General features: G+C 63.5%; 50 protein-coding genes and 1 tRNA gene (1 of these 51 cut by a window edge). 21 read left to right on the top strand and 30 right to left on the bottom strand.

Translation table 11 applies throughout. From position 1 onward, the window contains the following. From DMO26_RS10120 to DMO26_RS10100, 5 genes are all read left to right on the top strand, one after another. Window positions 1-1,305: NAD(P)(+) transhydrogenase (Re/Si-specific) subunit beta (locus DMO26_RS10120; protein ID WP_162894791.1), on the top strand; the 1,305-nt coding region annotated here is incomplete at its 5' end. A gap of 96 nt (window positions 1,306-1,401) precedes the next feature. After that, complete coding sequence (locus DMO26_RS10115) at window positions 1,402-1,668, top strand: ribbon-helix-helix domain-containing protein (protein WP_117191914.1); 267 nt, start codon at window positions 1,402-1,404, stop codon at window positions 1,666-1,668. Continuing rightward, window positions 1,661-1,954: a type II toxin-antitoxin system RelE/ParE family toxin gene (locus tag DMO26_RS10110; protein WP_117191913.1), complete on the top strand. Its 294-nt coding sequence runs from the start codon at window positions 1,661-1,663 to the stop codon at window positions 1,952-1,954. The genes DMO26_RS10115 and DMO26_RS10110 overlap by 8 nt, the downstream gene beginning before the upstream one ends. A 28-nt stretch (window positions 1,955-1,982) precedes the next feature. After that, the gene (locus DMO26_RS10105) at window positions 1,983-2,960 is read left to right on the top strand and encodes an acetylxylan esterase (protein WP_117191912.1); all 978 of its coding nucleotides are present in this window, start codon (window positions 1,983-1,985) and stop codon (window positions 2,958-2,960) included. A 6-nt stretch (window positions 2,961-2,966) separates the two neighbouring features. Then, window positions 2,967-3,695 (top strand): esterase family protein, encoded by a 729-nt coding sequence (locus DMO26_RS10100; protein WP_117191911.1) that lies wholly within the window; start codon window positions 2,967-2,969, stop codon window positions 3,693-3,695. Window positions 3,696-3,774: 79 nt separating this feature from the next. Here the strand turns inward: DMO26_RS10100 and DMO26_RS10095 are convergent, their stop codons facing one another. Together DMO26_RS10095 and rpsU are read right to left on the bottom strand one after the other, a co-directional pair. Then, entirely contained in the window at window positions 3,775-4,665 is an 891-nt protein-coding gene (locus DMO26_RS10095) for a tetratricopeptide repeat protein (RefSeq protein WP_404947030.1), read from the bottom strand. A gap of 121 nt (window positions 4,666-4,786) precedes the next feature. Continuing rightward, complete coding sequence (gene rpsU, locus DMO26_RS10090) at window positions 4,787-5,017, bottom strand: 30S ribosomal protein S21 (protein ID WP_113130672.1); 231 nt, start codon at window positions 5,015-5,017, stop codon at window positions 4,787-4,789. A gap of 309 nt (window positions 5,018-5,326) precedes the next feature. On the opposite strand from rpsU, the gene DMO26_RS10085 reads away from it, so the two are divergent. The 6 genes from DMO26_RS10085 (at window position 5,327) to DMO26_RS10060 (ending at window position 11,289) form a co-directional block, all read left to right on the top strand. Then, window positions 5,327-6,580 (top strand): sarcosine oxidase subunit beta family protein, encoded by a 1,254-nt coding sequence (locus DMO26_RS10085; RefSeq protein ID WP_117191910.1) that lies wholly within the window; start codon window positions 5,327-5,329, stop codon window positions 6,578-6,580. Further along, window positions 6,580-6,990 carry a hypothetical protein gene (locus tag DMO26_RS10080; protein ID WP_117191909.1) on the top strand — a complete coding sequence of 137 codons (411 nt, stop codon included), beginning with the start codon at window positions 6,580-6,582 and terminating at the stop codon, window positions 6,988-6,990. The genes DMO26_RS10085 and DMO26_RS10080 overlap by 1 nt, the downstream gene beginning before the upstream one ends. An 11-nt stretch (window positions 6,991-7,001) precedes the next feature. Then, window positions 7,002-7,343, top strand: a complete 342-nt coding sequence (locus DMO26_RS10075; protein ID WP_117191908.1) for a sarcosine oxidase subunit delta — start codon at window positions 7,002-7,004, stop codon at window positions 7,341-7,343. Continuing rightward, on the top strand, window positions 7,340-10,318 hold the full coding sequence (locus DMO26_RS10070) for a sarcosine oxidase subunit alpha (RefSeq protein ID WP_117191907.1): 2,979 nt from the start codon (window positions 7,340-7,342) through the stop codon (window positions 10,316-10,318). Before DMO26_RS10075 ends, DMO26_RS10070 begins: the two co-directional genes overlap by 4 nt. After that, complete coding sequence (locus DMO26_RS10065; RefSeq protein WP_117191906.1) at window positions 10,311-10,865, top strand: sarcosine oxidase subunit gamma; 555 nt, start codon at window positions 10,311-10,313, stop codon at window positions 10,863-10,865. Before DMO26_RS10070 ends, DMO26_RS10065 begins: the two co-directional genes overlap by 8 nt. Window positions 10,866-10,980: 115 nt before the next feature. Beyond that, complete coding sequence (locus DMO26_RS10060) at window positions 10,981-11,289, top strand: hypothetical protein (RefSeq protein WP_117191905.1); 309 nt, start codon at window positions 10,981-10,983, stop codon at window positions 11,287-11,289. A gap of 113 nt (window positions 11,290-11,402) precedes the next feature. On the opposite strand, the gene DMO26_RS34790 is transcribed toward DMO26_RS10060, so the two are convergent. The 5 genes from DMO26_RS34790 to glgX all read right to left on the bottom strand — a co-directional run bounded on the left by DMO26_RS34790 (window position 11,403) and on the right by glgX (window position 15,400). Then, window positions 11,403-11,528, bottom strand: coding sequence for a hypothetical protein (locus DMO26_RS34790; RefSeq protein WP_264319352.1), 126 nt, complete (start codon window positions 11,526-11,528; stop codon window positions 11,403-11,405). Then, window positions 11,528-11,767, bottom strand: a complete 240-nt coding sequence (locus tag DMO26_RS10055) for a hypothetical protein (protein WP_117191904.1) — start codon at window positions 11,765-11,767, stop codon at window positions 11,528-11,530. Before DMO26_RS10055 ends, DMO26_RS34790 begins: the two co-directional genes overlap by 1 nt. After that, a complete protein-coding gene (locus DMO26_RS10050) occupies window positions 11,764-12,822 on the bottom strand; it encodes a DUF2332 domain-containing protein (protein ID WP_117191903.1) in 1,059 nt (352 codons plus the stop codon). Before DMO26_RS10050 ends, DMO26_RS10055 begins: the two co-directional genes overlap by 4 nt. Window positions 12,823-12,826: 4 nt before the next feature. Next, complete coding sequence (locus DMO26_RS10045) at window positions 12,827-13,312, bottom strand: MaoC family dehydratase (protein ID WP_117191902.1); 486 nt, start codon at window positions 13,310-13,312, stop codon at window positions 12,827-12,829. Window positions 13,313-13,450: 138 nt separating this feature from the next. Further along, on the bottom strand, window positions 13,451-15,400 hold the full coding sequence (gene glgX / locus DMO26_RS10040; RefSeq protein WP_117191901.1) for a glycogen debranching protein GlgX: 1,950 nt from the start codon (window positions 15,398-15,400) through the stop codon (window positions 13,451-13,453). Window positions 15,401-15,521: 121 nt separating this feature from the next. Between glgX and DMO26_RS10035 the strand changes: the two genes are divergently transcribed. After that, a complete protein-coding gene (locus tag DMO26_RS10035; RefSeq protein ID WP_117191900.1) occupies window positions 15,522-15,713 on the top strand; it encodes a hypothetical protein in 192 nt (63 codons plus the stop codon). Here the strand turns inward: DMO26_RS10035 and DMO26_RS10030 are convergent. The 13 genes from DMO26_RS10030 to DMO26_RS09970 form a co-directional block, all read right to left on the bottom strand. Beyond that, complete coding sequence (locus DMO26_RS10030) at window positions 15,706-17,334, bottom strand: alpha-D-glucose phosphate-specific phosphoglucomutase (RefSeq protein ID WP_117191899.1); 1,629 nt, start codon at window positions 17,332-17,334, stop codon at window positions 15,706-15,708. The genes DMO26_RS10035 and DMO26_RS10030 overlap by 8 nt on opposite strands. 2 nt (window positions 17,335-17,336) lie before the next feature. Then, entirely contained in the window at window positions 17,337-18,782 is a 1,446-nt protein-coding gene (gene glgA, locus DMO26_RS10025) for a glycogen synthase GlgA (RefSeq protein WP_117191898.1), read from the bottom strand. A gap of 6 nt (window positions 18,783-18,788) precedes the next feature. Continuing rightward, window positions 18,789-20,051 (bottom strand): glucose-1-phosphate adenylyltransferase, encoded by a 1,263-nt coding sequence (glgC, locus tag DMO26_RS10020; RefSeq protein ID WP_117191897.1) that lies wholly within the window; start codon window positions 20,049-20,051, stop codon window positions 18,789-18,791. 18 nt (window positions 20,052-20,069) lie between these two features. After that, window positions 20,070-22,286 carry a 1,4-alpha-glucan branching protein GlgB gene (glgB, locus tag DMO26_RS10015; protein ID WP_117191896.1) on the bottom strand — a complete coding sequence of 739 codons (2,217 nt, stop codon included), beginning with the start codon at window positions 22,284-22,286 and terminating at the stop codon, window positions 20,070-20,072. Then, entirely contained in the window at window positions 22,286-24,748 is a 2,463-nt protein-coding gene (locus DMO26_RS10010) for a glycogen/starch/alpha-glucan phosphorylase (RefSeq protein ID WP_117191895.1), read from the bottom strand. The genes glgB and DMO26_RS10010 overlap by 1 nt, the downstream gene beginning before the upstream one ends. 197 nt (window positions 24,749-24,945) lie before the next feature. Next, entirely contained in the window at window positions 24,946-26,196 is a 1,251-nt protein-coding gene (locus DMO26_RS10005; RefSeq protein ID WP_117191894.1) for a TadE/TadG family type IV pilus assembly protein, read from the bottom strand. Window positions 26,197-26,335: 139 nt separating this feature from the next. Then, on the bottom strand, window positions 26,336-27,217 hold the full coding sequence (locus DMO26_RS10000; RefSeq protein ID WP_117191893.1) for a transglutaminase family protein: 882 nt from the start codon (window positions 27,215-27,217) through the stop codon (window positions 26,336-26,338). Window positions 27,218-27,230: 13 nt separating this feature from the next. Further along, window positions 27,231-29,642, bottom strand: a complete 2,412-nt coding sequence (locus DMO26_RS09995) for a circularly permuted type 2 ATP-grasp protein (protein WP_117191892.1) — start codon at window positions 29,640-29,642, stop codon at window positions 27,231-27,233. Between the two features lie 9 nt (window positions 29,643-29,651). Further along, window positions 29,652-32,990 (bottom strand): transglutaminase family protein, encoded by a 3,339-nt coding sequence (locus tag DMO26_RS09990; RefSeq protein ID WP_117191891.1) that lies wholly within the window; start codon window positions 32,988-32,990, stop codon window positions 29,652-29,654. 163 nt (window positions 32,991-33,153) lie between these two features. After that, window positions 33,154-34,308, bottom strand: coding sequence for an ABC transporter permease (locus tag DMO26_RS09985; RefSeq protein WP_117191890.1), 1,155 nt, complete (start codon window positions 34,306-34,308; stop codon window positions 33,154-33,156). Then, on the bottom strand, window positions 34,305-35,255 hold the full coding sequence (locus DMO26_RS09980; RefSeq protein WP_117191953.1) for an ABC transporter ATP-binding protein: 951 nt from the start codon (window positions 35,253-35,255) through the stop codon (window positions 34,305-34,307). The genes DMO26_RS09985 and DMO26_RS09980 overlap by 4 nt, the downstream gene beginning before the upstream one ends. A gap of 35 nt (window positions 35,256-35,290) precedes the next feature. Further along, window positions 35,291-36,256: an HlyD family secretion protein gene (locus DMO26_RS09975; RefSeq protein WP_117191889.1), complete on the bottom strand. Its 966-nt coding sequence runs from the start codon at window positions 36,254-36,256 to the stop codon at window positions 35,291-35,293. Continuing rightward, complete coding sequence (locus tag DMO26_RS09970; protein WP_117191952.1) at window positions 36,253-36,888, bottom strand: TetR/AcrR family transcriptional regulator; 636 nt, start codon at window positions 36,886-36,888, stop codon at window positions 36,253-36,255. Before DMO26_RS09970 ends, DMO26_RS09975 begins: the two co-directional genes overlap by 4 nt. 389 nt (window positions 36,889-37,277) lie before the next feature. On the opposite strand from DMO26_RS09970, the gene DMO26_RS09965 reads away from it, so the two are divergent. Continuing rightward, the gene (locus DMO26_RS09965; protein ID WP_117191888.1) at window positions 37,278-39,083 is read left to right on the top strand and encodes an ABC transporter ATP-binding protein/permease; all 1,806 of its coding nucleotides are present in this window, start codon (window positions 37,278-37,280) and stop codon (window positions 39,081-39,083) included. A 2-nt stretch (window positions 39,084-39,085) separates the two neighbouring features. After that, on the top strand, window positions 39,086-39,799 hold the full coding sequence (locus DMO26_RS09960) for a DUF1003 domain-containing protein (RefSeq protein ID WP_117191887.1): 714 nt from the start codon (window positions 39,086-39,088) through the stop codon (window positions 39,797-39,799). 178 nt (window positions 39,800-39,977) lie between these two features. Here DMO26_RS09960 and DMO26_RS09955 read toward each other — a convergent pair whose 3' ends face one another. The 3 genes from DMO26_RS09955 to DMO26_RS09945 form a co-directional block, all read right to left on the bottom strand. Then, on the bottom strand, window positions 39,978-40,688 hold the full coding sequence (locus DMO26_RS09955; RefSeq protein WP_162894790.1) for an alpha/beta fold hydrolase: 711 nt from the start codon (window positions 40,686-40,688) through the stop codon (window positions 39,978-39,980). A 94-nt stretch (window positions 40,689-40,782) separates the two neighbouring features. Further along, window positions 40,783-41,832: a dipeptidase gene (locus DMO26_RS09950; protein ID WP_117191885.1), complete on the bottom strand. Its 1,050-nt coding sequence runs from the start codon at window positions 41,830-41,832 to the stop codon at window positions 40,783-40,785. A gap of 88 nt (window positions 41,833-41,920) precedes the next feature. Beyond that, a complete protein-coding gene (locus tag DMO26_RS09945) occupies window positions 41,921-44,008 on the bottom strand; it encodes an ATP-dependent helicase (protein WP_117191884.1) in 2,088 nt (695 codons plus the stop codon). A gap of 381 nt (window positions 44,009-44,389) precedes the next feature. Here DMO26_RS09945 and DMO26_RS09940 point away from each other — a divergent pair, with 381 nt between their 5' ends. From DMO26_RS09940 to DMO26_RS09925, 4 genes are all read left to right on the top strand, one after another. After that, window positions 44,390-45,370 carry an iron ABC transporter substrate-binding protein gene (locus DMO26_RS09940; RefSeq protein ID WP_226951251.1) on the top strand — a complete coding sequence of 327 codons (981 nt, stop codon included), beginning with the start codon at window positions 44,390-44,392 and terminating at the stop codon, window positions 45,368-45,370. 314 nt (window positions 45,371-45,684) lie between these two features. Further along, window positions 45,685-47,253, top strand: coding sequence for an ABC transporter permease (locus DMO26_RS09935; protein WP_117191883.1), 1,569 nt, complete (start codon window positions 45,685-45,687; stop codon window positions 47,251-47,253). Next, entirely contained in the window at window positions 47,250-48,290 is a 1,041-nt protein-coding gene (locus tag DMO26_RS09930; protein WP_117191882.1) for an ABC transporter ATP-binding protein, read from the top strand. The genes DMO26_RS09935 and DMO26_RS09930 overlap by 4 nt, the downstream gene beginning before the upstream one ends. A gap of 60 nt (window positions 48,291-48,350) precedes the next feature. Then, window positions 48,351-48,524, top strand: coding sequence for a DUF1328 domain-containing protein (locus DMO26_RS09925; protein ID WP_117191881.1), 174 nt, complete (start codon window positions 48,351-48,353; stop codon window positions 48,522-48,524). An 80-nt stretch (window positions 48,525-48,604) separates the two neighbouring features. Here DMO26_RS09925 and DMO26_RS09920 read toward each other — a convergent pair whose 3' ends face one another. From DMO26_RS09920 to DMO26_RS09905, 4 genes are all read right to left on the bottom strand, one after another. Continuing rightward, on the bottom strand, window positions 48,605-48,844 hold the full coding sequence (locus DMO26_RS09920) for a hypothetical protein (protein ID WP_117191880.1): 240 nt from the start codon (window positions 48,842-48,844) through the stop codon (window positions 48,605-48,607). Window positions 48,845-49,018: 174 nt separating this feature from the next. After that, window positions 49,019-49,372, bottom strand: a complete 354-nt coding sequence (locus DMO26_RS09915; RefSeq protein WP_117191879.1) for a hypothetical protein — start codon at window positions 49,370-49,372, stop codon at window positions 49,019-49,021. A 231-nt stretch (window positions 49,373-49,603) separates the two neighbouring features. Continuing rightward, window positions 49,604-50,509 (bottom strand): FkbM family methyltransferase, encoded by a 906-nt coding sequence (locus tag DMO26_RS09910; RefSeq protein ID WP_117191878.1) that lies wholly within the window; start codon window positions 50,507-50,509, stop codon window positions 49,604-49,606. Between the two features lie 116 nt (window positions 50,510-50,625). After that, the gene (locus DMO26_RS09905; RefSeq protein ID WP_117191877.1) at window positions 50,626-51,312 is read right to left on the bottom strand and encodes an FkbM family methyltransferase; all 687 of its coding nucleotides are present in this window, start codon (window positions 51,310-51,312) and stop codon (window positions 50,626-50,628) included. Between the two features lie 110 nt (window positions 51,313-51,422). Between DMO26_RS09905 and DMO26_RS09900 the strand changes: the two genes are divergently transcribed. Beyond that, window positions 51,423-52,721, top strand: a complete 1,299-nt coding sequence (locus DMO26_RS09900; protein ID WP_117191876.1) for a glycosyltransferase — start codon at window positions 51,423-51,425, stop codon at window positions 52,719-52,721. Between the two features lie 131 nt (window positions 52,722-52,852). Here the strand turns inward: DMO26_RS09900 and DMO26_RS09895 are convergent. Next, window positions 52,853-52,927, bottom strand: a tRNA-Val gene (locus DMO26_RS09895). A gap of 160 nt (window positions 52,928-53,087) precedes the next feature. Further along, complete coding sequence (cpdR1, locus tag DMO26_RS09890; protein ID WP_037077221.1) at window positions 53,088-53,450, bottom strand: response regulator CpdR1; 363 nt, start codon at window positions 53,448-53,450, stop codon at window positions 53,088-53,090. Between the two features lie 184 nt (window positions 53,451-53,634). On the opposite strand from cpdR1, the gene DMO26_RS09885 reads away from it, so the two are divergent. Then, window positions 53,635-54,522, top strand: coding sequence for an N-formylglutamate amidohydrolase (locus DMO26_RS09885; protein WP_117191875.1), 888 nt, complete (start codon window positions 53,635-53,637; stop codon window positions 54,520-54,522). A gap of 397 nt (window positions 54,523-54,919) precedes the next feature. After that, a complete protein-coding gene (gene hisN / locus DMO26_RS09880; protein WP_117191874.1) occupies window positions 54,920-55,696 on the top strand; it encodes a histidinol-phosphatase in 777 nt (258 codons plus the stop codon). An 8-nt stretch (window positions 55,697-55,704) separates the two neighbouring features. On the opposite strand, the gene DMO26_RS09875 is transcribed toward hisN, so the two are convergent. Further along, window positions 55,705-56,594: the 3' portion of an alpha/beta fold hydrolase gene (locus DMO26_RS09875; RefSeq protein ID WP_117191950.1), read on the bottom strand. It continues 100 nt past the right edge of the window; the window shows 890 of its 990 coding nt (coding positions 101-990); its start codon lies beyond the right edge, outside the window — the gene reads right to left on this strand; it ends in the stop codon at window positions 55,705-55,707.

Raw genomic sequence — 56,594 nt, 5'->3', positions numbered from 1 at the left:
GGCAATGTCTACGGCATGGCCGGCATGGGGATCGCCATCCTCACCACGCTTCTGCTCGCCACGCCGAGCTTCGGAGGCTTCATCCTGATCGTGCTGGCGCTTGCCATCGGCGGCGGGGCAGGGGCCTATATCGCCCGCACCATTCCGATGACGGCGATGCCGCAGCTCGTCGCCGGCTTCCACTCGCTGGTCGGCCTTGCCGCGGTGATGGTGGCGGCGGCGGCGCTTTACGCTCCCGATTCCTTCGGCATCGGCGCGATCGGCGACATCCACGGCCAGGCGCTGATCGAAATGGCGCTCGGCGCGGCGATCGGGGCGATCACCTTCACCGGTTCGATCATCGCCTTCCTGAAGCTCGACGGACGCATGTCCGGCAAGCCGATCATGCTGCCTTACCGGCATGCGATCAATATCGGCCTTCTGGTGCTGATCGTCGTCTTCGTCTTCGGCCTGGTGCAGACGGAAAGCCATTTCGACTTCTGGCTGGTCGTCATCCTGGCGCTGGCGCTCGGCGTGCTGATCATCATTCCGATCGGCGGCGCGGACATGCCGGTCGTCGTGTCGATGCTGAACTCCTATTCCGGCTGGGCCGCGGCCGGCATCGGCTTCACGCTCGGCAATCTCGCGCTGATCATCACCGGCGCGCTGGTCGGCTCGTCTGGTGCGATCCTGTCCTACATCATGTGCAAGGGCATGAACCGCTCCTTCATCTCCGTCATCCTCGGCGGCTTCGGCGGCGAGACGGCTTCTGCCGGTGCCGACGACGGCGTGCAGCGGACGGTCAAGCAGGGTTCGGCGGACGACGCGGCCTTCCTGATGCAGAACGCGTCGAAGGTCATCATCGTGCCGGGTTACGGCATGGCGGTCGCCCAGGCGCAGCATGCGCTGCGCGAGCTTGCCGATACGCTGAAGGAGCATGGCGTCGAGGTGAAATACGCGATCCATCCGGTCGCCGGCCGCATGCCGGGCCATATGAACGTGCTGCTCGCCGAAGCCAACGTGCCGTATGACGAGGTCTTCGAGCTGGAAGACATCAACGCCGAATTCGCCCAGGCCGACGTCGCCTACGTCATCGGCGCCAACGACGTCACCAACCCGGCGGCGCGCGACGACAAGTCCTCGCCGATCTACGGCATGCCGATCCTCGACGTCGACAAGGCCAAGACCTGCCTCTTCGTCAAGCGCTCGCTCGGTTCGGGGTACGCCGGCATCGACAACACGCTGTTCTACAAGGACGGCACGATGATGCTGCTCGGCGACGCCAAAAAGATGACGGAAGACATCGTCAAGGCCATGAAGCACTGAGCGAGCAGTGAATACCGGGTAGCGAAAAGGCTCGGCTTTTGCCGGGCTTTTTTGTGAAACCGCTTCGTGCGATATTATCGTGATCAGGAGGCCACGATGGCAAGCATAACGATTTCACTTCCGGATGCCGCTAAAGATTGGATCGATGAACAGGTTCGCAGCGGTGAATACGCCAGTGCCGGCGAGTATATGAGCGCGCTAGTGCTACAGGAGCGGGTTCGGCAGGGCGAAGAGCTTTCGCTTGAAGAGGTGCGTCAGCTAGTCAAGGCATCCAGGGCAAGTGGCATCGGAACGAAGACGATAGATGAGCTGTTTGCCGAGGCAGAACGGATCGTCGAGACGAGAAAGGCCAGACGTGCCTGAATATAGGCTCACGCCCAGAGCCGAAGCAGAAATCGTCAACATCATTCGGTACGGGATTGAGAGGTTCGGAGTGCTGCAGGCGCGGCGCTATGCAGACGATTTAACGCATTGCTTCGAACTCTTGGCAGAAAATCCGCGTATGGGAAGGTCCGCTCCCGATTTCGGCGAGGCGGTCTGCCGGCATACACATGCGCGCCACATCATTCTCTACGAAATAACCGATTCCGGCGTCATGATCCTCGCAGTTGTCCATGTTCGCAGCCTGTCTCGGCTGATCAAGCCGTAATGATCGTTCGGATTTTCACACGCTTCCCATGACCGTCCCCACCGAATACCCCTTCGATTTCGACCCGACCTACGGCATGGGGCTCAAGGAGCTGCAGGCCGTCGTGCCGCCGCCGGCGCCGGAAGGGTTCGACGAGTTCTGGAGAAACCGCTACCGGCGGGCGCTTTCCGTCGATCCGGAGCCCGGCCTGCGCAAGAACGGCATCGACCATCCGAGATGGCATGTCTTCGACATCGCCTACATGTCGACCGGCCGATTTCCGATCGGCGGGTGGCTGCTTCTGCCGAAACAGGGCGAGATCAGGCGGGGTCTGGTCGTGGGGCATGGTTACGGAGGGCGCGACGCGCCTGACCTCGAACTGCCGGTCGAGGAGACCGCCGTGCTCTTCCCCTGTTTCCGCGGCATGTCGCGCAGCACGAGGCCGCCGATCTCGCCGGATTCGCAATGGCACGTGCTGCACGATATCGACAAGCCCGACCGTTACATCATCGGCGGCTGCGTCGACGATCTCTGGATCGCGGTGAGCATGCTCATCGCACTTTACCCCTGGCTCGCCGGCCATATCGGTTACAGCGGCATCAGTTTCGGCGGGGGCATCGGCGGGCTTGCTATTCCCTTCGACGACCGGATCGACCGGGGACATCTGTCGCTGCCGACCTTCGGGCATCAGGAACTCAGGCTGAAACTGCCGAGCATCGGCAGCGCGGCTTCGGTCCAGCGCTACCAGAAACAATACGGCAATGCCCTGAAGACGCTCAGGCTGCATGATTCGGCAGTCGCCGCGAGCCGCATCCGGGTGCCGATGCTGATGAGCGTCGCGCTTTTCGATCCGGCGGTCGCGCCGCCCTGCCAGTTCGCGGTGGCCAATGCCATCCCCCGGTCAGGACCGGGCGCAAAATTTAATGAAAACTTCATCCTCGACGCCGGGCATTTCGATTATCCTGATGCTGCGTCGCAAGATGCGATCCTAACCGAAAAGGTCCGACAGTTTTTCGCTCTTCCCTGAGGTCCGATGAACCGTGAATACCACAGCTGGTACAGTCCCCGGCTCCATCGGAACATGGAACTGCTGATTTTTGGTCATGCCGGCGCCAAGGTGCTGATGTTTCCGACCCGAGACGGGCGCTTTTTCGAGTACGAGCAGCTCGGCATCGTCGCGAGCCTTGCCGACAAGATCGAGGCCGGCCATCTGCAGCTCTATTGCATTGAGGGGCTGGCGATGGAAACCTTCTACGGCGCCCAGCACCATCCCTCGGTGCGCATCCAGCGGCATGCGGCCTTCGAGGACTATATCCTCAACGAGGTGCTGCCGCTGATGGCGCAGAAGAACCCGCATGACTGCACCATCCTGCACGGCTGCAGCCTTGGCGCCTTCCAGGCCGCAAGTCTCGGCTTCCGGCATCCGCATCTCTTCAAGAAGCTGGTCGCCTTTTCCGGCCGCTACGACCTGACGCTGAAGGTCGAGGCTTTCGGCGATCTTCTGGACGGTTATTACGACGACACCGTCTATTTCCACACCCCGTCGCATTTCCTGCCGGGGCTCGCCTGCGACCAGAAGCTCTCGCATCTCAGGCAGATGGAGATCGTGCTGACGATCGGCGACGCGGATCCCTTCCTCGACAACAACAGGCAGCTCAGCCGCGTGCTTTCGGAAAAGGGCGTGGACCATCGGATGCATGTCTGGGACGGCCGCGCCCACCGGGCCGGCGCCTGGCGCAAGATGGCGGCGCTTTATATCTGAAATGGCCTGGAATTGCTCGCCTCGGATAGCCGAAGGGCGACAGGCATGCGGCGATGACGCGCCGGAAGCCCGGCCGAACTCAGCTCGTGCCGCGGGTGCGCGCGGCGCCATCCTGGGCCGGCTTGTAGTTCGGGTCGAGGCGCTGGGCGTGCGAATAGGACTTGTAGGCGCGCGTTTTGTCGCCGCGGCGCTCGTAGACCAGCGCCTGGTTGGCCCAGGATTCGGCAAGCTTGTCGTTGAGCTCGATGGCCCGGTTGAAGTCGGCGAAGGCGTTTTCGTCGTCGTTCAGCGCCACATAGGAAATGCCGCGGCCGTTATAGGGCTCGGGAGAATTCGGCGATAGCGAGATCGCCCTGGAGAAATCCTCGATCGCCTGGGCATGCTGGCCGCGCAGTTGATAGATGAGGCCGCGATTGTGCCAGGCGCGGCCATCGGTGGTCTCAAGCTGGATCGCCCGGTTGAAATCGTTGAACGCCTCGTTGGTGCGGCCGGCCTGGCGGTAGATGTTGCCGCGGCCGATATAGGCGACGTCGTAGTTCGGGTTGATCTGCAGGGCGCGATTGTAGTCGTTGGCCGCATCCACCGGCTTGCCCATGTTGCGATAGACCAGGGCGCGATTGGCATAGGCCTGATAGAATTGCGGATTGAGCTGGATGGCGTGGTTGAAATCGGCGAGCGCACGCGAAAATTCCCCGGCCCGTCCATAAGCCGAACCGCGCACGTTGTAACCCTCCGGATCCTGGGGGTTGGCGTTGATGACGGCCGAGAGCGAGGCGATGTTTTCCTCCGATCCCTGGGCCCGATCGACGGTGATCAGGTCGGTCGTGGAGGGGCTGGTGGCGCAACCGGCAAGCGCCAGCATGGCAATCATCGCGGCGGAAAGTGCGGTTCTGCCGCTTACGTGGGAAACAATGCTCGAGAGACCGGAAATTCGTGTTCCATTCATCAGAACGATTGTCTTGGCGGCCATCAGGCGCGTTTCCTCGTATCAAGCACAAGAACGGTCACCCGTTCAGGCGAAATCAAAAGAGCGGCGGCGCCCATGTCGCCACCGCCCTGAGAGCACATGAAAACGTCGAAAAAGCGGCCGATCAACGAGCCGGGCGCGCAGGAGCGGCGATCAGGCCTTCGCGCTGCATGCGCTTGCGAGCCAGCTTGCGGACGCGACGAACAGCTTCGGCCTTTTCGCGAGCGCGCTTCTGAGACGGCTTCTCATAATAGTCGCGCATCTTCATTTCGCGGAAGATGCCTTCGCGCTGCATCTTCTTCTTGAGAGCGCGGAGCGCCTGGTCAACGTTGTTGTCGCGGACAAGTACCTGCACGTGAATCCCGTTCCTTTGGTTTGGTTCAATCGCCTCGCTCGTCCACCGATTCGAGGCGAAAAAATAACGTCCGCCCGGCGTGAGCCGTGCGATTGGTGTTTGCAGATAGCAGATGAGTCCGGGGAAGTCCAGCCATTTCCCGAGCAAACGGTCGTGAAATTGCCGCTTTTGCCTCTGCCGCGGCGCGGTGTCGAAACAATCTCCTCGTGCGTCGCAATGAAGCCATTGCGACGCATATTGATTTGCGATGGCTATGGAAATACCCAAGGCTTGAGCAGGATCCGACATTCCCGAGGAGTTGAAGGCGAGATGCGCAGATATTCGGTTTTCGCCATAGCCCGCGAGGCGATGCGTGCCCATAAGGGCTGGGAGGCGCAATGGACTTCGCCGGAGCCGCAGTCCTCCTATGACGTCATCATCGTCGGCGCCGGCGGGCACGGGCTCGGCGCGGCCTATTATCTCGCCAAGGAACACGGCATCACCAATGTCGCGGTGATCGAGAAGGGCTGGCTCGGCGGCGGCAATACCGGCCGCAATACGACGATCATCCGCTCCAACTATCTCTACGAAGAGAGCATGGACATCTACGAGCACTCGCTGAAGCTCTGGGAAGGGCTGAGCCAGGAGCTCAACTACAACGTCATGTATTCGCCGCGCGGCGTGATGATGTTGTCGCACAACACCCACGACATGCAGAGCTTCAAGCGGCACATCAACGCCAACACGCTCTACGGCATCGACAACGAATGGCTGACGCCGGAGCAGGCCAAGGCCTATGTGCCGGTCCTCGATATTTCCAAGACGGCGCGCTACCCGATCAACGGGGCGGCGCTGCAGCGGCGCGGCGGCACCGCCCGCCACGATGCGGTCGCCTGGGGTTATGCCCGCGCCGCTTCGGATCGCGGCGTGCACATCATCCAGAACTGCGAGGTGACCGGCATCCGGCGCGGGCCGAACGGCGAGGTGCAGGGCGTCGAGACGACACGCGGTTTCATCGGCGCGAAGAAGGTCGGCGTTTCCGCCGCCGGCCATTCTTCGGTCGTCATGGAGATGGCGGGCGTGCGCGTGCCGCTGCATTCCAATCCGCTGCAGGCGCTGGTCTCCGAGCCGCTGAAGCCGATCTTCCCCTGCGTGGTGATGTCGAACACGGTGCATGCCTATATCTCGCAGTCCGACAAGGGCGAACTCGTCATCGGCGCCGGCACCGACCAGTACAATTCCTATTCGCAGACCGGCGGCCTGCAGATCATCACCCATACGCTCGATGCGATCTGCGAGCTCTTCCCGATCTTCCGGCGGGTGAAGATGATGCGCCAGTGGGGCGGCATTACCGACAACACCCCGGACCGTTCGCCGATCCAGGGCGTCACGCCGGTTCCGGGGCTTTTCGTCAACTGCGGCTGGGGCACGGGCGGTTTCAAGGCGACGCCGGGTTCGGCCAATCTTTTCGCGCATCTCATTGCCAGAGGCGAACCGCATCGGCTGGCCGCCGGCCTGACGCTTGACCGGTTCCGCACCGGAAGGCTGATCGACGAGGCGGCGGCTGCCGCGGTGGCGCATTGATGTTTGCGGCGGCTCTCCTCTCCATTGGTATCGCAGGCGCTACACCTGTCGCGTCCGGAGATAAATTGATACCCGGGTTCGAGGATTTTCGTATTCAGAGAATCCAGCGCGCCAAAGGCGAAGACGACTGGCCTTTCGTTGCTGAAAAGGGGCGGCTTCTTTGCGCTCCAAGCTGGCAAAAGCGGTTCGTTTATTTCATCCCCGACAAGGAGGGCGGCGGGATCGGATATCCGCTCGCGCTCGACGAGAACATGATGATGGTGGCTTTGGTCAACATGGGCCGTGGTTCGGCGCTTAGACCCTTCGACAATCTAGAACAGCTCGTAAAGCGGCTCTCTCCCTATCTTGCGATGGGAAAGCGCCTGTGTGATCAACCCGCCGGAAGCGATCTTCCGGATACATCTCTCTAGGTGAACCGACGATGCTTCTGATCCATTGTCCCTATTGCGAGGAAGATCGCTCGGAACTGGAATTCCGCTGGGCCGGCGAGGCGCATATCGCCCGGCCGGAAAACATCGCGGCGATCTCCGACGAGGAATTCGCGGAATATTTCTTCCTGCGCAACAACGAGAAGGGCCTCACCTACGAGCGCTGGCGGCATATCCACGGCTGCGGCCGGTTCTTCAACGCGGCGCGTGACACGGTGAGCGACAAGTTCCTGGCGACCTACAAGGCGGGAATGCCGAAACAGCCGGTGCCGCAGACGGGGGCCAGCGAGAAGACCGTCGAGACCTATGAGGCGACGGAAGGAGACGCCCGATGAGCGGTTCCTCGATCAATCTCGGCGCCTTCCGCATCAAGGGCGCAGGGCGGCTGACACCGGCCCGCACGGCCCGCTTCACCTTCGACGGCAAGAGCTATACGGCGATGGAAGGCGACAGCGTCGCCTCGGCGCTGCTGGCGCATGGCGTGCATCTGCTCGGCCGCTCGTTCAAATACCACCGGCCGCGCGGCATCCTTTCCGCCGGCCCGGAAGAGCCGAACGCGCTGATCGACGTGTCGCGCGATGCGGCCCGCCGCCAGCCGAACGTGCGGGCGACCGTGCAGGAAGTGTTCGACGGCGCAAAGATCGCCTCGCAGAACCGCTGGCCGTCGCTGAAATACGATGTCGGTGCGTTCAACGATCTTCTGTCGCCCTTCTTCGCGGCCGGCTTCTACTACAAGACCTTCATGTGGCCGAAGGCCGCGTGGCACAAGCTCTACGAACCCTTCATCCGCCGCGCCGCCGGCCTTGGCGTGGCGCCGACGGAGGAGGACCCGGACCATTATGCCAGCCGCTATGCCCATTGCGACGTGCTGATCGCCGGGGCCGGTGTCGCGGGCCTGACGGCGGCTCTTTCCGCCGCCTCGACCGGCGCCAGCGTTTTTCTCGTGGACGAGCAGCCGGAAGTCGGCGGCGCGCTGCATGCGGACAGCGCCACCACGATCGACGGGCAGAACGGTTACGACTGGGCACAAGGCGTGGCGGCGAAGCTCAAGGCCATGCCAAACGTGACCGTACTGACGCGGACAACGGTGTTCGGCTATTACAATCACGGGTTCCTCGGCCTCGTCGAGCGGGTGACGGATCACATCGCCCGTCCGGGGCGCGACATGCCCCGCGAGCGCCTGTGGCAGGTGCGGGCGAAGAAGGTCATCCTGGCGACCGGTGCCATCGAGCGGCACATGGTGTTCGCCAACAACGACCGGCCGGGCATCATGCTGGCATCGGCGGCGCGCACCTTCCTCAACCATCACGGCGTCGCGGTGGGCAAACGGGTGGGGGTCTACACGGCGCATGATTCGGCCTATGAGGCGGCCTTCGACCTGAAGCGGGCAGGGGTCTCGATCGCCGCGATCGTCGATTGCCGCAAGGAGCCGGGCGAGGCGCTGCTGGCCGAAGCAAGGGCGCTCGGCATTTCCGTGCTGGCCGGGCATTCGGTGACCGATACCAATGGGCGGCTGCGCATTTCCTCGATGACGGTGGTGATGAACGGCGGCTTCAACGTCCGCAAGATCCCGGTCGATGCGCTGATCGTCTCCGCCGGCTGGACGCCTTCGGTCCATCTCTTCTCGCAGTCGCGCGGCAAGCTGCGCTTCGATGAACAGAACCAGCGTTTCCTGCCGGATATCTACGCGCAGGACTGCGTCTCGGTCGGTGCCTGCAACGGCACCGACGATCTGGCCGAACTGATCGACGAGGCGATCACCGCCGGTGGCGGTTCGATCGCGGTTTCCGGCGAGAACCGGTTCGAGTGGACGGGCGGCATGATCGGTGCGGCCGAGGGAGCCGGGCCGGACAAGGTCGTCAAGGCCTTCGTCGATTTCCAGCACGACGTGACCGCCAAGGACATCCGCCTTGCGGTGCGGGAAGGCATGCATTCTATCGAGCACATCAAGCGTTTCACGACCAACGGCATGGCCTCCGACCAGGGCAAGCTTTCCAACATGCATGGCCTGGCGATCGCGGCCGAAGTGCTGAACCGGCCGATCCCGCAGGTGGGGCTGACGACATTTCGCGCTCCCTATACGCCGGTGACCTACGGCACGCTGGTCGGCCATTCGCGCGGGCCACTGTTCGACCCGGCGCGCAAGACGCCGATGCATGACCTCGAGTTGGCAGAAGGCGCCGAATTCGAGGATGTCGGCAACTGGAAACGCGCCTGGTATTACCCGAAGCGCGGCGAGGACATGGCAGCCGCCGTCAACCGCGAATGCCGGACGGTGCGCGAGGTGGCGGGCGTCTTCAACGGTTCGACGCTCGGCAAGATCGAGGTCGTGGGCCCGGATGCGGCGAAGTTCCTCAACCTCCTCTACACGAACGCCTGGGATACGCTGAAGCCGGGAAAAAGCCGCTACGGCATCATGACCCGCGAGGACGGCTTCGTGTACGACGACGGCGTCGTCGGACGGCTCGCCGAAAACCGTTTCCATGTGACGACCACGACCGGCGGCGCGCCGCGCGTGCTGCACCACATGGAGGACTATCTCCAGACGGAATTCCCGGATCTGAAGGTGTGGCTCACCTCGACGACCGAACAGTGGGCGGTGATCGTGGTGCAGGGCCCGAAAGCGCGCGAGATCATCCGGCCCTTCGTCGAGGGCGTCGATCTTTCCAACGAGGCCTTTCCGCATATGAGTGTCGCGGATTGCGCGGTGATGGGCGTGCCGTCCAGGCTCTTCCGCGTCTCCTTCACCGGCGAACTCGGCTACGAAGTCAACGTGCCGGCGGATTACGGTCCGGCGGTCTGGAAAGCGATCTGGGAGCGGGCGAAAGACATGGGCGGCTGCCTCTACGGCACCGAGACCATGCATGTGCTGCGCGCCGAAAAGGGCTATATCATCGTCGGCCAGGACACGGACGGCACGGTGACGCCGGACGATGCCGGGCTCGGCTGGGCGGTGTCTTCCAAGAAACCGGACTTCGTCGGCATTCGCGGCCTCAAGCGGCCGGATCTTGTGCGCGAAGGGCGCAAGCAACTGGTCGGGCTCGTTACCAGGAACCCGAATGTGGTGCTGGAGGAGGGCGGCCAGATCGTCTCCGATCCGAACCAGCCGAAGCCGATGAAGATGCTCGGCCACGTGACATCCGCTTACTGGTCGGAGAATTGCGGCCGGTCGATCGCGCTGGCGCTCGTTGCCGGCGGGCGATCGCGGATCGGCGAGACGCTCTACGTGCCGCTGAAGGACAGGACGATCGAAGTGGAAGTGACCGACATGGTGTTCTTCGACAAGGAAGGAGGCCGCATCCATGGTTGAGATGGCAACCCGAACTCTGCCGCTCTCCGGCTTCCATGGCGGGTCATCCGCAGTACGCATCGAGGCCGCGCCGCCGGCCGGGCGCATCTCGTTGCGCGCCCGGGCGGAGGATGTCGCGGCGCTTTCCGGCGCGCTCGGCCTCGATCTGCCGGTGAAGCCGAAGACATCCGTCTCCGGCAGCGGCCGCACGGCGCTCTGGCTCGGGCCGGATGAGTGGCTGGTGGTCGGCGACCTGAATGGCGGACTGATGCAGGCGGCGGCAAATGCCGGCGTGCTGCATTCGGCGACCGACGTCTCCCATCGCAATACGGCGATCCTCGTCTCCGGGCCGGGTGCTGCGGCGGCGATCAATGCGGGTTGCCCGCAGGACCTGTCGCTGAAGGCCTTCCCGGTCGGCGCTTGCGCGCGGACGATTTTCGGCAAGGTGGAAATCGTACTGCTGCGGACGGCGGAAGAAGCCTTCCGGGTGGAGGTCTGGCGCTCCTTTTCCGATTATGCCTTCGGCCTTCTGGCGGAAGGCGCGCGGGATGCGGCTTTCTCTCTTTGACGCAACTCCGGACGCAAAGCCTCCGCGCGCTTTCGCTGGAATTGCTCTCAGACGTTCGCCTGGCTTGACTTGGCCGGCAGAAGCCGCACTCTCCCCAAACAAACGGGAGGGTTTGATGATCGGATATCAACTGATGGCGCTTGCTGTCGTCGCGGCGGTGATCGGCGGAGCGGTCGCGGCAAAGCTTGCGAAGATCGAGGTATGGAAAGGCGCGCTGTTGGGCGGTTGCGCGGCCGCGGCCGCGGTGCTTGTGTCATTTGCACCCGGAATCGACCGCAGCCTGAGCATGCCGATGGCAGGGCTCATCACGGCGGGGATCGTCGGTTCGACGCTCGGGCTGACCCCCGCACTCACCGCCAACATCGCGATCGGCGCGGCGCTGCCGCCGCTTCTCGGTTTCATGCTGATGGAAATGGGCGGCTAGAGCATTTCCGGCGAAAACGGAGTCGCTTCCAATGCTCTATCTCTTTGTTTTCACGCAATTCCGGACGCAAAACCGGTTCCCACTTTTGCTGAAATTGCTCTAGGCGCGGCGGATCATTCGCCGAGCTGGCGGTGCTTGTGCTTGCGGTCGAGATCCCATTCGTGCAGGCGTACGGCGATGTAGCCGATCAGGACGATGATCGCCGGCATTCCGACAGAATAGAAAAGCCAGATATCCATCAGGCTAATCTCCTTAAAACTCGTCTTGCGAGATAATGTAATAGCACCGCCCCGGAAAGCCAACATGCGAAGTAGAGAATTGCTCTGTCGCCAGAGATCGCATTGAACCCGGGAACGTTGTAAACATATCCTGCAAGCGGTGTAACGACACCAACCGTGACGCATGCCGTGGATGCTCGATCCAGTGCATTCGCCAAAAGCTTCGTCTGCTCGATCTCGGCCGGGTCGAGATCGCTCATCCCTGCCACCCCTTCCACTTCACCCAGCGGCCGTGGGGGTCAATGCGGGCGAGTTCCCGGGTCTCGCCGGTCGGCCAGATCTGCAGGCTGAGGGCCGCGCTCTCCGGATCGTCGTCCATTTCCATCTGCAGGCGGGCCAGCGGGGCGTCTTCCGTCGCCCGGCTGCCGGCTTCGGCGATGATCGTCTCGCCCAGGGCGCGGGCTTCCGGCGGCAAGTATTGCCAGGCGATCGAATGGTAGACGACATGCACCGTGCCGGGCTGAAGGACCTTCAGCCGCCTGTCGCGCAGCCAGGCGAGCGCATCGCCCTTTTCCACGAACGCCGTGTGCCGGCCGGCGATCTCCAAGGCCGCGCGGGTGCGCGCCACTCTGTCCGCCTGATCGGCCCAGAGATAGGAAAGAAGACGCGATCTGTCTTCCGGCGAATGCGGGTCCAGCGGATTAAGGTCGCAGCCGGCGCGATCCTGCACCGTGATTTCGGCGCGCGGCGGCGGCAGGCCCTGCCAGTCGGGCTTGAGTTGTACGGGAGAGGAGGGATCGCCCCAGAGGAACCCGCCGAGATCGTAGCGATAGCGGTCCCAGTTGAGGTTGAGGCCCATGCTGGCGCCGAATTCGGAGAGGATCAGCGGCTTACCGATGAGGTCGGCGACGGTGAGGAAGCCCGCGAGCAGGCCGCTCGAACGGCGCACCTCGTTGGTCTGGGGCGCGAAGTTCAGTCGTTCGAGGATGAAGGCCTCGTGGGCTTCGAAAGCGCTGCGGATCGCCGTCCACAGCGTGTCATCGTCAACCGCGTTCGGCGGATAGGCCGCTTTCAGGCGATCGTCCTTGCCGTCGATGACCAGCGCGTGCAGCGCTCCGGCCAGGCGGGTGGGCACGAGGTCGCCGCGCGTGCCGGGATCCCCTTCCCAGGACAGGACGCGCCTGCCGACGGCAGTCGAGCGGTCGAGATGGGCCAGCATCAGCCTGCCGAGGCGGGACGTGAAGGGCGAACCCAAGGTCTGGCCGGCAACGACCTGTTCCCGGAACGCCTGCCGGATTTCGTCTTCGGAGGCCATGGCGTCATACGCCCTCCGGGCGGTCCTTGGGGTCGAACTGGACGATGGTGACCCAGGTGGCGGTCATCGCCGGTTTCCTCTCGTTCTCGATCTCGACCGACACGTCGTAGGTGGTCATCATCATGCCCGCGCCGCGGAAACGCGCATCGGCCAGCGTGAAATGCCCGCGGATGCGGGTGCCGTTCTTCACCGGCGACATGAAGCGGATACGGTCGAAGCCGTAATTGATGCCCATGATCTGCTCGCGGACTTTCGGCACGCAGTCGAAGTTCATGGCGGAAAGCAGCGAGAGCGTCAGGAAGCCGTGCGCGATCGTACCGCCGAACGGGCTTTCGGCCTTGGCGCGCTGCTCGTCGACATGGATGAACTGATGGTCGTGCGTCGCATCCGCGAACATGTTGATCATCGGCTGATCCACCATGATCCAGTCTGAAACGCCCACTTCCGTTCCAACCAGACCCGGCATATCGGCGAGCGAAATTTCACGCATGCGACCTCACTATCTTTCCTCTGGAGGATTTGACGCCGTTCCGGCCGGAAAACGGCTTCGCGCTTTTCCTGGAACTGCTTCGGACCGGCGGGACTTTATCCGTTTTGCAAGGGTTGGCGAGTGGTTTTTCGCAGTGCATCATTCCTCGATGCAGAAACGGACGGAACGGGCAGGCAGAACCTGGTTCCAGAGTTCCCGGGAGGCGAAATGCCGCCAACCCCAGCCGGGAAGCGCGAAGCTCACCTGTTCGCGGCTGCGGTTGAAGAGCACGGCAATGCGGGTTTCCTTGTCCGTCTGGCGGTCGAGCGTCGTCAGCACCATGCCGAAGACGGGATTGTCGGGATTTTCCCAATCTCCGACTGCCATCGGCTTGCCTGCGGCGTTCAGCCATTCCACATCGCCCCTGCCGGTGAAGAAGGCGGTCTCCGAAAACACCGCAAACCGCTTGCGGATCGCCGCGAGCGTGGCCGTATGTTCGATGAGCGCCTTGTCGATCCTGCTCCAGTCGAACCAGGTGATGGCATTGTCCTGGCAATAGGCGTTGTTGTTGCCCTGCTGCGAGCGGCCGGCCTCGTCGCCCATGGTCAGCATGATCGTGCCGCGGCTGGCGAAGAGGGTGGCGAGTAGTGCGGCGACATCCCGGCGGCGGTCCTCGATGATCGCGGTGTCGTCCGTCTCGCCTTCGACGCCGTTGTTCCAGGAAAAGTTCTCGCCGTGGCCGTCGCGGTTCTGTTCGCCGTTCGCCTCGTTGTGCTTCACCTCGTTGGAGACGAGGTCCATCAGCGTGAAGCCGTCATGGGCGGCGAGGAAATTGACGGAACGGCTCCGGCCGGACGTCTCGAAGACATCGGAGGAGCCGGCGAGCCGGGTGGCAAGCATCCCGGTCGTCCAGGGGTCGCCGCGCCAGTAGCGGCGCATGTCGTCGCGGGCGCGATCGTTCCATTCCAGAAAGGGGTCAGGGAAGTTGCCGAGCTGGTAGCCGCCGCGGCCGACGTCCCAGGGTTCGGCGATCATGATCCGGTCCTTCAGCGCCTCGTCGGAGAGCATTGCCCTTAGCGTCTCTCCCCTGGCGTCGAAGCCGTCGGCGGTGCGGCCGATGACCGGCGCAAGGTCGAAGCGGAAGCCGTCGACGCCCGCATGCACGACGAAGTGCCTGAGCGTGTCGACGATCAGCCGGCGGACCGCGGGATGGTCGCAGGCGACCGTGTTGCCGGTGCCGGTGTCGTTGACGAGATGGCCGGGCGCGCCGGGGAGGTGGCGATAATAGGCGCGGTTGTCGAGGCCGCGCATGGAAAGCGTCGCGCCGTGGCGGTCGCTCTCGCCGGTATGATTGAAGACGAGGTCGAGGATGACCCCGATGCCGGCCTGATGCAGCGTCGCGACGGTTTCGCGCAGTTCCCTGACGCCCCCCGGGCAGAGACGCGGATCAAGGGCCATCATGGCAATGGGATTGTAACCCCAGCCGTTGGTGAGGCCGAGCGGCGGGAGATGCCGTTCGTCGATCCAGGCGGTGATCGGCATCAGCTCGACCGCATCGACGCCGAGTTTCTTGAGATGCGCGATGATCGAGGGGTGGCCAAGCGCTGCTACCGTGCCGCGCTGTTTCTCCGGGATGGCCGGGTGCAGGATGGTGAAGGGCTTGACCGCGATCTCGTAAACGAAGCCGCCGGGCGGCAGGCGCGGTTTGCCGATCTTGGCGAGCGGGTCGCGGGTGACGACCGCCTTCGGCACGAGGTCGGCGGTATCGACGCCGAACAGGGAGAGTTTCGCATCGTGCCGGAAGGGGCGGTCGAGCTCGCGCGCATAGGGATCGACGAGCAGTTTCGACGGGTCGAACCAGGAGCCGTTATCCGGGTCGTAGGCGCCCCAGGCGCGATAACCGTAACGCTGGCCGAGACCGATTGCGGGGACTGAGATGCGATGGATATCGTCGCGTCCGCGAACGAGGCGGTGGCGGGCGGTTTCCCGCTTTCCTTCGCCATCGAAGAGGCAGAGTTCGATCCGCTCGGCATTGCGCGACCAGACGGCAAAGTCCGCGCCGTCGGTGGTGAGGGTTACGCCGAGTCTGGGATCGAAGGGTTTTGCCATCGTGAAATTCTTCACCCCGATCTGTGCCGCCAGATTTTTGGTTTCAAATGACGGGAATCATTCCGGTAAGACTTCCATGCCATGCTCTCCCCCAAAAGATTGCTCGCGAAGAGGAAGCGGCATGACGGACGGCCAGAAAATTGTCCTGCATCTTTTCGTTTTCCTATGCGCAGTCGCCGCCGTCGTTTCCCAGCACCTGTTGTTTGGCAGATTCAACATGGGAAGCCGTGCCGGCAGCATCGGTTTGATGGCAATCATCTTGGCGTTCGTGGCCGGCGCACTGGCATCCTCATTATATCGCAGTCTCACGTAATCACCGTCGGCGCGTCCCTGCCGGTGCGCTTCTTCAGTTCCGAGATTTCGCCGGCGACCGCGATCAGGTCGGCCAATGCCTCCTGCGTGTCGATGCCATGCTTGGCGGCATCCGGTTCGTAGCGCTCGACATAGACGCGGATCGTGGCGCCCGAGGTGCCGGTGCCGGAGAGGCGGAAGACGACGCGGGACCCGCCTTCAAAGAGGACGCGGACACCCTGGTTCTTGGACACGGAGCCGTCGACCGGGTCAAGATAGGCGAAGTCGTCGGCGGCCGCGACCTTCAATGCGCCAAAGCTCCGGCCGGGCAGGGAGGGGAGCTTTTCGCGCAGCGCGGTGACGAGGCCATTGGCGGCTTCGGTTTCGACTTCCTCGTAGTCGTGGCGGGAATAATAGTTGCGGCCGTATTCGGCCCAGTGTTTCCTGACGATCTCAGCGACGCTTTCGTTGCGGGCGGCCATGATGTTCAGCCAGAAGAGGATGGCCCAAAGGCCGTCCTTTTCGCGCACATGGTCGGAGCCGGTGCCGAAGCTCTCCTCGCCGCAGACCGTCGCCTTGCCGGCGTCGAGCAGGTTGCCGAAGAACTTCCAGCCGGTCGGCGTCTCGTACATGCCGATCTTCAGCTTTTCCGCAACGCGGTCGGCGGCGGCACTCGTTGGCATGGAGCGGGCGATGCCGGCGATGCCCTTGGCGTAACCGGGCGCCACGATGGCGTTGGCGGCGATGATCGCGAGGCTGTCGGACGGCGTAACGAACATGCCCTTGCCGACGATCATGTTGCGGTCGCCGTCGCCATCGGAGGCGGCGCCGAAATGCGGGCCGTCTTCGCTCATCACGTCGTCATAGAGGTCCTTGGCGTGGACGAGGTTCGGGTCGGGATGATGGCCGCCGAAATCCGGCAGCGGCGTGAAATTGCGGACCGAGCCTTCCGGTGCGCCGAGGCGCTTTTCGAAAATCTCCTTGGCATAGGGGCCTGTAACGGCGCCCATCGAATCGATCGCGATGCGGACGCCGCTCGCCAGCAGCGCCCGGATCGCCGGGAAATCGAAGAGCTGTTCCATCAGTTCGGCATAGTCGGCGACCGGATCGATGACCTCGACCGTCATGCCGGCCACGTCGAAGGAGCCGATCTCGTCGAGGTTGACGTCGGCGACGTCGGCGATCCTGTATTCGTCGATCACCCTGGTGCGGGCGAAGATCGCGTCGGTGATCTTTTCCGGCGCCGGGCCGCCATTGCCGATATTGTACTTGATGCCGAAATCTTCGGTCGGGCCGCCGGGATTGTGGCTGGCGGAGAGCACGATGCCGCCGAAGGCATGGTATTTGCGGATGATGTTGGAGGCGGCGGGCGTCGAAAGAATGCCGCCCCGGCCGACCGTGACCTCGCCGAAGCCCGCGGCGGCGGCCATCTTGATCGCCTTCTGGATGACTTCGCGGTTGTAGTAACGGCCGTCGCCGCCGATCACCAGCGTCTTGCCTTCGAAGTCCTCGAGACTGTCGAAAATCGACTGGATGAAGTTCTCGGCATAGTTCTCCTGGGCGAAGACCGGGACTTTCTTGCGAAGGCCGGACGTGCCCGGCTTCTGATCCTGATAGGGAGCTGTCTTGACGGTCTTGATCATGGTCAGGAACCTTTTTTGGCAATGAGATTCTTATAGAGGCCCGCGTAAAGCCCGGCGCTCTTTTTCCAGGAGACGTCGGATTTCATGCCCTGCTTCTGCAGCGCCGTCCAGACCTTCGGGTCGTGATAGAGGCGAACGGCGCGGTGCAGGGCGCGGCGCAGGTTTTCGGTGGTGACGGGACCGAAGGCGATGCCGGTGGCGGCCCTGGCGGCGAGCGCGGCATGGCTCGCGTCGATGACGGTGTCGTTGAGCCCGCCGGTGCGGGCGACAACCGGCACGCAGCCGTAGCGCAGGCCGTAGAGCTGCGTCAGCCCGCAGGGTTCGAAGCGCGACGGGATGACGATCGCATCGCAGCCCGCCTGCATGAGGTGGGAGAGCGGTTCGTCATAGACGGAAAGGACCGCGACCCGACCCGGATGCCGTGCTGCGGCGGAATGGAAGGCGTTTTCGAGCGCCCTGTCGCCGGAGCCGAGCACGGCCAGCCGGGCGCCCATCTCCACGAGGTCGTCGACGGTGGCGGCGAGCAGGTCCATGCCCTTCTGCCAGGTGAGGCGCGAGATGACGCAGAAGAGGGGGCTGTCGTCCTCCGCCAGCCCGAAACGTCGGGCGACGGTTTGTCGGTTGTCGGCGCGGGTCTTGAGGTTCGCCGCCGTATAATGCGACGTCAGAGCCGGGTCGGCGGCGGGGTCCCAGACATCCGCGTCGATGCCGTTGACGATGCCGTGCAGGTCGGACTGGCGGATCGACAGCAGGCCTTCCAGGCCCATGCCGAATTCCGGCGTGAGGATTTCCTCCGCGTAGGAGGGGGAAACGGTCGAGATCGCCCAGCTCGTCTGCAGGCCTGCCTTCAGGTAACCGACGCCGCCGAAATATTCGACGCCTTCGATGCCGAAGGCATGCGGCGGCAGCTCGAGATAGGGGAAGATGTCGGCGCCGTACTGGCCCTGGAAGGCGATGTTGTGGATGGTGATGAGGGTCGGAACTTCCGGAACGGCAGAATAGCGCATGTAGGCCGGCACCATGGCCGCCTGCCAGTCATGCACATGGACGATATCCGGCCGCCAGTTCCCGAGGGCGCCCTGGGCGATCAGGGCGCCGGCCTTGGAGAGTGCCGCAAAGCGTCGCCAGTTGTCGAAGTGGTCCTTGCCGGTCGCATCCGCATAAGGCCCGCCGGGCCGGTCGAAGAACGTGGGCGAATCGAGGATCAGCAGGTCGAGGCCCCGATGTTCGACCGAAAGCACGTCGGCCCTCGCGCCGAGCAGGTTCTCGAAGCTCAGGACGACCTTGCGGTCCTCGATCACCCGCATCACGGCGGGATAGCCCGGCATCAGCGTCTTCACCGAGACGCCATGGCCCTTCAGGGCCAGGGGCAGAGCACCGGCCACATCGGCAAGTCCGCCGGTCTTGACCAGCGGGTAGACTTCGGACGCGACCGAAAGCACTTCCATTTTGTATTACATGTCCAGTTTGTCGATCATCGACTGGGTGATCAGGCAGATGCCGTTCTCGCTGCGGCGGAAGCGCTTTGCATCAAGTTCCGCATCCTCGCCGACCACCAGGCCTTCGGGGATGGTTACACCGGCATCGATGACGACATTGCGAAGCTGCGCGCGTCTTCCGATACGGACATTCGGGAGGATGACCGCGCCGTCAAGGCGCGAATAGGAGTTGGCGCGCACGCCGGTGAACAGCAGGCTGCGGTGCAGCGAGGACCCGGAAATGATGCAATCGCCGGACACGACCGAGGAGATGGCCGAGCCGCGGCGGTTCTCGTCGTCATGGACGAATTTTGCCGGCGGGGTGATTTCCGCATAGGTCCAGATTGGCCAGGACTTGTCGTAGATGTCGAGGCCGGGGACGACTTCCGTCAGGTCGATATTGGCCTGCCAGTAGGCGTCGATCGTACCCGCGTCGCGCCAGTAGGGTTCGCGCTCGAAATCGGATCGGACGCAGCTGTCGGCGAAGCGGTGGGCGACGGCTTTGCCGTTCTCGACGATATAGGGGATGATGTCCTTGCCGAAATCGCGGCTGGAACCCGCCGTTTCGGCATCCCGCTTCAGGATGTCCATCAGGAACTTGGTGTGGAAGACGTAGATGCCCATCGAGGCCAGCGCGAAATCCGGATTGCCGGGGATGCCGGGCGGGTCGGCGGGCTTTTCGACGAAGGCGATGATCTCGTCCTTCTCGTTGACATGCATGACGCCGAAGCCGGTCGCTTCCATGCGCGGCACTTCCAGGCAGCCGACCGTCACCTGGGCGCCGCTGTCCACATGCTGCTGCAGCATGTATTCGTAGTCCATCTTGTAGACGTGGTCGCCGGCGAGGATGACCATGTATTCGGGCGCATAGGCTTCGATGATGTCGATGTTCTGGTAGACGGCGTCGGCCGTGCCTTCATACCACTGCGTCTCCGAAACGCGCTGGGAGGCCGGCAGGATATCGAAGCTCTCGTTGCGTTCGGGGCGGAAGAAGTTCCAGCCGCGCTGCATGTGGCGGATCAGCGAATGCGCCTTGTACTGGGTCGCGACGCCGATGCGGCGGATGCCCGAGTTCAGCGCGTTCGACAGCGCGAAATCGATGATGCGCGCCTTGCCGCCGAAATAGACGGCCGGCTTGGCGCGCCGGTCGGTCAGTTCCTTGAGGCGGCTTCCCCGGCCGCCCGCAAGCACGTAAGCCATTGCATCGCGTGACAGGGGCTGGATTCTTTTCTCGATCATTCTTCCCTCCCAAATTCCCTAGGCCTGTTGTTCCAGTTCGAGCATGATCGTCGCGAGCGGCGGCAGGGTGACTTCGGCGGTGACGGTTCCTCCCGCGTTCACAGCCTGAACGCGCCCGCCATTGCCCTTGCCGCTGCCGCCGTAGATCTCCGCGTCGGTATTCAGGATTTCCCGCCATCTGCCCTCGTTTGGCAAGGGAACGCGGTAATTTTCCCGGTAGACGGGCGTAAAATTGCTGATGACCGCCACCGGCTTCTCGCCCGGCGCCATGCGCAGCCACGCGTAGACGGAATTGTCCGCATCGTCGGCGATCAGCCAGCGGAAGCCTTCGCCCTCGCAATCGCGCGCATGCAGCGCGGGCTTGGAGCGGTAACAGAAGTTCAGGTCCCGCACCAGGCGACGCATGCCTTCGTGCGGGTGGTAAGCCAACAGGTTCCAATCGAGCGAGCGGGCTTCGCTCCACTCCGCCCACTGGGCGAATTCCTGGCCCATGAAGAGCAGCTTCTTGCCGGGATAACCCCACATGAAACCGTAATAGGCGCGCAGGTTCGCAAACTTCTGCCAGTCGTCGCCGGCCATCTTGGCGATCAGCGAGCCCTTGCCGTGCACCACTTCGTCGTGGGAGAGCGGCAGGACGAAGTTTTCCGAATAGGCGTAGAGCAGGCCGAAGGTGAGCTCGTTGTGGTGATGCTTGCGGTGGATCGGCTCGCGCTTCAGATAGCTCAGCGTGTCGTGCATGAAGCCCATGTTCCACTTGAAGCCGAAACCGAGGCCGCCCTCGTGGACGGGATGCGAGACCTTGGGCCAGGAGGTACTCTCCTCGGCGATGGTCATCACGCCCGGATGGGCGCCATAGGAGAGCGAGTTCATCTTCTGGAGGAAACGCACCGCTTCCAGATTCTCGCGCCCCCCATATTCGTTCGGCACCCATTCGCCTTCCTTCCTCGAATAATCGAGGTAGAGCATGGAGGCGACGGCATCGACGCGGAGCCCGTCCAAGTGGAATTTCTCCGCCCAGTAGAGCGCGTTGTTGACGAGGTAGGAAAGGACTTCGTTGCGGCCGAAATTGTAGATCGCCGTGTTCCAGTCCGGATGGAACCCCTGGCGCGGATCGGCGTGTTCGTAAAGCGCAGTGCCGTCGAAGAAGCGCAGGCCGTGGGCATCGGTCGGGAAATGCGCCGGCACCCAGTCGAGGATGACGCCGATGCCGACCTTGTGGCAGCCGTTGACGAAACGGGCGAAACCCTCCGGTTCGCCGAAGCGGGCCGTCGGCGCGAAGAGGCCGGTCGTCTGATAACCCCAGGACGGGTCGAACGGATGTTCGGTAACGGGCAGGAATTCGATATGGGTGAAGCCCATGTCGGTGCAATAGGGGATGAGCTCGGAGGCGAGTTCGTCCCAGGAAAGGAAGGAGCCGTCCGGCTTGCGGCGCCAGGAACCGGCATGCACCTCGTAGATGGTGATCGGCTGGCGGCGATGGTCGGCCTTTTCCCAGAATTCCCGGTGGGCGTCGTCCTCCCATTTCTGCGAGAGTTCGGGAGCCGTGACCGAGGCGGTGTCGGGGCGCAGTTCGGCGCGGCGGGCGTAAGGATCGGCCTTCAGCGGCAGGAGCCTGCCGTTCTTGCCGACGATCTCGAACTTGTAGTTGGAGCCGGCCCGGACGTCGGGGGCGAAGATTTCCCAGATGCCGGTATCGACGCGCAGGCGCATGACATGCCGGCGGCCGTCCCAGCCGTTGAATTCGCCGACGACCGAGACGCGTTTGGCGTTCGGCGCCCAGACGGCGAAGTGAAACCCCTCGACGCCTTCATGTTTCATCGGATGGGCGCCCATCTTGTCGAAGAGCCGCAGGTGCGAGCCTTCGCGCACGAAATAGTCGTCCATCGGGCCGAGCACGGGGCCGAAGGAATAGGGATCGGTGACGGCCCATTCGTCGTCGCCGCGGCGGGCGCGGTAACGGACGGGCTGGAGATGGGAGGCGTTGACGAGGCCTTCGAAATAACCGGCCTCGTGGCGGCGGGTCAATTCCCCGAGCTCGGTGCCGTTCAGCGCGAGAGCGGTGACCGCTTCCGCGCCGGGCACGAAGCAACGGACCCGAAACGCGTCCCCGAGCTTGTGCAGCCCGAGGACGGCGAAGGGGTTGGTATGCCTGCCTTCCAAAATCGCCTCGATCTCGGATAACGGAATTTCGCCCGGGGCTCTTCCGTCATCGAGGACGCGCGGCGATTTTTTCATCAGGCTCTCCAGATTTCCGACGCGTACTGGCGAATAGTTCTATCGGAGGAGAACCATCCCATGCGGGCGGTGTTGCGTATGGTCTTGGAGTACCAGGATTTAGGGTCGGACCAGATTTGGTCAACGTTGCGCTGGGCTTCCGCATAGGCGTCGAAATCGGCGGCGACCATGAACCAGTCGTGATTGTAGATGCCGTCGATCAGGCCGGTGAAGCGGGAACGGTCGTCGGGCGAGAAGACGCCGGTGGCGATGGCGTTCAGCGCCTGGGCCAGTTCGCGCGAACTCTCGATGATGGCGCGGGGCTGGTGGCCTTCGTCGCGGACCTTCTGGACCTCGTCGGCGGTCATGCCGAAGATGACGATGTTGTCCTCGCCGACGTGATCGCGCATCTCGACATTGGCGCCGTCGAGCGTGCCGATGGTCAGCGCGCCGTTCAACGCGAACTTCATGTTGCCGGTACCCGACGCTTCCATGCCGGCGGTCGAGATCTGTTCGGAAAGGTCGGCGGCCGGAACCATGATCTCGGCGAGCGAGACGTTGTAATTCGGCACGAAGACGACCTTCAGGAGGCCGCGCACAGCCGGGTCGTTGTTGATGGTGCGGGCCACATCGTTGGCAAGCTTGATGATCAGCTTGGCGTTGTGATAGCTCGGCGCTGCCTTGCCGGCGAAAAGCTTCACGCGCGGGACCCAATCCATTTCCGGATGCGAGCGGATCTGGTCGTAGAGCGCCACTGTCTCGACGATGTTGAGCAGCTGGCGCTTGTATTCGTGGATGCGCTTGATCTGGATGTCGAACATCGCCGACGGATCGAGACGGATGCCCATGCGGCTGCCGACGAGATTGGCGAGCTGCACCTTGTTGGCGCGCTTCACCGCGGCGAACTTTTCCTGGAAAGCCTTGTCGTCCGCGTGAGTGTCGAGGTCGCGCAGGGCTTCCGTATCGTCGAGGAACTTGCTGCCGATCGCTTCCTGCACCAGCGAGGTGAGGCCCGGATTGCACTGCATCATCCAGCGGCGCGGCGTGATGCCGTTCGTCTTGTTGTTGATGCGTGTCGGATAAAGGGTGTGAAGATCGGAGAAGACCGTGACCTTCATCAGATCGGTATGGAGCGCCGAGACGCCGTTCACCGAATGTGATCCGACGAAGGCGAGGTTGCCCATCCGCACCCGGCGTTCGCCGCCCTCGTCGATCAGCGAGATCGAGCGGATCTGGCTGTCGGAGAAGCTCTTGTTCTTGCGGGCCTCGATCAGGATCACGGCGTTGATCGCGTAGATGATCTGCATGTGGCGCGGCAGAAGGCGCTCGAACAGCGGCACCGGCCAGCTTTCCAGCGCTTCCGGCAGGAGCGTGTGGTTGGTGTAGGAGAAGGTATGCCGGGTGATATCCCAGGCCTGCTCGAAATCCATGCCGTGGATGTCGGTCAGGAGGCGCATCAGTTCGGCGATCGACACGGCCGGATGGGTGTCGTTCAGCTGGATGGATACCTTTTCATGCAGGTTGGTGAAATCGGGATACTGCTGCAGGTGGCGGCGCAGAATGTCCTGAAGCGAGGCCGACGAGAAGAAGAATTCCTGGCGCAGGCGCAGTTCCTGGCCGGCCGGGTTGGCGTCGGCCGGATAGAGAACGCGGGTCAGCGCCTCCGCCTTGTTGCTGTCGCGCAGCGCGCCGATATGGTCGCCGGCATTGAAGGCGTCGAGCAGGATCGGGTCGATCGGCTGGGCTGACCAGAGGCGCAGCGTGTTGACGCGCTTGCCCCGCCAGCCGACCGCCGGCGTGTCATAGGCCATGGCGATGACACGTTCGGCCGGCTTCCAGACGTAGCGGGGCGCCTCGTCGTAACCGCCGACCGTCTCCACCGTGCCGCCGTAACCGATCTCGTAGGAGCTTTCGCGGCGCTCGAATTCCCAGGGGTTGCCGTGGGCGAGCCAGTTTTCCGGCAGTTCGACCTGCCAGCCATCCGCCATCTGCTGGCGGAAAAGGCCGTGGACATAACGGATGCCGTAGCCATAGGCGGGGATATCGACGGTTGCCATCGATTCCATGAAACAGGCGGCGAGGCGGCCGAGGCCGCCGTTGCCGAGCGCCGCATCCGGCTCCAGGCCGGCGATCACGTCGATGTCGACGCCGAGCGAGGACAGCGCATCGCGGATCTCCGTCATCAGGCCCATATTCGTGACGGCGTCGCGCATCAGGCGACCGATCAGGAATTCGAGCGAGAGGTAATAAACGCGCTTGTCGCCGGTACGGTAGACCTTGCGGGTACTCTCCATCCATTTGTCGATGATTCGGTCGCGCACCACGAGGATGGTTGCGGTCAGCCAGTCATGCGGCTTGGCGACCTTGGCATCCTTGCCTATGCGGTAGGTCAGGCGCTCGATGATCTCCTCCGCCATGATTTCAGGGCGGGAGCTGCGGGGAGCCGGCTGGGGAATTTCGACCTGGGAAGACGTATTGTTCATATGTCGCCAACTTTCTGGGGAGCGGGAGGAAGAGCGTCCGATTCAGTCCATCTGGCATGATGTATAGATACAGTTTATGCACCGTTATGACACTGTTGCAATGATCGATTTATCTTTGCCTCATTACCGGGCGGAGCACAAAGCAAAACGCCCCGCCGGTGAGGGCGGGGCGCTTCTGCGACCTGTCTGCAATCGGTTCAGTTCGTCAGGCGGGTGCCGGTCTTGGCCGCCTTGCGGGCGATTTCGCCGAAGCTCTGGACCAGCTGGGTCATGTTGTTCGGCTCATAGTAGTAGTCGTCCTTGCCGCTCGAGCAGTATTCCAGCAGTTCCTTGCCCTTCTGCGGCGCCATGAAGGCGATCGAGTAGATCTTGATCGGGTTGCCGCCGGCATCCTTGTCGGCTTTCGCCTGGTCGCAGATGCCGCGGACCTTTTCGTCCAGCGTCTTGTTCCAGCTGGCGCTGTTGCCGGTCATCTCGCCGTCGGTCATCAGCACGATGAAGCGTTCGAAGCTGGTGTTCTTCTTCCCGTCATGCGCGGTCTTTTCGGTGGCGTTCGCCTTCTTCAGCGCGTTGAATGCGTTGGCGATCGCGCCGCTGGCATCGGTGCCGCCATCCGGCGGCTCGGGCAGCTTGTTGACATAGGTCTTGACATAGCTCGTTCCCCACTGGATCGACTGTTCCTTCTTGGTCTTGTCGTCGTAGGAATCCGCCCCGACGCGGATGAGTTCGCCTTGCGGGTCCGCCTTGTCGAGCTCACCGAACATGACCGCGGCGGCGGCTTTCAGCGAAGCCATCTTGCTGATGTAGTTGGGAACGGTGCGGTAGCAGATCTCCCACCAGTTGGGGTTGCAGTTATAGGGTTCCTGCTTGGTCGGATTGAGCGGATCCACAGTGCTGGTGTCCCAGGCCATCGAGCCGGACTCGTCGAGCGCCAGATACATGGAAAGAGCGTTGCCTTCGCGGGCGCTCGCAGCCTTGCTCTCGATGGTGACGCGCAGGGTCTTGAAACCCAGCACGGCGCTCAGGCCGTTCATCGGAATGTTATAGCTGCTCGTCATGCGCACGTCGTAGCTTGCGGCCGTGTGCGAGGACGTCGTGGTGGTTGCGGCGAACTGGGTATCCTTCCGGAGTTCCGCTTCCTTTGCGGCTTTGGCCGCTTTCTGCTCGGCGGTTTCATCCGCATCTGCTGCCGTGGACTGCGTAATATATGCGTTCATGGCGAGGGCTTCGGCTTCCTGCGCCGTCATGGTGCCCTTGTCGGCCATGGCAGATGCGGCTGCGAGAGTGGCGGCGTCCGCGAACCCCTGCATCCGGTTCTTTTCGTCCAGCGCATGCGTGACGTCCATCGCCATGCCGGCGACGCCAAGGAGGACCGGCAACATGATGGCGGTCATAATGCCGAAATTGCCGGAGCGGTCCCTCATCAGCCGCGAAAAGTGAGCCTGCATCGTCGTTGCCCTTCAGATCCGTTCAACTCATTTGAACATTCACTGGCGGCATCTCTAGCGCATGCGGGTATAGGAAGGTCTAAGCGAACCGCTGCAATTTTAGCGATTCCCAAGAATATACGGTTCCTTGGCGAGGAATTTACGATTTCAGCGGAATGACGTCGACAGCCTGGACGGCCTTCTGGTTGCCGTATCCCTTGAGCACACCGATGACCGGCGCGATGTCGGCATAATCGCGGCCGTAGGCGACGACGATATGGTCGCTGCCGGCCGGGATGTTGTTGGTCGGGTCGAGTTCCAGGTAACCCATGGTCTCGCCGCACCAGACACGCACCCAGGCATGCATGGCGTCGGCGCCTTCGAGCCGTTCCTTGCCGGGCGGCGGGATGGTGCGCAGGAAGCCCGAGACGTAGCCGGCGGGGATGCCGAGGCTGCGCAATGCGACGATCATGATATGCGCGAAATCCTGGCAGACGCCGCGCTTCAGGCGGAAGGCCTCCTTCGGCGTCGTATCGACGGTGGTGGCCTTCGCATCATAGGTGAAATCCTTGTGGACGCGGGCGCAGAGCGCAAGCGCGATCTCCCGCACGGTCCAGCCGGGCTTCAAGGTTTCCCGCGCATAGGCGGCGATCTGCGGCTCTTCGGGCAGGCGCGGGCTCGGCCCGGTCAGATGGTGCGGCGAGGCGGCATCGACCGACCAGAGGTCGGCGAGTTCGTCCACGAGCGTATCGAGTTCCGGTGAAAGATCGGCCGTCAGCGGCTGGGCCTCCACCAAGACGCGGGCCTGCATGCGGATGTCCAGCCGGTCATGCGGCGCGCGCAGCAGCACGGAGGTGGCCTGCTGGCCGAAGAAATCGATGAAGGTGACCTTCTCGTCGGCATTGGGCGCGACGGTGATCGAACCTGCGATCAGCCGCTGCCGGTCCGGCAGCGAAAGCGGCAGGACACGGATCACATGCCGGGCGCCGGACGCCGGGACATCGTAGACATAACCCATGTGGAGATTGAGATCGTAGAGCATCGCTGCGGGCGCCTCAACTGAAGTAAGTCTGGCCGAGAATGTCGGACAGCTTCTCCATCTCCTGTTCGAGCTTCTGGTAGGTCTCCTCGTTCATCGCTTCCGGCGTCATCACCGCAAGCCCGGAATGCAGCCGCATCGCCTCGCGGTAGAAGGGTGACATCTGACCGTTGACGAAAGCGTTCGGCAGCTGCTCCACCTCGGTGCGGATCTCGTTCAGCTGGAAAAGGATCGAACGCGGGTTCAAGGGATCGAGCGCCAAGAGGTCGGCGACCGTCAGGCGGGCGGTGTTGACGTTGTAGCGGCGGCGATGGGTCATGACGCTGTCGCCGATCTCGATCAACATGTCGAGCGAGCCGTCCGGCGCGTCGGGGCCGGACATGTGGCCGAGCAGGCGGGTCATGTGCAGGCCGCGTTCCAGGTGACGGCCGATCGACAGGAAGCGCCAGCCGGTGAAGCGGTACATGTTTTCATGCACGAGACCGGCAAAGCCCGCGAGCTTGCGCAGAAGCACGGTCATGGCATGCGCTGCGTCGTCGCCCGGCTGCACCCTGTCGTGGAAGCGGCGGGCGGTTTTCGCCAGGTCGGTGAGCGCCAGCCAGCCGTCCGGCGAAAAACGGTCGCGCAGGTTGCTGGCGGAATAGATGGCGCTGTCGATGTTGCGCAAGAGTGGTGCCGGCACCGCCTTCACCATCTCGATGTCGATGCCCTTCAGGTAACGGGTGATATCGGCAAGCAGCGGCGCGTCGGGATCGGCGGATTCGGCGTAGCGCAGATGCCAGGCACGCAGGATGCGCAGCGCTCCTTCGGCCCGCTCGATATAGCGGCCGAGCCAGAAGAGGTTGTCGGCCGCACGGCTCGGCAGCGAACCCGGCATGTTGCGGGTAAAACTTTCCTCCGGCGGCAGCAGCGTCGGCTTGGCGACCGGCTTGTCGGAGACGATCCAGACGTCGGCGGCCGTGCCGCCGGCCTGCATGGCGATCGCCGCGACATCGTCGCCGGAGCCGATGCGGGCAAAACCGCCCGGCATGATCTGCCAGCCGCTTTCGGTGCGCGCGGCGAAGACGCGCAGCGACATCGGCCGGGGGATGAGCTTGCCGCCGACATAGGCCGGCGTCGTCGAAAGCGTCACGACCTCCTGGCCGACGAGCTTGGCACCCTCGTTCGCCAGCCATTCGCCGACCGTGTCCTTGGCGGACTTGCGCAGCGAGGAGCCGAGCACCGATTGGCCGTTGTCGTCGAAGAACGGCAGGCGCGAATAGGCCGGGCCGATCACCATGCGCTCGATATTCTTGGCGACATGTTCCCGCTCGCTCTTCTGGCCGCACCACCAGGTGGCGATCGACGGCATGACGAGGTCCTCGCCGGTCAGGTGGCGACAGATGGTCGGCATGAAGGCGAGCAGCGCGCGGGTTTCCAGAATGCCCGAGCCGAGCGCGTTGACGAAGGTGACGGCGCCGGAGCGAAGCGCCTGCACCATGCCGGGGGTGCCGATATGGGAATTCTGATTGAGTTCCAGCGGATCGGCATAGGAGGCATCGAGGCGGCGCCAGAGCACGCCGATCGGCTTCAGGCCGGCGACGGTACGCACCATGACGCGGTTGTTGACGACGGTCAGGTCCTCGCCTTCGAGCAGCATGAAGCCGAGATAGCGGGCGATATAGGCGTGTTCGAAATAGGTTTCGTTGGCGGGACCCGGGGAAAGCACCGCGATGCGATCCTCCGGATACTGCTTGTGTCCCTGGAGCGCATCGCGGAAGGCACCGAAGAAGGAGGCGAGGCGATGCACATGGCTTTCGGCATAGATGTCGGAAAAGGCGCGCGTCGTCGCGACGCGGTTTTCCAGCGCGAAACCGGCGCCGGAGGGCGCCTGGGTGCGGTCGGCGAGAACCCACCAGTTGCCGTCGGGGCCGCGGCCGATCTCGAAGGAGCAGAAATGCAGGTAATGGCCGCCGACCGGCCTGACGCCGACCAGAGGACGCAGGAATTCCGAATTGCCGGCGATCAGCGCCGGCGGCAGGATGCCTTCCTGCACCAGGCGGTTTTCGCCGTAGATGTCGGCGATCAGCGTTTCCAGAAGTTCGGCGCGCTGCACCAGGCCGCGGGAGACGGCCTCCCACTCGCTGCCGTCGATCAGGATGGGTACGTGGCTGATCGGCCAGTTGCGCTCGCCGCTGCCCTGGGCGCCGTAGGTGCGGTAGAAAACGCCGGCATCGCGCAGGTAACGGTCGGCGCGGGCGAAACGCTCGTGCAATTCGCCTTCCGTCAGGCGGCTCAGATGGTTGATGAGGTTGCGCCAGACGGGCCGGATCTGACCGTTGACGTCCAGCATCTCGTCGGCGACGCCCGGCAGCGCGGCATAACCGAGGATGGGATCGGAGCCGGCCTTCCCTTCAGCCACGCGTTCTGTTGCCGGTCCCTTGGACATTTCTACTTCTTATACTCCTTGCGGCCGGCGCAGATCGAGCGTCAGCGGAAATTCAGGCGACGGCGTTTCGGCGAAGAGCACGTAACCCCCCGCCGTATGCCCCCAGGGCTCGAACCGGGCGAGCCGGCGCGCCTCCGCCTCGTTTCCGTTGACCGGGAAGGTCTCATAATTGCGACCGCCCGGATGGGCAACATGGTAGATGCAGCCGCCGATCGATCGGCCAGACCACGTATCATAGATGTCGAATGTGAGCGGGGTATTAACCGGCAGGACCGGATGCAGGCCGGATGCCGGCTGCCAGGCCTTGAAGCGGACCCCCGCGACCGAGACGCCGGCCGTGCCGGTTTCCTTCAAGGGAACGGCGCGACCGTTGCAGGAAACCGTGTAACGGGACGGGTTTGAGGTATCGAGCCGCACCTGAAGGCGTTCGACGGACGAATCGACATAACGCACCGTTCCGCCGATGGCGCCCTGCTCGCCCATGACGTGCCAGGGTTCGAGGGCCTGCCGAAGCTCCAGTTTCGAGCCCTCGTATTCCACTTCGCCGAAGAAGGGGAAGCGGAATTCAAGCTGTGCCTCGAACCATTCGGGGCGGAGGTCGAAGCCGTTTTCGCGCAGATCCCGGAGCACGTCGAGGAAGTCGGCCCAGACGTAATGCGGCAGCATGAAACGGTCGGCGAGTGCCGTGCCCCAGCGCACGAACCTGCCCTGCGCCGGGTTCTTCCAGAAACGGGCGATGAGCGCCCGGACGAGAAGCTGCTGGGCAAGCGACATGCGGGCATTCGGCGGCATTTCGAAGCCGCGGAACTCGACGAGGCCGAGGCGACCGGTCGGGCCGTCCGGCGAAAACAGCTTGTCGATGCAGATTTCGGATCGGTGGGTATTGCCGGTGACGTCGATCAGCAGGTTGCGGAAGAGGCGGTCGACCAGCCAGGGGAGCGGCGGCACGCCCTGACCGGGCGCCGGCACCTGGGCGAGGGCGATTTCAAGCTCATAGAGCGAATCGTGGCGTGCCTCGTCGATGCGCGGCGCCTGGCTGGTCGGGCCGATGAACAGGCCGGAGAAGAGATAGGAGAGCGACGGGTGGCGCTGCCAGTGAAGCACGATGCTCTTCAGAAGATCGGGGCGGCGCAGGAAGGGGCTGTCGTTCGGGTTGGCGCCGCCGACCACGACATGGTTGCCGCCGCCGGTGCCGGTGTGGCGGCCGTCGATCATGAACTTGTCGGCACCGAGCCGGCTCTGGCGGGCCTCCTCGTAGATCGCCGTGGTGATCGCGACCGTTTCCCTCCAGCTTGCGGCCGGATGGATGTTGACCTCGATGACGCCCGGATCGGGTGCGACGCGGATGACGTTGATGCGCTCGTCATGCGGCGGCGCGTAACCTTCGATATGGACGGGCAGGCCGAGTTCCGCGGCGGCATTTTCGGCAGCGGCGATCAGTTCGAGATAGTCCTCGATCCTCTCCACCGGCGGCATGAAAACGCAGAGCCTGCCGTCGCGGGGTTCCACGGATATGGCGGTGCGCACGGCGCCGCCGATCTCGCCCAGCACCTGTTCGACCCGGCCGAGATTGGCCGGGTCGTCCGCCTTGAACGAGGATTCGGGCATGGCGCGGCCGGCCGGCACGATTGTATCGGGCAGGGGCTGGCGGGGGATCGAGGGATCGGCTTCATGGATATAGGGAAACTGCGACGGGGGCACGTAAGGCAGCGTGCCGAGGGGCAAGCGATAACCGACGGGGCTGTCACCGGGCACGAGGAAGATCCTGCCGCGGCGGGTGCGCCATTTCTCGCTGACCCAGCGTTTCCGGGGAGCGGTTCCCCTTGCATGGGCGTTCCAGGCCTGGACGGGCAGGACATAACCGCTCGGGCGCGTCAGCCCGCGCTCGAAGACGCGGGCGATGCGGTTGCGCTCCTCCGGATCCTTGAGCTTGGAATTCGACGGATCGACGTTTTCCGGCAGGCTGCCTTCCTTGATGATCCATTCGGCCGGATCCTCATAGGCCGGCGCGACATAATCCGGGGCAAGCCCCAGTTCGCCGGCAATCCCCACCAGCAGCCTTTCCGCATCGTCGTCGCCGATGCCGTAATCGCGGCCTTCCGCGGCCACGAGGTCGGGATTTTTCCAGATCGGCTGCCCGTCCTTGCGCCAGTAAAGCGAGAAGGTCCAGCGCGGCAGGCTTTCGCCTGGATACCACTTGCCCTGGCCGTAATGCAGGAACCCGCCCGGCGCGAAACGCTCGCGCAGCCTGCGGATCAGGATATCGGCCTTCTCACGCTTGGTGGGGCCGACGGCATCGGTGTTCCATTCGCCGGATTCGAAATCGTCGATCGACACGAAAGTCGGTTCTCCGCCCATGGTGAGGCGCACGTCCTGCGCATGCAACATGCGGTCGACCGCTTCGCCGAGCTCATTGAGGGCCTCCCAACTTTCGTCCGAGAAAGGCTTGGTGATGCGCGGATGTTCGGCGACGCGGGTGACCTTCATGTCAAAGGCGAATTCCGTCTTCGCCTCGCCGTAATAACCGCCGGAGATCGGTGCCGCGTTGCGGTAATGCGGTGTGGCGGAAAGCGGGATATGGCTTTCGCCGGTCAGCAGGCCGGAGGTCGGATCGAGGCCGATCCAGCCGGCGCCGGGCAGGTAGACTTCCGCCCAGGCGTGCAGGTCGGTGAAATCGACTTCGGTGCCGGAGGGGCCGTCAAGCGCCTTCAGGTCCGGGGTGAGCTGGATAAGGTAGCCCGAGACGAAGCGGGCGGCGAAACCGAGGTGTCGGAGGATCTGGACGAGCAGCCAGCTCGTGTCGCGGCAGGAGCCCCTGGCGACCGTCAGCGTCTCCTCGGGCGTCTGCACGCCCGGTTCCATGCGGATGACATAACCGATCTCCTTCTGCAAGCGCGCATTGATGCCGACCACCATATCGACTGTCGGCTGGTCGGGCGACTGGTCTATCGTGTTGACGAATGCCTGCACGAGCGGTGTTACGGGCTCCGGCCTGCGGTAGATCGAAAGATCCTCGACCAGCGTCTCGGGGTAATCGAACGGCCACCTGGTCGCCTCTTCCTCCACGAAGAAGTCGAAGGGGTTGTAGACCGTCATGTCGGCGATCAGATCGACCTCGATCTTGAACTCGGTGACCGGCTCGGGGAAAACGTAGCGGGCGAGATAATTGCCGTAGGGGTCCTGCTGCAGGTTCACGAAGTGATTGGCCGGAGTTACCTTTAGGGAATGGCTCAGGACCTTGGTGCGCGAATGGGCGGCGGGCTTGAGGCGGATGATCTGCGGTCCGAGCTGGACAGGTTTGTCGTACTTGTAATGGGTGAGGTGGTAGATACTCGCCTTGATCGACATTTTACCCCTGACTTGCCCTGCTGGGACTGCCCCTTGCGCCGGCCTTGTACTTGGCCGATCGGTGATCGTTGCATGGATTTTGTGCGTTGCACGAGAATAATGCAAGGCGGAATCCAAGCTTGTCCAGCCTCGGCGACACCGGTGAAATACGTAGGCGGAAATCTCAGTCCAGGGTCCGGCGGAAGCGGCGCACGGCGATCAGCATGGCGACGGCCATCAGCGCGGCAAGTGCCGCCGTGTCGTAGGCGAGCGTGCCGATATCGGCACCCTTCAGCATCACCGCCCGGACGATGCGGATATAGTGGGTGAGCGGCAGGGCCTCGCCGATCCATTGTGCCCAGCCGGGCATGCCGGCGAAGGGAAACATGAAGCCGGAGAGCAGGATGTTCGGCAGGAAGAACATCATCGCCATCTGCATGGCCTGAAGCTGGTTGGCGGCGATGGTGGAAAACGTGTAGCCGATCGACAGGTTGGTGACGACGAAAAGCGCGGTGGCGGCCACCAGCGACAGCGGGTCGCCGAGGATCGGCACGCGGAAGACGAAGAAGCCGGCGGAGATGATCAGCAGCGCCTGGACGAGGCCGATCAGGACGTAAGGGGCGATCTTGCCGAGCATGATCTCGAGCGGCTTGATCGGCATCGAGAGGAGGTTCTCCATCGTGCCGCGCTCGACTTCCCGGGTGACGGAGAGAGCCGTGAAGATCAGCAGCGTCATCGTCAGGATCGTGCCGAGCAGGCCGGGGACGATGTTGAGCGTCGAGGAACCGGCGGGATTGTAGCGGCGGTGCTGGACGATCGAGAAGGCGGGCTTCGACGGTTCGGAGAATTCGATCTGCCGGTCGTTGGCGAGTGCCGACGTGACGATGCCGGAGAGGGCGCCGAGGGCGGAGCTCGATGCGACCGGATCGGTGGCGTCGGCGGCGACCAGCAAGGACGGCGTTTCGCCGCGGCGCAGCGCCCTTTCGAAACCTTCGGGGATTTCGACGACGAACAGCGCCCTGCCGGATTTCAGGAGCTCGTCCATGTCCTCGGCGCGGGTGACGACGGTCCTGATCTCGAAAAAATCGGTATTCTTCAGGGCGGCGACGATGGAGCGGCCGACATCGGTGTTTTCGCGCATCAGGATGGCGGTCGGCAGGTCGTGCGGCGTGGTGTTGATCGCGAAGCCGAACAGGAAAAGCTGCATGATCGGCAGGCCGACCATGGTCGCGAGCGTGATGCGGTCGCGGGTCATCTGGATGAATTCCTTGATGGTCATCGCCCAGAAGCGACCGAAGGAGCCGCCGTTTCCGTTGCCGCCTGCCGTGGTGCTGGTCATTGGAAATTGTCCTCCGAGCGGCGCATCAGGTCGATGAAGGCGTCCTCCAGCGTCGGTTCGCCCTTGGCCCAGGCAAACCCGGGCCTGTCGCGGTAGGGTGCGATCGCCCTTTCCAGCGCTTCCGGATCCCGGCCGGCGACGTGCAGGCTGGTGCCGAAGGGGGCGATCATCTCGATGCCCTCGACCTTTTCGAGTTCGGATTGCAGGTGGTGGACGTCCGGGCCGGAGACAGTCCAGGTGACGAGGCCGGTGCCGGCGATCACCTCGTCCACCGTGCCCTGCGCCAGCAGCCTGCCATAGGCGATATAGGCGATCTCGTGGCAACGCTCCGCCTCGTCCATGTAGTGGGTGGAGACCAGCACCGAAAGACCGTCGGCCGCGAGTGCGTGGATCTCGTTCCAGAACTCGCGGCGGGCCTTGGGGTCGACGCCGGCGGTCGGCTCGTCGAGCAGAAGCAGCGCGGGTTCCGGCAGGATGCAGGCGCCGAGCGCGAGGCGTTGCTTCCAGCCGCCGGAGAGTTCGCCGGCGAGCTGTTTTTCGCGGCCTTTCAGGCCGAGCCTTTCGATCGCCGCACCCGCCTTGCCGCGCGCGTCGGGCAGGCCGTAGACGCGGGCGACGAATTCCAGGTTCTCGCGGATGGACAGGTCCTGGTAGAGCGAAAATTTCTGGGTCATATAGCCGACCCGGCGGCGGATGCGGTCGCTTTCGGTCAGGATGTCGAAGCCGAGACAGGTGCCGTTGCCGCTGTCGGGCGTCAGGAGGCCGCAGAGCATGCGGATCGTCGTCGTCTTGCCCGAGCCGTTAGGGCCGAGAAAGCCGTGGATGCGGCCCTTCCTGACCGACATGGAGACGTCGTCGACCACTTTGCGGCCGCCAAAACTCTTCGTCAGGTGACGGACGTCGATCACCGTTTCGGGAGCGTCGACCCGATAGTGTTCCGGAGCCATGGCGGCGGCGGCGGTCGTATCGCCCGTTGCGGCACTCATGGCCGGGCTCCGGCGGTGACGTCGACCGGCTGGCCCGGGCGGAGCGCCTCGGAGGCGGCGGGAATCGCCTCGACGCGGTAGACGAGTTTGGCCCGCTCATCGAGGCTGTAGATTTCCGGCGGGGTGAATTCGGCATTCCTGGCGATGAAGCTGATCTTGGCATCCACCGGCTTGCAGGCATCGCAGGCGACGCGGATCTGCTGGCCGAGCGAAAGCCTCGCGATTTCGGTTTCCGGCACGAAAAAACGGACGCGGATGTTTTCCGGCGGCAAGAGGGCGACGATCGGCCGGCCGGCCGGCACGACTTCACCCACACGGTAATAGACGGTCTCGACACTGCCTTCGGCCGGAGCCCGGACGGACCGGCGGGCGAGAGCGGCCTCGGCCGAGGCGAGGTCGGCCTTGGCGGCGGCGACTGCTTCCCTTGCCTGGCGAAGCTGCTGTTCCCGCACAGGCAGGTTGGCGAGGACGATCTGGCTGCGGACATTGTCGAGCGCCGCGCGATTGGCGGCTTCGGTGGCGGTCGCCGTATCGAGATTGGCCCTGGTCGCGGTGCCGCGCTCGACGAGGACGCGGGTGCGGTCGAGGTCTTGTTCGGCAAGTTCGAGCCGGGCGGCGGCCTCACGCTCCGAGGCGCGCAGCACATCCACTTCCTCCGGCCGTTTCTGGGCAGCCTCGGCAAGGTCGAGTTCGGCCTGGGAGCGGGCGAGCGAGGCGCGGGCGGCGGCAATGGCGGCATCTTCGCTGGACGAATCCAGTCTGAAGAGGGGCGCACCGGAGGCAATCGACCGACCTTCCGCAACGTCCAGCCCGGTCAGGCGGCCGGTGCCTTCGGCGCCGATGAACAGCATGTCGGCTTCGATCCAGCCCTGATAGGGGCGCCGGTTTTCTTCGGCGAGCAGAAAGGGCAGGACGGCGAGCGTTGCCCCTGCCAGGATGACGATGACGAGGATACGTTTCATGGCGTGGCTCCTTCCGGCGCGGCGCGGGCCGGCACGAAGAGCGTATCGAGGAAGGTGTCGAAAAGTTTCTGGGTGTCGAGGTGCTCGTATGCCTCGAAAAGCGTCGTCCAGATGATGGCGAGCAATGCCGGCGACATGACGATCTGTGGCATGTCGGCGAGCAAAGGATTGCGCAGGTCGCCGCGTTCGGCGGCGCGTTTCAACAGAATTCGCAGCACCGTGAGCCCCTTGGTGATGATTTCGCGGTGGTAGAATTCCGTGACGGCGGGGAAGAGCGGACCTTCGGCCAGGATCAGCCGCAGCAGATGGCGACGTTCGGTCTCCAGCACTTCCCGCCTGAAGAGCGTATAGAACATCGAAACGGCAAACCGCGGCGGGATTGCCTCGTTGTGCACGAGGCTGTCGATCTCTCCGAGGATCGGGGAGGCGATGCCGGAGACGAGTTCGGTGAAGAGCCGCTCCTTGTCGGGAAAGTGCAGGTAGACGGTGCCCTTGGCAATGCCGGCGCGGGCGGCGACATCCTCCATGCGGGTGGCGGCGAACCCGCGTTCGGCAAAACAGGCGAAGGCGGCGGCCAGGATTTCAGCCCGGCGCTGCTGCGGATCGCGTTTCTCTCGTTTTCTCTCGGCCACTGTGCGGTCTCTATTTATGACTGACTGGTCGGTCATTATAACATTTCCGGAATTCTGGCAAGCCGCTTTCGCCGATATGGGGAGGTCGAGAGCCGTCATGCCGATGACGCCGGTTCGACTTACGGCATGCCCACCCTCAGCCAAGGTCCCATCAGGCAGGCCATGAGCATCGAAATGCCATGAGCATCGAAAGCGCCTATCCGGTATTCGAACTGCCCTCGTGCGGATGTCCGCTATCGATGGTGCGAGACCTTCGGTATCCGATCAAACTCGCCCATGCCGTTCCGATCGATTTATCCTGATTGCGGGGGAGCGGCTTTATCAAACAATGACTATGTTAGGCGTATCCTGCATCGGCAGACAGTGGTTTTCGGAAAGAGCGACAGAGAATGGCGAACATTGACGCGGCGCTTCAACCTTACGAGCTTCCGTTGGGCGGCCAGTTGCGCATGATGGTAGGAGCCTTCTGGAACGCCCCGGTGCGCAACCGCGTGCTGGTGCTGACGGTGGCGTTGCTCGCCGTCATCTTCGGGACGACCTACGCGACCTACAAGCTCAACGAGTGGAACGGGCCGTTCTACGATGCGCTGGAGCGGCGCGACATGCCGGAATTCCTGAACCAGCTCATTGTTTTCGGGGTGATCGCCTTCTCGTTGACGCTGCTCAACGTCGTTCAGCAATGGCTGAACCAGATCACCGCGATGCGGATGCGCGAGGGACTGGCGCGCGATCTCGCCGATGTCTGGCTCGTGCCGGGACGCGCGCTGAAACTGGTCGGCGCGGGCGCGATCGCCAACAATCCGGACCAGCGGCTGCACGAGGATACCCGCATCCTGGCGGAAAATACCACCAGCCTGGCGATCGGGCTCGTCAATTCCACCATCCTGCTTGCAAGCTTCATCGGCGTGCTCTGGGCGATCTCCTCGGATTTCGCCTTCCATTTCGGCGGACGGACGATCACAATTCCAGGCTACATGGTCTGGGCGACCATTCTCTATGCGCTGCTCGGGTCGGTTCTGAGCAATGTCGTCGGCAACCTGCTGCCGCGACTGAACGCCGACCGCTATGCGAGGGAAGCGGACCTGCGCGCAGCGCTGGTGCGCGCCAACGAAAACCTGAAGCCGATCACGCTGGCGCGCGGCGAGGCAAGCGAACTCACCCGCGTGCATGTCGCGATCGGCGGCGTGCTCGAAATGCTGCGCAAGCTTGCCTGGGCGCTCTCCAACCTCACCTGGGTCTCGGCCGGCTTTGGCTGGCTGGCGCTGGTCGCGCCGATCATCATTGCCTCGCCGATGTATTTTTCCGGCGAGCTTTCCTTCGGCGGGCTGATGATGGCGGTCGGCGCCTTCAACCAGGTCAACCAGGCGCTGCGCTGGTATGTCGTGAATTTCAGCGTCATCGCCGACTGGCGGGCGACGCTGACGCGCGTCTCCTCCTTCCGCAATGCGCTGCTTGCCATGGACACGCCCGCGAAGGAGGGCGAGGTGATCGCCTATCGCGAGACGAAGCCGGGAGAGGGAATCAGCCTCTGCGGCGTCCGCGTCTTCGGCGAGCCGGACAAGGGCGAGGCGGGGCACGGCATCCGCATGCGGGAAGGCGAGTGCTTCATCAAGCCCGGCGAGCGGGTGATGATCAACGGCGATCCGGGTGCCGACCGGCATCTGTTCTTCCAGGCCGTCGCGCGCATCTGGCCCTGGGGGCGGGGCGAGATGGGATTGCCGCCCGCGAGCAGCATGATCCTGATGCCGCAGGACAATTACCTGCCGACGGCTTCGCTGAAGGAGGTCATGACCTATCCGGCCGGCCTGCCCGATATAGACGACAAGGCATTGACGGAAGCCCTGGGCAAGGTGGGGCTCAGCCGCCTCGAACACCGGCTGGACGAGGTGGAGCGATGGGACCGGCTGCTCGACAAGGACGAGGAGGCGGCGCTTTCGATCGCCAACGCGATCCTGCGCAAGCCCGACTGGCTGGTCATGGACGACGTGCTCGAAGGCCTGGAGCCCGAAACCCGCGAACGGATACTCGACGCTCTCGACCATCTCGCAGGGACGGCCTTGATCTATATCGGCCGCTCGGAGGATTATCTGCACAAGTTCTCCCCGAAGCTCTTCCACCTTGCGCCGTTGCAGCCGCATGACGGGCCCCATCCGGATGAGGCCAAGGCAGAAGAACCGGAAAAGGACGAGGCTTGAGCATGGGCAGGCATATGGCAAAGACCGGGCAGTGCGCCGTCTGCAGACGCACCTTCCCGATGTCGAAGCTGCACAAGGTCGGCCTGCTCCGGCCGCGGCTCTCCGAGATGATCTGCGAAGACGTGAAGGACTGCGCGGCGGACAGCCTGATCTGCGACGAGGATCTGGCCCGCCATCGCCGCCGCTATGTTGAGAAGCTGCTGGAGGAGGAGCGCGGCGAGCTTTCCGAACTCGACCGGAAAGTGCTCGACAGTTTCGAGAAGGGCGCCTCGACGGTACAGACGAGCGCGGCCAACATGCTCGACCGCAATCCCACCTTCGGCGAGCGGGTGGCGGACCACGTCGCGTCCTTCGGCGGCTCCTGGACCTTCATCCTCGCCTTCCTTGCCGTGCTGATCGCGTGGATGGCGGTCAATATTTCCGGGCTGCTGGCGGAGGCTTTCGACCCCTACCCCTTTATCCTGCTCAACCTGGTGCTCTCCTGCCTCGCGGCCCTGCAGGCGCCGGTCATCATGATGAGCCAGCGCCGGCAGGAGGAGAAGGACAGGCGCCGTTCGGAGAACGACTACATGATCAACCTGCGCGCCGAACTGGAAATCCGCCAGCTGCACGAAAAGATCGACCACCAGATGGCCAAGCAGTGGGAGCGCCTGGCCGAGATGCAGCAGATCCAGATCGAGCTGCTGGAGCGGCGTGACCAATCGCTCGGCAACTGATCGGCTTCGCCTGCCCGATCTCATGTCCCTGCGCTTGGAACAGGAAGCGAAGGCGGCCCGTTCCGGTCGCCATGCCGTCCTTGTTCGGCCGGTCGGCAGGACTCCCGACGCCCGCGCGTTCCACGAATCGGCTTCCCGTGAAGGAGAGAACCTCCGAGGGTTGAGGGCTCCGATGTCGTCAGCCGATGAATGCGTGGATGATGCGGGCAACCTCTTCCGGCATCTCGAGCTGCAGCATGTGGCCGCTCGGCACTTCCATGGACTGCCAGGACGGATCGGTGCTCACCCTGGCGTAGATGCCGGAAAAGATCTTCGACTGATCGACATTGGCCGAGACGTAGAGCCTTCTGGTGATCTTCCGATGAGCGCCGGTGAGCCTGATCTTCTGGATCATCGTGGCGATCGGGTGCGGCGAGCGGCCGGTCATGTAGTGGCGCAGATGGTCCGGCACGCGGGTGGCGTGGCGGGCCGGCGGCGGCACTCCGACGCCGCCGAGTTCACCCGCCATGGCGATGTTGGCAAGCGCCACGTCCGGGCCGAGCAGGTCGAGCGCCGATTGGCCGTCTTCCGGCAGGAAGGCGTCGAGATAGGTCAGCGTGCGAATGCGGTCCGCATAACGGTCGGCAACGCCGGTGATCACCATGCCGCCATAGGAATGGCCGACGAGGTCGAATTCTTCCAGGCCTTCCGCCTCGATGAGGCCTGAGACGTCGCCGATATGGGTATCGAGATTGATCGAACCGGAAAAGAGATGGGTGCGTTCGCCAAGCCCGGTGAGGCTTGGCACGAAGACCTGATGGCCCATGTTTCGCAGAAGATCCGCGACCGGCGTCCAGCTTGCGCTCGAACCCCAGGCGCCCTGCACCAGAACGATCTTTCGGCTTGTCATTCGATCCCTCCCATCTGAACGATGCCGGTTGTTTCCCATCCGGCAGGCCTGTGGTCAATGCGACAGGCGAGGGGACAAGCTTTGGGAAATCCGGTTATTTCCAGGTGAGGCGGAAGACGCGGAGCCAGTTGTCGAAGGCGAATTTTCTGATCGTCTCTCCATCGAAGCCGGCTTTGCGCATCGCTTCGAAAAGATGGGGCAGGCCGCTGGCGTCCCTGATCTCGCGAGGCACGACGGTGCCGTCGAAATCCGACCCGAGCGCCACCCGATCGGGGCCGACGCGGTCGATAAGATATCCGATGTGGGAGACGACGGTGTCGAGCGGGGTGTTTTCGTCCAGATGCGCGTCGGCGCGGATGTCGTAGACGGCGAGGTTGAAGCCGATCACCCCGTCCGTATCGCGAATGGCGTCGAGCTGCCGGTCGGTGAGGTTGCGGGTCGAGGGGCAGATCGCGTGGGCGCAGGCATGCGTGGCGACGAGCGGAGCCTTGCTCAAGGTTGCAACGTCCCAGAAACCTTGTTCGTTCAGATGCGCAAGGTCGATCATGATGCCAAGCGTGTTGCAGGCCCTGACCAGTTCCTTGCCCGCGTCGGTGAGGCCGGGGCCGGTATCGGGCGAGCGCGGATAGGCGAAGGGCACGCCATAGCCGAAAATGTTCGGACGGCTCCAGACCGGGCCGAGAGAGCGCAGACCGGCCGCGTGCAGGGTATGAAGATAGTCCAGGTCGGGGCCGATTGCCTCGGCGCCCTCCATGTGGAGCACGACAGAGAAGGCGCCGCCCGTCCTTGCGGCTTCGATTTCATCGACGCTTTCGGCGAGCCGCATCCGGCCATTCGAACGCTCGACCAGCCTGTTGAGGGCTGCAAGCTGGTTATCGACGAGCCGGCGGGAATAATCTTCGTCCAGCGCGTCCGCATAGCGCATTTCATATCCATCGCTGGTGATGGTCAGATTGTTTTCCGGCTTTTTCTCCGGATAGGCATGCAGGGCAAACAATCCTCCCACGAGATGCCCTTCGAGCGCGCGGGGAAGATCGAGATGGCCGACTTCCGAGCGGGCGAGAAAATCCCTGCCGCCGGGTTTGTAATCTTCCATGTACTGTACTGAATCATTGTGCCCGTCGAAGACTTCGATGACGTCCATGAATTTTCCGGTCCTCGGTTCGATTGTCGGTGACGGTTCTTCTCACAACGGTGTCAAGGGCTTGTGACGGCAATGCTTTCGGTGGCAACTACCGCCACATGCCGCGCATCCTGGCCGTGATGTCCATGCGGACCTGATGGCGGGCCTGGCGTTCGGCGGGAGACATCACGGGCACGACCGGCCAGGCGGCGGTTTCGAAGAATTGCAGGAGCGTCGCGGGGATGAAGCGGGTGCGGGCGGCGTAGACGTGTTTGTCGCCTTGCGAGGCCTGGCCGTGCACGAAAAAGCGCTGCGGGGTGATGAGGTGCAGGTGGTCTTTGGCGCGAGTCATTGCGACATAAAGAAGCCGGCGTTCCTCCTCGATCTCGGCGGTCGAGCCGACGCCGAGGTCGGACGGGATGCAGCCATCGACGCAATTGAGCAGGAAGACCGACCGCCATTCCTGGCCCTTGGCCGAATGGATGGTCGAGAGGATCAGGTAGTCGTCGTCCAAGAGCGGCGTGCCGGATTCTGCACTCGTCGCATCTGGGGGATCGAGGGTCAGTTCGGTGAGGAAACGTTCGCGCGAGGCGTAACCCGAGGCGATCTGTTCGAGCTGCAAAAGGTCGGCCTTGCGGGTCTCGGCATCCTCGTGGATGCGGGACAGATGCGGCTCGTACCATTGGCGCGCGAGGCCGATCTCGGAGGGCCAGCCTTCGCCCTTGTCGTTTTCCCCTTTGCGGATGGTGGCGAGCATGTCCACGAAAGCCGGCCAGTCGGCGCCGGAGCGCGGCGGCGACGGGATTTCCTGAAGGGCTGCGAGTGGCTCCGGATCGGCGGCGATGGCGTCGAGGATTTTTCCGGCCGTCTGCGGGCCGATACCGGGGATGAGCTGCATCAGCCGGAAGCCGGCGACGCGGTCGCGCGGGTTCTGGGCGAAACGCAGCGCGGCCAGCATGTCCTTCACATGGGCGCTGTCCAAAAATTTCAGGCCGCCGAATTTCACGAAAGGGATGTTGCGGCGCGTGAGCTCGACTTCCAGCGGGCCGGAATGATGCGAGGCGCGGAAGAGCACGGCCTGGCTCTTCAGCGTCATGCCGGTTTCGCGATTCTCGAGGATCTTTTCGACGATGTAGTTCGCCTGTTCGCTCTCGTCCTTGACGGCGACGAGACGGGGGCGCTCCTCCGACTGGCGTTCGGTCCAGAGGTTCTTGGTAAAACGTTCGCGAGCGAGATCGATGACGGCGTTGGCGGCGGCGAGGATCGTGTTGGTCGAGCGGTAGTTGCGGTCGAGCGTGACGATGTTGGCCGGGGGATCGAACGTCGCCGGGAAATCGAGAATGTTGCGGATCGTCGCGGCGCGGAAGGAATAAATCGACTGAGCGTCGTCGCCGACGACGGTGAGGCCTTTTCCGCCCGGCTTCATCGCCATCAGGATCGAGGATTGCAGACGGTTGGTGTCCTGGTATTCGTCGACGAGGACGTGGTCGAAGCGGCCACCAACATCCTCGGCGATCGCCGGCTCGCTCATCATCTGCGCCCAGTAGAGCAGGAGATCGTCATAGTCGAGGACGTTCTGGGCCTGCTTGGCTTCGACATAGGAGGCGAAAAGGTCGCGGAGCTCTTTTTCCCAATTGGCGCACCAGGGGAAATGCTGCTTCAGCACCTCGTCGAGCGGCGTTTCAGAATTCACCGCGCGGGAATAGATGGCCAGGCAGGTACCCTTGGTCGGGAAACGGCTTTCGGTCCTGGAGAAGCCGAGTTCGTGACGGACGAGGTTCATCAGATCGGCGGAATCTTCCCGGTCGTGGATGGTGAAGGCCGGGTCGAGGCCGATCTGCTCCGCATGAAGGCGCAGGATGCGCGCGCCGATGCCGTGGAAGGTGCCGGCCCACGCGAGCGCGTCGGTCATGATACCGGCATTCTGGCCGAGAACCTGGGCGCAGATGCGCTCGACGCGCCTGCCCATTTCGGATGCCGCGCGGCGGGAAAAGGTCATCAGCAGGATGCGGCGGGGATCGGCGCCGGAGACGATGAGATGCGCGACGCGATGGGCGAGCGTGTTGGTCTTGCCGGAACCGGCGCCGGCGATGACGAGCAGCGGACCGGCCGGGCCGCCGTTCGGCACGTCCGAGCCATGCTCAACCGCGCGGCGCTGCGCGTCGTTCAGTTTTTCCAGATAGGCGACTGCTGCCATTCTCGTCCCGATAGGCCCGATGGGGCGCTGTTCCCGATGTGTTCGGATGAGGTGTAGCTGATTCGTTCGGGAACAGGGACAGGCGGATGAAACGGTGCGGGGAGAGCTTCTCGGTAACAAATCCGGAGCCTGGTTGGAGCCCAGATGGGGACGAGGCCTGTTGCCAAGTTACAATCGAGTTATTGTGAGCCGGCCGGCGCCAAAACGTCGCTGATAAATTAAGTTATTGTTTTTGTGATGAAATCACGGATTCGTTATTGCTGCGTCCAGGGATAAACTTGACCTTGAATCTCTGCTTTGGCTAAAGGAGATGCGTCAACCTCATTCGCGGAGGCGATTTTGAGAACTTCTTCCCTGGCCGGCGTCGCGCCCGCCCTGTCGATCCTGGCCTTTTCCGTCATCGCTCTTTCCTCGCCGGCTTCGGCGCAGGTCACGGACAGCATCACCATCTACAACGCCCAGCACGAGGGCCTGACCAAGGAATGGGCGCAGGCCTTCACGGAAGAAACCGGCATCGCCGTCACCATCCGCCAGGGCTCGGACCTCGAAATCGGCAATCAGATCGTCCAGGAAGGCGCCAACTCGCCGGCCGACGTGTTCCTGACCGAAAACTCGCCGGCCATGGCGCTGGTCGACGGCAAGGGTCTCTTCGAGCCGGTCGACAAGGCGACCCTCGACCAGGTTCCGGACGGTTTCAAGCCCGGCAACGGCCACTGGGTCGGCGTTGCCGCCCGTTCGACGGTCTTCGCCTACGACAAGCGCAAGCTGAATGAGAGCACGCTGCCGAAGTCGATGCTCGACCTCGCCAGGCCGGAATGGAAGGGCCGCTGGACGGCATCCCCGTCCGGCGCCGATTTCCAGGCGATCGTCGGCGCGCTGCTGCAGCTGAAGGGCGAGGAAGCGACCGCCGCCTGGCTGAGGGGCATGAAGGAAAATGCAACCCCGATCCGCGGCAACTCGACGGCGATGAAGGCGGTCAATGCCGGGCAGTTCGAAGGCGCGCTGATCTATCACTACTATTACTTCGGCGACCAGGCGAAGACCGGCGAGAACAGCAACAACGTGCTGCTGCATTACTTCAAGAACCAGGATCCGGGCGCTTTCGTATCGATCTCGGGCGGCGGCGTGCTTGCCTCTTCCAAGCACAAGGAACAGGCGCAGGCCTTCCTGAAGTGGGTGACCGGCAAGGGCGGCCAGAAGGTGCTGCGCGACGGCACCTCCTATGAATACGCGATCGGCAAGGGCGAAGCCTCCAACAAGGCGCTCGTACCGCTCGCCGAACTGCAAGCCCCGAAGGTCGAGCCGGCAACGCTCAACAACGCCAAGGTCACCGACATGATGACCGCGGCCGGCCTGCTTTGAGCCGCGACGATAAGTTTGCTCTGAGACTCAGCATTAAGTGTTGCGTGAAGACATCGCAGGGCGTACCTGCGATGTCTTCTATTGTTTAAGCGTTGGATGACCGACAGGCGGATGCGTCATATTCCTCGTCATTCCTGTGCCCTTAGGGCTTCGCCCAAGGCATGTCACAGGAATCCAGCCACGGCGTATCTGCGCCGCGAAAAGATCCTATCGCGCGCAAGGACTTGCTCGCGCTGGATCTCTGTGGCGAGCACGGGGATGACGGCGGCGGGGGATTGCATTTTGTCCATGACGCCACGCGAGTTGGGTCCGCGATGACATCCGCCACCGACACGATGGTTTCCGCTTCCCCGCGTCACAGGCTGCCGACCGCGTCTTCCTGGACGCTGATGATCGCGGTCCTCGTCGCGGTGCTGGCGCTGATGCCGCTCGGCTTCGTGCTCTGGGCCACTGTCGTGACCGGCTGGGAGACGGCGATCCAGCTGATCTTTCGCGGACGAGTCGGCGACCTCCTGATCAATACCGTGCTGCTGATCCTCCTCACCCTGCCGGTCTGCGCCGCGCTGGCGGTGGCGCTCGCCTGGGCGACGGAACGTACGGACATTCCCGGCGCGCGGTTCTGGTCGTGGATGGCGGTCGCGCCGCTGACGGTGCCGGCCTTCGTGCATTCCTATGCCTGGATCGGGCTCTGGCCGGGACTGAACGGTCTCGGCGCCGGCGTGGCGGTGTCGGTCGTCGCGTATTTTCCGTTCATGTATCTGCCGGTTTCCGCCGCCTTCCGGCTGCTCGATCCGGCGCTCGAGGACCAGGCGGCCTCGCTGGGGCTCGCCCCCTTCGCCGTCTTCCGCCGCGTCGTGCTGCCGCAATTGCGGCTGGCGCTCTGCGGCGGAGCGCTGCTGATCGGCCTGCATCTGCTTGCCGAATACGGGCTCTTCGCGATGATCCGCTTCGACACGTTCACGACGGCGATCATCGACCAGTTCCAATCGACCTATAACGGGGTGGCGGCCTATATGCTGGCGCTGGTGCTGGTGCTGTGCTGCTTCGTGCTTCTCGGCCTCGAAGCGGCGCTGCGCGGCCGCAGCCGCTATGCACGGCTGGGCTCCGGTGTGGCGCGCCGGGCGAAGGTCGCAAGGCTCGGCGCGTGGAAATATCCGCTGCTGATCCTGCCGCTCGTCACCGCGGCCTTTTCGCTCGGCATCCCGGCACTCACCCTCGGCCGCTGGCTGATCGCCGGCGGCGCCGGCATCTGGCGGATGGAGGAGATCGGGCTGGCGCTGTGGCAGACGCTGGCGATCTGCCTCGTCGGCGGGCTGACGACCACGGCGGCGGCCGTGCCGATCGCTTGGCTTTCGGTGCGCCGGCCGACCCGCGCCAGCCGGTTTCTCGAAGGCTGCTATTATCTCGCGAGCTCGATGCCGGGCGTCGTCGTGGCGCTGGCGCTCGTCACCATCACCGTGCGGGCCATCCTGCCGCTCTACCAGACGGTCGCGACCATCGTGCTCGCCTATGTGGTGATGTTCCTGCCGCGAGCGCTCGTCAGCCTGCGCGCCAGCATCGCGCAGGTGCCGGTGGAGCTGGAGCAGGCGGCGGCGAGCCTCGGCCGCTCGCCGGGAAACGCGCTCTGGTCCACCACCGTGCGGCTCGCCGCCCCGGGGGCCGCCGCAGGTGTCGCGCTTTCCTCGCTCGGCATCATGAACGAACTGACCGCGACCCAGATGCTGGCGCCGAACGGGACCCGCACGCTCGCCATGGCCTTCTGGGCGCTGACCAGCGAGATCGACTATGCGGGTGCGGCACCCTATGCGCTGCTGATGGTCGTCTTCTCCATGCCGCTGACATGGCTTCTCCACCACCAATCGAAAAAGATCGCCGGGCGATGACGCTTCTTCAACTGACCTCCCTGCGGAAAAACTACGGCAGCGTCGCCGCGCTCGACGGCGTGGCGCTTTCGGTTCCGGCCGGCAGCCGGACGGCGATCGTCGGCCCTTCCGGGTGCGGCAAGACCACGCTTCTGCGTCTGGTCGCCGGTTTCGACGAGCCGGATGGCGGGACGATCAGCTTCGACGGACAGGTGCTGGCGGACGGCACCTTCCAGATGCCCGCCCACAAGCGCGGCATCGGCATCGTGGCGCAGGACGGCTGCCTGTTTCCGCATCTGACCGTCTCGCAGAACATCGGCTTCGGCATGGAGGCCGGGCGCGCCGTCAAGGAGGCGAGAGCGGCCGAGCTGATGGATATGGTCGGGCTCGACCGCGCCATGCTGTCGCGCAAGCCGGACCAGCTTTCCGGCGGCCAGCAGCAGCGCGTGGCCCTCGCCCGGGCGCTTGCCCGCAAGCCGCGGCTGATGCTGCTCGACGAACCGTTTTCGGCGCTCGACACGGGCCTCAGGGCCGCGACCCGCAAGGCGGTGACGGAGGTGCTGACGGCGGCCGGCATCACCACGCTGCTCGTCACCCACGACCAGGGCGAGGCGTTGGCCTTCGCCGACCAGGTGGCGGTGATGCGGGCGGGAAGATTCGCACAGGTGGGCAGCCCGCGAGACGTCTATTCGCGGCCGGTGGATGCGACGACGGCGACGTTTCTTGGGGAGGCGATCGTGCTGCCGGCAACGATCGGCGAGGGGCGGGCGGACAGTCCGCTGGGGCTCCTCGACGTCGACGATGTCGCCTATCGCGGCAGGGCCGCCATCATGCTCCGGCCGGAGCAGATTTCGGTGACGCGCGAGGGGCGGGGCGGGGTAGGCGAGGGCGCTGTCGGTACGATCGCCGAAATCACCTTCTGCGGTCCGACCTGCGACGTGCGGATCACCCTGCCGGACGCCTCTTCCTTCAGGCTGGACATCCCGAGCCGGGAAGCGTTTTCGGCCGGCGACGAGATCAGGATCGGTGTATCGGGGGCGGCCCACGTCTTCCGGTAGTTTGGAACCGCAAACGGTTCCCCGACGTTATCCGCCCATCACCATCAAGGAATAAATTCCATGCTGAAATGGGCTCTCATCTTCCTCGTGATCTCGCTGATTTCGGGCTTTCTCGGCTTTTCCGGCATTTCCGCCGCGACGGCCGGGATTGCGAAAATACTCTTCTTCCTGTTCCTGGTCGTCTTCCTGATCTTCCTGGTGCTGGCATTCGCAGCCGGCAGCGCGATCCTCTGAACCCGGTGCGGGCATCACGCCCGGCCGAAGGTCCTCGTGCGACAGCCCCATCGAGGCCGCAGCATGATGCGTCCCGATCCTCAGCTGCGCGGCGGGTGTTTTTGGGCGAAGACCAGCAGTTTCCAGACGACGGGGCCGAGAATGGAATGATTGTGGTGGCTCTGGGGCGTGGCCGCGCCCTTGTCGACGACGATCTCGTCGCCGCAGGCCTTGCATCGATAGATGCCGGCATTGACGACGACCTGGCCCGGCAGCCACTCCTTGTCGAAGGCCGCGGCATTTGCCTGGACCATATGCTCCGAATTCTTGTACTGCGCCATCCCTGCCTCCCTTGATGCCCGCCAACATAAGGGATGCATATGACCAAACTCCCAGCGCGGCTGGTGAAGAATCTCGATCGATGCCGTGCCGTTTCGGATCATGGGCGGCGTGAACCAGGCATTTCCCTCCGCCCATCCGGGCGAAGGGGCACCGAGGCCGTCATGACGAAAGGCTTACTTATCTGCGCGCGGGCAGCCGACGTCGTTCCAGAAGACGACGCGGTTGAACTCGCCGCGGCGGCCGTAACCGTTCACCACGACATACTGCCGGTCGACCGACTGGATGCGCGGATCGCTGAGGTAGCGGGTGGCCTTGGCAAGCGCTTCCCGCGCCCCGCAGAGCGGGCCGCGCGGACGCCGGCGATCATCCCGATAATAATCCCTGTCGCGGAATTCTCTCCGGTCGTAGAAGCGCTCGTCATAGCGCGGCCCGCCCCACTCCTGTGCCTGGGAGACGGCCGGCAGCGTCATCGCGCCCAGGAGGGCGGTCATCGCGAATGCCAGAACTGCTGCAGTTTTTCTTTTCATTTTTGCCTCCTTCAACTTTCGGCTGGTCCCACTCTATTGGAAGAGACATGAACAGAAGCCGAATGGATTCGTGCCCTTTGCTGGCGTTTGAACGGTTTCATGGCATTGGCGACGTTGTTCGCGCCAAGTAACGGACACACATTAATGGACAATGGACGATGCGGTTCCCAAGCGCCATCCCGAAGTCGGTTGACGGCAGAATCGGCGGGCTCCGGAATCCCGTTTCAAGGTTCAGCCTATGGCGCCTGGAACCGTGCCGAGATAGGCCACCAGCTCGCTTGGGCTCGCCTTTGCGATCTCCAGCCGGCCGAGCGGCGAGAACGCATCGAATACGGGCGCGGCATCGGGCGAGGAGGCGAGCACGAAGCCGTCGAGGCTCGTCGTCTGGCGGGCGAAATCGGCCGATACCTCGATCCGGTAGCCGTAACGCTGCAACGTGTCCACGACGGCGGAATGCAGGTCCTGGCTATGGGTGGAGATGAAGACGTAGTCGGCGCGCTTGTCGCTCAGGAACGACCGGGCGCCCTCCAGCATCTGGATTTCATAACCCTGGATATCGGAATGCAGGATATCGAGATGTTCGATCCCGCGCTCGGCGGCGAAGGCATCAATGCGGAAGCTGTCGTTGCCGACGAAGGACTTGATGAACTCCCCGGAATAGCCGTTGATCGCGAAATTGTTCTTTCCGCAGCGGAGGTTGATCTCTTCCGGCTCGACCATGACGCAGCGGCCCTTCGGAAAGGCCTTCATGAACCACATCGAATAATGAGCCCAGTAAGCGCCGAGTTCGATCATGCCGGGAGAGGTGGAGCCGATCTTCTTCAGGGTCTCCTGGAAACAGTATTCCTCCAGCGGCTCGTGAATGCCCCGGTTGAGGATCAGGATGTCGCTGAATTCCTTGTAATAGGCGAGATCGCCCTCGACGGGCACCCGGTTGCCGTTATGAAGGATGACACATCTCCTGTCGTCCACATAACCGGCCTCGGGGACCTTGGCGATCATCAGGTTGAGCGGGTCGGAAATGATCTCGCGGTATCTCTCGACGACGATTTCGGCCTTTCCGAGTTCACGCGGGTCCGCGTAGACCCTCGGGGCCGGGCCGCGGGTTTTCTTGAGCAGTTTTTTCAGTGCCCGCATCGGAAATTTCCCTGGTGGCAGATCGATTGTTCGAGGGTCGGAGAATGGCGGGCTTCAGCCTGAAAGGCGGTGCGGGCCGGTCGTATCCGCAGGCGCCCGAGGCCGGCGGCGCCTGCTCAGAGTTTCCGGTACCAGGCATCCCACCGGGACCAGTCGCGGTAGACGCGCTCGTAGCCCTTGGGCAGCAGCATCGCGTCGAGCTTTGCGTTGGCTTCCGTGTTGTTGTGTTCGATGCAGAACAGGCGGACCCGGAAACGGTCGAGATCGAAGGTTGACAGGATATCCGGTTCGTTGCCCTCCGTATCGATGCTGATGAAATCGATCACCGACGGGGCATTATACTGTTCGAGCATGTCGTTGAGGCTGATTGTCGTCTGGGTGACCTCGACGCTCTCCTGGCGGCGTTTTTCGGCATGCTTGTCCTTGAAGGCATGCTCGGCCATGGAGGAGAATTCCGGCTGGCCGGTAACGAAACGCATCGTGACCGACTTGCCGCTCGTCGCGTCGACGGGCTGGGTGCAGAGAGCCGCCTTGCGGGTCTGGCGAAGGGTATCGCCGAAGGCCGGATTGGGCTCGACCAGGATCCCCTGCCAGTCGTATTCGGTTTCCATGAGATAGCTGTTGCTCAGCTGTTTTCCGTCGAATGCGCCGATTTCGACGAAGAAGCCGCCGCGCTTGCCGTTGAGCTCCGACAGGGCCCAGCGATCCTGCTGCAGCTGGGAAAAGCTGTTTTCATTCCAGAACGGCGGACGTGCTGGCGACGCGGGTTTCTTCTTCAGTCCGAGCCAGGTTCGAATGCCCACGTTTCTGTCCGCATAATCGTTGGAATTTAAGGTGCAAAAGCGCTACCCCAAGCGAGCGCAGAATGCAAGAAAGGTCCTTATATGATACCAAAGTCAGGATGTTAAGAGAGATGCGCAAGGTCGGTATGCCACAAGAGACGGTGTCGCCCGCACAGGAAGAGAGGATTGCCGGCTTGGCTCCGAAGCGCAAGATGCTGATCGTCGAAAGGAAGCTCGCCGGCAATCGCGGCCACCATCATACGCAGGTCCCCGCCTTGTCCGCGCTGCTGCCCGGCCATTCCGTGCATCTCCTCGCCGGCGCCTCCTATGACGGTTTCCTGGGGGAGGCGGCCGGCCGCTTCGGCGAAGACGCAACCAGGCTTGCGCGATTTCACGCCCGCGCCCGACACGGCAGTACCGGGCAGAGGGTGGTCGCATGGGCGAAACTTGCGGCGGCGAAGGCGCCGTTCGGACGCCCTGCGGCATTCATGGGGGACACGCTTTACGAAACGAGCCGGAAGCTCGGTCTTGGCCGGGACGACCTGATCATCATCCCGACGGCGGAACTGGACACGCTGGAGGCGGCGCTGGATTTCGCAGGGCGAATGGGTAGCGGTGTGCCGCTCGTCAGCCTCCGCTTCCTTGGCGGCGATTTCGGAGAGCCTGACGAAGAAATCCGCCGGCAGCGCCTCAAGGCGGCCTGCGAAGCGCGGGCGGACCGGGTCGTCCTCTATTCCGAGACGGAGGAACTGGCGGCCTATCTTCGGACCGAGTTCGGCTGGGATATCCGCGGAGGGTTCTACCTGCCGTGCAGCATCGCCCCGGCGCCCTCCATCTTTTCGGAGAAGGCGGGGGACGCCTATCGCATCGGCATTTTCGGTCCGCCCCGGCGCGAAAAGGGGAGCGGCAGGGTGGCGGGCATCGTCGAAGCCACGGAGCGCGTGGCGCGGGCGGAAGGCTCGCCGCGAATCGAGTTCGTCATCCAGGGGGCGGATGCGGATTTCGGCGACGCCGGCGTCTATCGCGGGCTCGTCCGGTTCGAGGCTGCAGGCGGCGGCGTCGCCGTGGAAAAGCACGGCGACAGGATCTCGCCTGAAGCATTCGTCGCTCTCTTCCGGTCCGTGGATGCCGTCCTCCTGCCTTACGACATATCGGTCTACGGTCTGCAGGGCTCCGGCGTGGTGCAGGATGCGGTAGCCGGCCGTAAGCTGATCATCCACAGCGCCGGAATGGCGATGGCAAACCTGCTTGACCACGGCAATGCGCGCTCCGCCGTGACCGACGAGGATTTCGCGCGCGAGATCGTCAAGGCCGCGCACGCCGCGCCGCAGGAAACAGCGGCGGCGATGGAGAATGCCCTTGCCTATCTTCAGGAACGCCTGAGGGAGCATCCGCTGCTGGCGGCCGGACCTTCGACTTCCGGGGGATGAAGCAACGGGCGGGCGCTTCGGCAGCCTTTGCCGGTGCCGGCCGCCCCGCTGCATTTCGCAGCTCCGGCCTACTCCAAAAGCCACCAAAGCAAAAAGGCTTCCGGTTTCCCGAAAGCCTTTTCAAAACAGGATGGTGGGCGTGACAAGGATCGAACTTGTGACCCCTACGATGTCAACGTAGTGCTCTCCCGCTGAGCTACACGCCCATCCGATGGCGGCGCATAGACCATAGACTGGTCGGGCCGTCAACTGGTTTTTGAGGAGAAATACGAAGCTTTTTTGACAGGTCCGCATTTCCAGGCGTTTGGGTGCTGGCTGGCATGCCGTTGTCCCGAAACCGGCCTCCATTTTCGGGCGGCATGCGCCTCAGGCGGCCAGCAGCTTGTTCACTTCGTCCACAAGGTCGCGCAGGTGGAAGGGCTTGGACAGCACCTTGGCATCCTTCGGCGCCTTGGAATCGGAGTTCAGCGCAACGGCCGCAAAACCGGTGATGAACATGACCTTGAGATCGGGATCGAGTTCGGTCGCCCGGCGCGCCAGCTCGATGCCGTCCATTTCCGGCATGACGATGTCGGTCAAAAGCAGGGAGAATGGCTCTTCGCGCAGCCGGTCATAGGCGCTCGCACCATTGTCGAAGGACGCGACCTTGTAGCCCGCCTTTTCGAGCGCCTTCACCAGGAAACGGCGCATGTCGTTGTCGTCTTCGGCGAGAAGGATTTTCTGAATCATCTCCGGGACCGTCATCCAATGCAATTTTCAAGAGTTTTAGATATCTCTCACACTGCCAACACACGGTAAACATCCGTTTAATGGGGGTGGAAGAGGGTTTGGTAGGGTATAGATAGTATGGACTTCACGTCGGGCAACTGGCAACATGGGTTTCCGAACAAGTTCGTGACATGGTAAAGGCAGGATGGATTGCGACGCGGGTGATTTTGAACATTTCGAAGTGAGGGAACCCGCCACGCAGACCATTCCCTTCGTGTTCAATTCGCCGCATAGCGGCCGGTTCTATCCGCCCGCCTTTCTCGCCGAAACCAATCTCGATTCGCTCGCCATCCGCCGTTCCGCCGACCACTATGTCGACGAACTCTTCGCCGCGGCGCCGGAACTCGGCGCGCCGTTGCTTCTTGCCCATTTTCCGCGTGCCTATCTCGACGTCAATCGCGAGCCCTATGAGCTCGATCCGCGGATGTTCGACGGCCCGCTGCCGTCCTTCGTCAATATCGGGTCGATCAGGGTTGCGGGCGGGCTCGGCACCATCCCGCGGATCGTCGCGGAAAACATGGAAATCTACCGTCGGCGACTGCCGGTCGACGAGGCGATGTCGCGCATCGAGGCGATCTACAAGCCTTATCACGCCTGCCTCAGAAAGCTGATCGCCCGTACCCATGCGCGTTTCGGGCTCGCCATCCTGATCGACTGCCATTCGATGCCCGGCAATATCAGGCTTTCCGGCTCCGACATCCGGCCCGACTTCATCATCGGCGACCGCTACGGCACCAGCGCCTCCGCCGAGCTTTCGCGCGCGGCGCTGCAAATCCTTGACGGCATGGGTTTTTCGGCGGTCCGCAACAAGCCCTATGCCGGCGGCTTCATCACCGAGCATTACGGCCGGCCGGTGAGGGGCCTGCATGCCTTGCAGATCGAGATCAACCGCGCCCTCTATGTCGACGAGGTGACGCTTGCTAAGCAGCCGGAATTTCCGGCCGTCGCCGCGGCGATCGGCGATTTCATGCGCCAGATGGCGGATTTCGTCATCGATTTCTCCAGCCGCGACGGCGCGCTGGCAGCGGAATAGGTCCCCAGTTTTCCACAGGCCTCGGGGGCGTGCGTCCCATCGTTCAGGTTCGGTTGCTGCGTGTCGTTTCCAGAGCGGTGCGGCCTGGTTGCGCGGGATATACCCCAGCAGAATCGCAGGCAAAAAAAACCGCGCTTTTGGCGCGGCTAAGTCTAGGGAGGAAACACCCAAGGAGGGTATTTACAGTCAAAGACTGTATGCTGACGGTAGCGGTGCATTGCACAAATGTCAAGCATGTATTTCAGATGATTAAATTTTCATCATTTTTGACCAAAATGATCGGTTTTGAAGCAGGGGCAGCCTTTAATTTGTCTTCTGCCCCTGTGGATAACCGAAAGCGGTTTTCCGGACGGGCCGCCTGCTCTAGAACAGGCCTGCATTTCAAAGAGGGGTTTTTATGCTTCCCGATCGCGACTTCTTTCATGCCCTTGCCGATGCCGCCAGGGCTGAGACCTTGCCGCGTTTCCGCACCGGCGCTTCGGTGATCAACAAGCTGGCGGGCGGTTTCGACCCCGTGACGGAGGGCGATCAGGCTGCCGAAACAGCGATCCGCGCGCTGATCACGGACAGGTTTCCGGAACACGGCATTCTGGGCGAGGAACACGAGAATATAGGCCTCGACCGGGAGCATATCTGGGTGATCGATCCGATCGACGGCACGCGGGCCTTCATTTCCGGCCTGCCGGTCTGGGGTACGCTGATCGGCTTCCAGTCGAACGGCCGGGCGACGATGGGGCTGATGGACCAGCCCTTCATCGGCGAGCGCTACTTCGCCGACGGGGCGCGGTCCTGGTATTCCGGTCCGGACGGCGAACAGCAGATCTCCGTGCGCGACTGCGGCAGGCTTGCCAATGCGACGCTCTTCACCACCTCGCCGCATATCTTTACGGGCGACGACCTGGCAAAGTACCGCTCCGTGGAAGAGAAGGTGCGTCTCTTCCGTTACGGCTGCGATTGTTATGCCTATGTGCTGCTGGCCTCGGGCCATGTGGATCTCGTCGTCGAGAACAATTTGAAGCCCTATGATGTCGGGGCGCTGATCCCGATCATCGAACAGGCGGGCGGCATCATCACCACCTGGGACGGCGGACGGCCGGAAGGCGGCGGCAATATCGTCGCGGCCGGCAGCAAGGCGGTGCATGCGGAAGCGCTGGCGCTGCTTGCCGGCCGCTAAGGCGCGAATCAGGCAGCGGTTTCCGAAAGGTCGAAACCGCCGTCCTGTCCGGGCATGAAGGCTTCGACGGCGGCAAGCCCCTGGGCGCGATAGATATCCCGGTCCTGGAAAAGCTCATGGCGGGCACCGTTGATGGTGACGAGCTGGCCGGCGCGGAAATTGCGCGACAGCTCCTCCTGCGCCCGGTAGGGCACGATGCCGTCCAGAACCGGGGCGAGGATGAGGGTCGGGATGGTGATCCGGGTGAGGTGCGTCTGGTTCGAAACGCGGCTCATGGCCTTGAACGTCTCATGCAGCCAGCGGGCGGTCGGGGCACCGATCGTCAGTTCCGGATGGGCGGCGATGATCTCCGCATTGCGCCGGAAGCGGGCAGGATCGGAGGTGAGCGGATTGCCTTCGAAAGGGCGGCGGCTCATGTCCTTGCCGAGCTGCATACGGCCAAAACCGGTCCAGGAGGCGAGGCCGGAGACGGCGCGGATCACTCCTTCGGGCACGCCCTGGCCTGATAGCGCGACATAGGGCGCATTGAGCGCCATACGGTGGATGCGGTTCGACAGGCGCGGCGCGGCCGAGAGCGCAATCAGCGCGCCGGTGGAATGGCCGACAAGGAAGAAGGGCAGGCGGCCATCCGGCAGCACGATGTGCTCGAGGAAGATTTCCAGATCGCGCTCATAATCGGAAAAGCGCCGCACATGGCCTTTCCTGGGGTTCTTCGTCAGACGCTCGGAACCGCCTTGGCCGCGCAGATCGAAGGTCGCGACCCAGAGGCCTTGCGCATTCAGATCGCGGATGGTTTCGAAATACTTTTCGATGAATTCGTTGCGGCCCTGCATGAGAACGACGGTGCCGGCGGCCGGCGAGACGTGCGACCGGAACAGGCCGTAGCGCAATTTCGTAC

Origin of the sequence: Rhizobium terrae, from assembly GCF_003425685.1 — a bacterium.
GTDB lineage: Bacteria > Pseudomonadota > Alphaproteobacteria > Rhizobiales > Rhizobiaceae > Neorhizobium > Neorhizobium terrae.
Note: the sequence above shows the minus strand (reverse complement) of the source record. Positions and strands in the feature narration are given on the sequence as shown.

Excerpts from the sequence above, each read along its gene's own strand:
- DMO26_RS10115 (WP_117191914.1), top strand. The coding sequence starts at position 1,402 with ATGGCAAGCATAACGATTTCACTTCCGGATGCCGCTAAAGATTGGATC.
- DMO26_RS10105 (WP_117191912.1), top strand. The coding sequence starts at position 1,983 with ATGACCGTCCCCACCGAATACCCCTTCGATTTCGACCCGACCTACGGC.
- DMO26_RS10100 (WP_117191911.1), top strand. The coding sequence starts at position 2,967 with ATGAACCGTGAATACCACAGCTGGTACAGTCCCCGGCTCCATCGGAAC.
- DMO26_RS10095 (WP_404947030.1), bottom strand. The coding sequence starts at position 4,665 with ATGGCCGCCAAGACAATCGTTCTGATGAATGGAACACGAATTTCCGGT.
- DMO26_RS10085 (WP_117191910.1), top strand. The coding sequence starts at position 5,327 with ATGCGCAGATATTCGGTTTTCGCCATAGCCCGCGAGGCGATGCGTGCC.
- DMO26_RS10080 (WP_117191909.1), top strand. The coding sequence starts at position 6,580 with ATGTTTGCGGCGGCTCTCCTCTCCATTGGTATCGCAGGCGCTACACCT.
- DMO26_RS10075 (WP_117191908.1), top strand. The coding sequence starts at position 7,002 with ATGCTTCTGATCCATTGTCCCTATTGCGAGGAAGATCGCTCGGAACTG.
- DMO26_RS10070 (WP_117191907.1), top strand. The coding sequence starts at position 7,340 with ATGAGCGGTTCCTCGATCAATCTCGGCGCCTTCCGCATCAAGGGCGCA.
- DMO26_RS10065 (WP_117191906.1), top strand. The coding sequence starts at position 10,311 with ATGGTTGAGATGGCAACCCGAACTCTGCCGCTCTCCGGCTTCCATGGC.
- DMO26_RS10060 (WP_117191905.1), top strand. The coding sequence starts at position 10,981 with ATGATCGGATATCAACTGATGGCGCTTGCTGTCGTCGCGGCGGTGATC.
- DMO26_RS34790 (WP_264319352.1), bottom strand. The coding sequence starts at position 11,528 with ATGGATATCTGGCTTTTCTATTCTGTCGGAATGCCGGCGATCATCGTC.
- DMO26_RS10055 (WP_117191904.1), bottom strand. The coding sequence starts at position 11,767 with ATGAGCGATCTCGACCCGGCCGAGATCGAGCAGACGAAGCTTTTGGCG.
- DMO26_RS10050 (WP_117191903.1), bottom strand. The coding sequence starts at position 12,822 with ATGGCCTCCGAAGACGAAATCCGGCAGGCGTTCCGGGAACAGGTCGTT.
- DMO26_RS10045 (WP_117191902.1), bottom strand. The coding sequence starts at position 13,312 with ATGCGTGAAATTTCGCTCGCCGATATGCCGGGTCTGGTTGGAACGGAA.
- glgX (WP_117191901.1), bottom strand. The coding sequence starts at position 15,400 with ATGGCAAAACCCTTCGATCCCAGACTCGGCGTAACCCTCACCACCGAC.
- DMO26_RS10035 (WP_117191900.1), top strand. The coding sequence starts at position 15,522 with ATGACGGACGGCCAGAAAATTGTCCTGCATCTTTTCGTTTTCCTATGC.
- DMO26_RS10030 (WP_117191899.1), bottom strand. The coding sequence starts at position 17,334 with ATGATCAAGACCGTCAAGACAGCTCCCTATCAGGATCAGAAGCCGGGC.
- glgA (WP_117191898.1), bottom strand. The coding sequence starts at position 18,782 with ATGGAAGTGCTTTCGGTCGCGTCCGAAGTCTACCCGCTGGTCAAGACC.
- glgC (WP_117191897.1), bottom strand. The coding sequence starts at position 20,051 with ATGATCGAGAAAAGAATCCAGCCCCTGTCACGCGATGCAATGGCTTAC.
- glgB (WP_117191896.1), bottom strand. The coding sequence starts at position 22,286 with ATGAAAAAATCGCCGCGCGTCCTCGATGACGGAAGAGCCCCGGGCGAA.
- DMO26_RS10010 (WP_117191895.1), bottom strand. The coding sequence starts at position 24,748 with ATGAACAATACGTCTTCCCAGGTCGAAATTCCCCAGCCGGCTCCCCGC.
- DMO26_RS10005 (WP_117191894.1), bottom strand. The coding sequence starts at position 26,196 with ATGCAGGCTCACTTTTCGCGGCTGATGAGGGACCGCTCCGGCAATTTC.
- DMO26_RS10000 (WP_117191893.1), bottom strand. The coding sequence starts at position 27,217 with ATGCTCTACGATCTCAATCTCCACATGGGTTATGTCTACGATGTCCCG.
- DMO26_RS09995 (WP_117191892.1), bottom strand. The coding sequence starts at position 29,642 with ATGTCCAAGGGACCGGCAACAGAACGCGTGGCTGAAGGGAAGGCCGGC.
- DMO26_RS09990 (WP_117191891.1), bottom strand. The coding sequence starts at position 32,990 with ATGTCGATCAAGGCGAGTATCTACCACCTCACCCATTACAAGTACGAC.
- DMO26_RS09985 (WP_117191890.1), bottom strand. The coding sequence starts at position 34,308 with ATGACCAGCACCACGGCAGGCGGCAACGGAAACGGCGGCTCCTTCGGT.
- DMO26_RS09980 (WP_117191953.1), bottom strand. The coding sequence starts at position 35,255 with ATGGCTCCGGAACACTATCGGGTCGACGCTCCCGAAACGGTGATCGAC.
- DMO26_RS09975 (WP_117191889.1), bottom strand. The coding sequence starts at position 36,256 with ATGAAACGTATCCTCGTCATCGTCATCCTGGCAGGGGCAACGCTCGCC.
- DMO26_RS09965 (WP_117191888.1), top strand. The coding sequence starts at position 37,278 with ATGGCGAACATTGACGCGGCGCTTCAACCTTACGAGCTTCCGTTGGGC.
- DMO26_RS09960 (WP_117191887.1), top strand. The coding sequence starts at position 39,086 with ATGGGCAGGCATATGGCAAAGACCGGGCAGTGCGCCGTCTGCAGACGC.
- DMO26_RS09955 (WP_162894790.1), bottom strand. The coding sequence starts at position 40,688 with ATGACAAGCCGAAAGATCGTTCTGGTGCAGGGCGCCTGGGGTTCGAGC.
- DMO26_RS09950 (WP_117191885.1), bottom strand. The coding sequence starts at position 41,832 with ATGGACGTCATCGAAGTCTTCGACGGGCACAATGATTCAGTACAGTAC.
- DMO26_RS09945 (WP_117191884.1), bottom strand. The coding sequence starts at position 44,008 with ATGGCAGCAGTCGCCTATCTGGAAAAACTGAACGACGCGCAGCGCCGC.
- DMO26_RS09935 (WP_117191883.1), top strand. The coding sequence starts at position 45,685 with ATGACATCCGCCACCGACACGATGGTTTCCGCTTCCCCGCGTCACAGG.
- DMO26_RS09930 (WP_117191882.1), top strand. The coding sequence starts at position 47,250 with ATGACGCTTCTTCAACTGACCTCCCTGCGGAAAAACTACGGCAGCGTC.
- DMO26_RS09925 (WP_117191881.1), top strand. The coding sequence starts at position 48,351 with ATGCTGAAATGGGCTCTCATCTTCCTCGTGATCTCGCTGATTTCGGGC.
- DMO26_RS09920 (WP_117191880.1), bottom strand. The coding sequence starts at position 48,844 with ATGGCGCAGTACAAGAATTCGGAGCATATGGTCCAGGCAAATGCCGCG.
- DMO26_RS09915 (WP_117191879.1), bottom strand. The coding sequence starts at position 49,372 with ATGAAAAGAAAAACTGCAGCAGTTCTGGCATTCGCGATGACCGCCCTC.
- DMO26_RS09910 (WP_117191878.1), bottom strand. The coding sequence starts at position 50,509 with ATGCGGGCACTGAAAAAACTGCTCAAGAAAACCCGCGGCCCGGCCCCG.
- DMO26_RS09900 (WP_117191876.1), top strand. The coding sequence starts at position 51,423 with ATGCGCAAGGTCGGTATGCCACAAGAGACGGTGTCGCCCGCACAGGAA.
- cpdR1 (WP_037077221.1), bottom strand. The coding sequence starts at position 53,450 with ATGATTCAGAAAATCCTTCTCGCCGAAGACGACAACGACATGCGCCGT.
- DMO26_RS09885 (WP_117191875.1), top strand. The coding sequence starts at position 53,635 with ATGGATTGCGACGCGGGTGATTTTGAACATTTCGAAGTGAGGGAACCC.
- hisN (WP_117191874.1), top strand. The coding sequence starts at position 54,920 with ATGCTTCCCGATCGCGACTTCTTTCATGCCCTTGCCGATGCCGCCAGG.